Genomic DNA, 57,671 nt, shown 5'->3' on the forward strand with positions numbered 1-57,671 from the left:
ACCCCCACCCAGGGTGAAGATTACCCCCACCCAGGGTGAAGATTACCCCCACCCAGGGTGAAGATTACCCCTACCCAGGGTGAAGATTACCCCTACCCAGGGTGAAGATTACCCCTACCCAGGGTGAAGATTACCCCCACCCAGGGATAAGATGACCCATACCCAGGGTTAAGATTACCCCCACCCAGGGTGAAGATTACCCCTACCCAGGGTGAAGATTACCCCTACCCAGGGTGAAGATTACTCCTACCCAGGGTGAAGATTACCTCCACCCAGGGTGAAGATTACCTCCGGCCAGGGTGCAGATTATCTCCGCCTCCCCTGATAGATACTCCCGTATATTGCGATGAAATTTGGTGGGATTTGGGATGGTTACCTTGCCTAATCATCTTCCGGTCGTAATTGCTCCGCTTATAGATAATTGGTCAGCCCCGTTAGAGATATTGGGTTTGATATCTGGTAAAGCAGCTCTATTTGGATGTTCCGTAGAATTTATAGGTTGTGCTCCATTAGCACGGTCGTCCCCTTATGACGACCTATCTCTAACGGGCCTTACCGGCTATTCCTGAATTATCGGTAGTTTTATAATAAAGGTGCTGCCTTGATTGGGTTGGCTGGTGACCGTGACCTCGCCTTTGAGGGTCTGGACGATATGCTTGACAATGGACAATCCCAGGCCGGTGCCGCCCATTTCCCGCGAACGGGATTTGTCCACCCGGTAGAACCGCTCAAATACCCGTGCCAGGTCTTCTCCCGGGATGCCGATGCCGTTGTCTTTGATGGATATGGTTAATCTCTGCGCATCAGCCGTCACATCAATCTCAATCTTCCCGCTTTCAGGTGTGTATTTAATGGCGTTGTCCAGCAGATTGCTGATAGCTTTCTTCAATAATTCCGCATCGGTCCGGATAGCCGGCGTATCAGACGGGATATTCTTTATAATGGTTTGTTTTTTGAGCGCGGCAAAGGGTTCCAGGTCATCCAGCACGGATTTGATGATGTCGTTTATATTACAAGGTTTATTCAATGCAATGCCTTTTTGGTATTCCAGGCGCGAGAGTTCCAGCAGGTCACGGACCAGATTGTCGAGCTGGTTAACGTTGCGGTCTATGATTCCGAGGAATTCCTGCATTTTGTCCCAATCCTCCTGGCGGCCTTCCTTTATGGTTTCGACATAACCCTTGATTAATGACAGTGGTGTGCGCAGTTCGTGCGAGGCATTGGCCACGAAGTCGCGCCTGAGGGTTTCATATTTGGCGGCCTCGGCAAAGAGTTCCTTGAGTTTGGCGTTCATCAGGTTAATGGCGTCAGCCAGCGCGCCGATTTCATCACCTGTCTTGACGGTTATCCGGCGGCTGAAATCGCCTTTGCTGATGGACTCGGCCACCGAGACCATCTCCTTGACCGGACGAACTATCCGGCTGACCAGCCAAAACCCCATAATCAGGGCAATTAGTAAGGCAAATACAAAAGTAATGCCCACGGTCTGGTAGACCTGGCCGGTGATGAGCGAGACCTGTTTTAAGGGCAGGGACACCCGGATAATCATATCGTCCGGTTTGTTGCTATCCAGGGGAATGGCCAGATATATCATATCAATCGCCAGGGTGTGGCTATAGCGGATATTTTGGCCTATCTCGTTCTGCCGGGCGCTGAGCACTTCCGGGCGGTCATTGTGGTTTTCCATGGTGGCGCGGTCATAACCGGAGTCGGCCAGGACCACGCCGGCCTTATCAATAACGGTTATCCGGGTCTGGATATCCCGGCCCAATTCGGTGATATGCCCGTTGAGTTGGTTTGGTTCCGTATGACAATCATTGATAAAGGCCCGGACCGTGTAGGCGGTGTTGGCCAGGTGCTGGCTGATTTCTTCCTGATAGGATTGTGAGAATTTATTTATGGCTACGATAGAAAGCAGCCCAAGCGAGGCGATAATCAGCACCAGATAGGTAATGATGAGTTTGCGGAACAGGCGGTTCTTGAACATGATTATTCTCTGATTAGTTTAAGCAGTTTTTTTACCTGTCGTTCTATTTCATCGCTGATGTTCCTGAAGTATTCCAGGTCTTTCCCTTTCGGGTCAGGTATGCGCCATTCAATGTAATGTTGGGCTGGAACAGCCGGACAAGCGTCGCCGCAACCCATTGAAACGACATAGTCAATCGGACCCGGCGGTATTTTATCAAAACCTTTGGATACGGCCTGGGAAATATCAATATTTTTCTCTTTCATCACCTGGATGGCCAGGGGGTCAACCAGCCCGGCCGGTTTGGAGCCGGCGCTAAAGGCCTCTATCTTATCGCCGGCCATGACCCGGGCAAAACCCTCGGCCATCTGGCTGCGGGCCGCATTGCCGATACATAAAAATAGCACTCGTTTCATTATACGGATAATTTATAGCCCACGCCCCGGACGGTCTCGATGGCCGAGCCGGACTTGCCGAGTTTCTTTCTGAGCGATGCGATATGGACGTCAATGGTCCGGTCAATGACCATGGCCTCGTCGCCCCGGCCGGCCGTAATCAGGTCGTCCCGGGAGATGACCTGGCCCCGATGGTTAACCAGATACCAGAGCAGGTTGAATTCGGTATTGGTCAAATCCACTCGCTTATTCTTAACCTCAACCGCCCGGCCTTTATAATCAATGGAGATATCATCTATTTTAAGCGTTTCTTTGAGTTTGGCCGGTTCGGACCGGCGCAGGACGGCCTTGACCCGGGCCACCATCTCGCGCGGGCTGAAGGGCTTGGTGATATAATCATCCGCGCCCAGTTCCAGGCCGATGACCTTGTCGGTCTCCTGGGCCTTGGCCGTCAGCATGACCACCGGGATACGGGCCGTTTCGGCCGCGGCTTTCAGGCGCTTGCAGACCTCCAGGCCGTCCAGCTTGGGCATCATGATATCCAGCAGAATCAGGTCCGGCTTGTGTTTCAGGGCGATGTCCAGGCCTTCAATGCCGTTCTTGGCGCCGATGACCAGATAGCCCTCCTTGGACAGGTGGTGGTCGACCAGTTTTATCAGGTCTTTCTCGTCGTCTATGACCAGAACGGTTTTCATAGTAGGATTTTCCTGCCGAATGCTAACCGGCATATCGAAATCTGATGACATCATATAATTAATCCTTTTGGCTAATCAACATAAATAAGCGCTATTACGAGAAGAGCATGACGATTTTCGTGGTCAGATAGGCAATCAGGCCGCAGCAGGGGAAGGTCAGAATCCAGGCCAGGACCATCCGGCCGGAGACGCCCCAGCGCACGGCGGACAGGCGCCGGGTGGCGCCCACGCCCATGATGGCCGTGTTTATGGTGTGGGTGGTGGACAGCGGGATGCCCAGAAAAGAGGCAATCATGATAGTGCCGGCCGCGCCGGTCTCGGCCGCGAATCCGTTGACCGGTTCCAGTTTGGTCAGCTTAAAGCCCATGGTCTTCATGATTTTCCAGCCGCCAAAGGCCGTGCCGGTGGCCATTATAAGAGAGCAGATGATAAAAATCCAGATGGGCACGTGGAATCCCTGGCTCTTGAATACCTCCATGGGAATGACGCCGCCCAGGGCCAGGGCCAGGGCGAAGACGCCGATGAATTTCTGGCCGTCGTTGCTGCCGTGGCTGAAGGCCATGAAGGCCGAGGATAGAATCTGGGCCCGGCCGAATATCTTTACGCCGGTGGAGCGCTGCAGCCGGTTAAATATCAGATAAATCAGGAGCATGATGATAAGTCCGCCGAAAAAGCCCAGGAAGGTGGAAAAGGCCAGCCCGATCAGGACCTTTTTCCAGCCGACCCAGAGCAGAACGGCCGGTCCGGCCTTGGCTAATGCGGCGCCGGCCAGACCGGCCACCAGGGCGTGCGATTCGCTGGTCGGCAGTCCGAAATACCAGGCGCCGGTGGAGAATATGATGATGCCCAGCATGGCCGCTCCGATGGTGGTCAGGTTGATGATTGAGGGGTCAACAATGCCCTTGCCGATGGTCAAGGCCACGGCCGTGCCGGTCAGCAAGACCCCGGCCATATTGAGCACCACGGTCATAAGTAATGCCTGGGCCGGTGACATAACCCGGGTCGAGACCACGGTGGCCATGGCATTGGGCGCGTCGGTCCAGCCGTTGACAAACTCGGCCCAGAGAATCAGGAGCAGAACCAGAACCAATCCGGTTGATATTTCAGGCATATTTATTCCTCCGTTTCACGGCCGGCTATCCGGCGCTACGAATATTTTAACACAATCCCTTCTATGACATTAGCCACGTCTTCACAGCGGTCTGTGGCTGATTCCAGAATCTGGTAAATTTCCTTCCATTTGATTATTTTAATTGCGTCATTGGCGGCAAAGAGATTAATCATGGCCTGATGCATCAATTTATCGCCTTCATTTTCAATGGTATTGATTTCCACGCAATGGGTAATCACCTCTTTGCTGTTACTCAGCTTTCTCAGGCAGGCTATGGCCGGGACGATAATATCGGTGGCCCGAATCAGCAGTTGGGCGAATGACTTGGCTTCGGGCGTGACAGCGTCTATCTTATAAAGGGCCAGGCGGCTGGCCGCGCCGTCTATCAGGTCGATGATGTCGTCCAGTTTGGTGCCCAGATTGTGGATATCCTCGCGGTCAATTGGGGTAACAAAGGTTTTGTTAATCATTTCAATGGTCTGGTGGGTGAGCATATCGCCCTGATGCTCGATATCCTTGATGGCCTTGACCTTGGCTTCCATATCAGCCGGGAATGAATCCAGCAGGTCAGCCAGGGCCCGGGCGCCCAGCGCCACGTTGGCGGCCGATTTCTCCAGCATTTCGAAGAACACCTTGTCTTTGTTTATCAGCGAACTAAACATATTCATTCCTTTCTTGAACATCTGGCGCCGAAAGCATTCGGGGCCACTTTATTTTCTCTGCCATAAATATAGAAAAGATGTGTTAAGGAATTATAAAGAATATATTAAATCTTGGTGAAGGGGTTTGGATGCGGCTTTAGAGCAGGAGTTGCTTTACCACTTCCCGGTCATCAAACGGTTTGACCGTGTCTTTGAATATCTGGTAGGTCGATAATTCCGGTTACACAATACCTAATCGGCTATAACCTGCCGGGCTACAGATAATTGGTCAACATCATCGGAGACCGGATATACTTGTATTCGTATTTAGTCGCCAATCCATAATCCAGCATTATCTTGTCTTCCACCTGGCTCATGACCAAGTCCTTTTGCGGACGCCGGGCCTCGATGTCTTTGGTGGTGACAAAACTCAATGCGTCACTGCCTGAGCCCCAGCCATAAGACAGGTTCAGGATTCGTTCCTCCGGATTGGCATTATCCAAAATATGCGCCAGCGGAATTAGCGACGAGGCGCTGCCGCAATCGCCGATATAAGATGTCAGGACATAGGGCATGACAATGAACATATCCAGGCCTAATTTGCCCGCGCCCATCATCGGCTGGATGCCGTTGCCCTGATGGATGGCCACATAGTTAAAGTCCTTTTTGGGGTCGAGATTGAGTTTGGCGAACAGCCGTTCCCCGGCCGGAGCCACGTGTTCCAACAATCCCCAACTGGAGATATAGCCCATCCAGCCGCCGCCTAATTGGATGTAGCGCTCGCCTTCGGTCCGGAAATAGTCAGCCAGGTCAGATGAATACGAGACAAAGCCCTCTAATTTGGCAATCAACTTATCCTTACCGATGATACAGGCAAACGCGCCGGCTGAAGCCGCGTATTCCATCTGGGTGCCGGGCGGGAAGTGGCGGTTGAGGGTATCAGTGCCGATAGCCAGGACATAGTCAGCCATGCCTGATGCCACGAATGCCGATGCCGTAATCATAGCCGAGGTGCCGGACTTGCCGGCGAACTGGATGTCATAGGCGATAATATCCTTGCGCAGGCCCAGGGCGTCCTGGACCACGGTCGCGGCCGGCTTGGTGGCATAAGGATTGGTGCCGGAGCCGAACAGCACCGCGCCGATTTGCTCGCGCTTCAGGCCGGAGCGGTCCAGGGCAATCTGCGCCGCGGCTACGGCTAATGTGATAGAGTCCTCATCAGGCATCAGCACAGCCCGTTCCCTCAAACTCATCCGGTCGAATATCTCCGGTGTGACATTGCGCCAGACCTTGTAGATGTCCTGGACGTCAATCCGGTGCTTGGGGATATATGTTCCGTAACTGACAATACCTGTTTGCATCTTTAGTCCTCTCTAATAAAACATAAACCGCAGATGAACACAGATGAACGCCGATAATATCTGTGTTTATCCATTAAGAATTTGATAAAACTAATCTTTTATATTCCAGCTTGGGTTTACCAAAGTTAAGAATCAGGCCTACATGGTATTTACTTGCCTTCAAGTAATTCAATACCTGGGCTTCGTGTAAATTTATTATTGCCTCCACCGCCTTTAATTCAACGATTACTTTGTTATCAACGATGACATCAGCAATATAATCGCCAGCCATAATTTCCTTATATTCAACTTCAATTTTCTTCTGTTGTTCTACTTTTAGGCATCGTTGTTTCAGTTCATACACCAAAGGCCTTTCATACATCTTTTCTGAGAAACCGCACCCCAAAATATTGTGGACCTCAAATGCCGCATTCAGTATCTTAGAGGTTATATCCTTATGTTCAAATCTATTATTTTCCGCCATAAGTATAGATATACGCAGATAATTTATCTGTGTTTATCTGCGTTCGCTATCGCGGTCTCTGCTGAGTTCATCTGTGGTTTAAAGTTACCATTCTTTTCCGGAATGGTCAAATAATATCAAATTCCCATTTGTCCTGATTTTCTTTGAGTTATTTGGCCTTTTATGGTAATATACCTCTATGAAACGGCTCATCTTATTGGCACACGACAAGAAGGACGAACGGGAATATTACCGAAATCTCCTCTGTGAAAGTGAGCGCGGTTACGAGGTGGACACGGCCTCCTGCGGCGAGGAAGCCATAGCCAAGGCGGCCAAGCACGAATACGGCGTGATTATCCTGGATGTGCTCATGCCCAACACCCGGGTGGACGAGTCAGCCGGACGGTGCAACCAGTTAGGCGGCATCTACGCCCTGGAGAAGATTCGCCAGTTAAAGCCCTGGGTACCGGTGATTATGTTCAGTTACAAGGAACTGAGCGACGAGATTATGGACCAGGCCCGGGCATTGAATATATTCGATTACTTAGTCCGCTACCATTCGCACAGCGACCTGAAGCTGGTTACCCGGGTTAATAACGCCGAGGAGATTTATCTGGAGCGCAAGAAGTCGCTGGCCGAGCATTCCGAGATTATCTATAAGAGCAGCCGGATGGAATCAGCGGTCCTGAAGGCGCGCACCGTGGCCAGGTCCGATACGCCGGTGCTGATTCTGGGCGAGACCGGGGTAGGTAAGGAACTGATTGCCGATGAGATTTATAAAGCCAGCCCGCGCAATGGCAAGCCGTTCCTGCAGATGAATTGCGCGGCCATACCCGAAACCCTGATTGAGAGCGAAATCTTCGGCCACGAGCAGGGCTCGTTTACCGGCGCTATCAGCAAACGCCGGGGACTGCTGGAACTGTCCGACAAAGGCGTGCTGTTCCTGGACGAAATCGGCGATATGGCCCTGTCCACCCAGGCCAAGCTGTTGCGGGCGATTGAGGAGCAGGAATTCCGGCCGGTGGGCAGTGAAAAGACACTCAAGGTGGATGTCCGGATTATCTGTGCCACCAACAAGAACCTGGAAGAGATGGTCCGCAAGGAGCAGTTCCGGGACGACCTCTATTACCGCATCTGCAATGATAAGATTATGATTCCGCCGTTGCGGGAACGGACTGAGGATATCGGCCCGCTGGTTGAGGCGTTTACCAATGAGTTCAACCGGAAATACCACCGCCAGATTAAGGTGGATGCCAAGGTGGTTAAGCGGCTGGAATCATACCCGCTGCCGGGCAATGTCCGGGAATTAAAGAGCATCATCTTTGCCGGGCTGTCCCGTTTATACCGCAATGAAGAGACGCTGACCGAGAACCATCTGGAATGCCGCATCTTCACCGACGAGGCCGTTAAAATGGTCTGCGATACCGGTCTTATCCCGGAGAATAAATTGCAAGAGCAGGTCTCGCTGGGCTGTATTGACTTGGATAAATTCGTGGATGACATCCGAGAAAGGTGCGTCCGGATAGCCCTGGAAAAGAGTAATCATAACGCGGAAAAGGCCGCCCAACTCCTCAAGATTAATCCGCATACGCTGAGGAGATGGGTTCGGGAGGATAAAGGCGATGCGAAACCAGAACCACAGATTAACACAGATTAACACAGATGGAAAAGATTATCCGTGTTTATCAGCGTGTATCTGCGGTTATAATTTTGCACGAATTGTGCAGGAATGCACGGGAAAACAGGCAGTTATGAGTTATAAGTTATGAATTATGAAGCGGGAAAGATGCTATAACCCCAATAGATTTAAGGGCTTAATTCATAACTCATAATTAATAACTGATAATTACCGTTTTGGCATGGTATTTGCTATTTATCTGACTGTTAGGCTAGATGCAGCCGAAGGCGGCTCGGGACGTTACAGTCAGTTATCCCGACGAATGTCGGGATATAGAGTAAGCAGATTAAGCGGAGTAGACGGATTAAGCAGATTCATTGAGTCGGTAAAAGGTGATATTTATGCCATTAGAAGAAATCCTTAATAACAATCAGGAGTTCTTGAAGAGCCGGACATTTACTGATACAGAATACCAGCATACTGCCAAACCGCGCAAGCATTGGGCTATCGTGACCTGTATGAGCTCTAATCTGGTGGGTTTTATCCATCAGGCATTGGGTTTCAAGCGGGGCGATGCGGTTTTTATCCAGAACGCCGGCAATACCATTACGCCTTATGATAACAGCATCATTCGCTCTCTGGCTGTGGCTATCTATACGCTGGATGTCAAGGAAGTAGCAATCATCGGGCATACTAATTGTGGGATGAAGATGGATGTGGCGCCTCTGACCGATGCCTTTGCCAAATACGGCAAGACCCGGGAGATGTTCAAGGATGTGGATTTGAGGGAATGGTTTGGATTGATACCAGGCGAGGAGATAAATATCCGCAAGGTGGTTGATGCCATCAAGCAATCGCCGTTTATTCCTCAGGAGATTCTGGTTTACGGTCTGATGATTGACAGCAAGGGCCAGATAAAAGAGGTTTACCGGCATCAGCAGATGGCTTCAACCGCGCCGGCTGCTAAGGTGACGGTTGAATCTCTGATTCCGGTGGCAGAAGAGGTAAAACAACCGGTTAAACCAACGCAGAGGCCAGCGCAGCCGCCCCAAAAGACGGCCGAGCAAAAACGTAGCAGTAAGAACGACGCCTACGAGGATTTTCTAAAGAGAACCGGCAAGGATTTTCTTAGATATACGAAGGACACCAAACCACCTGAAAGAAGATAAGGATAGAACTTTTGCGAAATGACTCTTCTGTCATTGCGAGCGACTTTAGGAGCGTGGCAATCCTTATTTATGTGGCAAGCATGAGATTGCTTCGTCGCTTTGCTCCTCGCAATGACAGACGGGATATCGCAGAAGTTTAGCAAGGAGATAATATATGACAATGCTGGAAATGGTTTTTGTCGGGTGCTTTTTCCTGGGCCTGGCATATGCCGTAATTTCCTCAATCTTCGGCGGTATTTTTGGCGGGGCTGAGGGCGGCGGGGAAGGCGGGGCCGAGGGCGGGCACTTTGATATTGACCACGATATTGTCGGGCATGTAGATACCGACGGCAGTTCAGATACCGGCACGATTCATTTCTCGCCTTTAAGTCCGGTAGTGGTGGCGATGTTTATTACGGCCTTCGGCGCTATGGGCATGATTTGCCTGAAGGTGTTCAAATGGTCGCCTTATCCGAGCATGGCTATTGCGGTATTGACCGGACTGGTCATAGCTACTGTTACGTTCATTATTTTTACCATGCTTTTCAAGGCCACCCAGGGAAGCAGTGAGGCAATATTAACCGACATTGTCGGCAAGGAAGTCGAGGTGATTACCACCATCCCGGCAGATGGGCTGGGCGAGGTGGCTTATGTCTCCAGAGGGACGCGTTACACGGCCTCGGCCCGGGCCGCCCATAAGAACGAGATAAAATCACATTCGGTGGTAACGGTGGAAAAGATAGTCGGAAATACGTTTTACGTTAAGCCCACGGAAGGGGCGAAGGTATTATAATATTTTTAATAATAAGCCCCGATATTCATCGGGGTTAAGAGCCGGTCCCTGACGGGACCCACTGGGTCTCTGTGAGACTCCCTGTGGTCGTAACGACCACAGGTTTAACCGGCTCTAAGAGAAGGGGAGGAATAATATGGAAGGATATGGCTGGATGGCCTTCGGGAGCGTTGCGGTAGTAATCGTCCTGATAATCCTATTAAGGATGTATGCCAATCGCTATACCAAGGTCGGACCGAATGAGGTCATGGTAATTTCCGGACGACAGCATCGCACGATGGATGGCCGGCCTGTGGGTTTCAGGATAGTCAAGGGCGGCGGCACGTTTGTCTGGCCGATATTTGAAAAGGCCGACATACTTTCTTTAGAGTTGCTGACTTTGGATGTCAGGTTAAAAGAGGTCTATACGATTACCGGCGTGTCTGTTAACGTGGACGGCGTAGCCCAGGTCAAGATTAAAGGCGAAGACCAGTCCATTCGGACCGCGGCGGAACGGTTTTTGGGCCGGAGCGAGGAAGAAATAAAGATGATTGCCTTGCAGACCGTGGAAGGCCATCTGCGTGGCATCGTCGGCACGCTGACCATAGAAGATATCTACAAAAACCGGGATGCCTTTGCCCAGAAGGTCCAGGAAGTATCGGCCGGAGACCTGGCCAATATGGGGCTGAGCATAGATTCGTTTACCCTGCGCGATATCAAGGATGACCACGGGTATTTGGAGGCATTAGGCAAGCCGAGAGTGGCCCAGGTCAAGCGGGATGCCACGATTGCCCAGGCCGAGGCAGACCGTGACGCCCTTATCAAGAGTTCACAGGCCAACCAGGCCGGACAGGAGGCGAAATTCGCCGCTGATACCAAGGTGGCTGAGGCAAACCAGACTTTTGAAGTCAAGCGCGCCGGGTATCAAGTGAATATTAACCGGCAAAAGGCCGAGGCCGATCTGGCTTATGACCTGCAGAAATACAAGACCAATCAAGCGGTCAAGGCCGAAGAAATCCAGGTCATGGTGGTGGAAAAGGAACGGATGATTGACGTCCAGGAAAAGGAAATCAGCCGTAAGCAGAAGGAACTGGAAGCCACTATTTCCCGGCCGGCTGACGCCGAGAAATACCGGATTGAGACCCTGGCTAATGCCCAGAGATTCAAACTGATAACCGAGGCCGAAGGCCAGGCCAACGCCACCAAAAATATCGGTATCGGCGAATCAGAGGCCACCCGCGCCAAGGGTTTAGCCAGCGCGGATGTTATTAAGGCCACCGGATTCTCCGAAGCCGAGGCCATGGCTAAGAAAGCCGATTCCTGGAAGGCGTATAATGAAGCGGCGGTTATCCAAATGGTGATTGAAAGACTGCCTGAGATTGCCCGGGCCATTGCCGAACCGCTGACCAAAACCGAGAAAATTGTGGTTATCAATCAAGGGGGCGACTCGGCTGGCGCAAATAAGGTTACCAAGGATGTCACCAATATCATCGCCCAATTGCCGCCGATACTGGAATCGCTGACCGGGTTAAAGCTGGAAGAGCTGATTAAGAAGATTCCGCAACTGGGCACCCTTAAGCAGGGTGAGGAAAAGAGGAAATAGTTTACTAAATAGGAATAGCCCCTGCCCCGAATGTTTTCGGGGCGGGGGTTTTTTTATTCTATATTAAATCCTGTCAGAGTGCCGTCCGCAGTTTCCCACTTAATATCCACGCTTGTTACCCTGGCCGAGTCCGGGCCCTGTTGGCACCATTTTACCATTTCATCTATTTTGTCTTTCGGGCCTTCAAAGACGGTTTCCACCTGGCCGTTGGCGAGGTTCCTGACCCAGCCGGTTAAGCCTAGCTTATGAGCGGTTTCAAAGGTATAATGCCGGAAGAATACGCCCTGGACTATGCCGGAGATGTGTAAATGAGCCCGGACTTTATTCATATTATGGACTAGCTTATTAACAACCCCCTTACCCCCTTTGTTAAGGGGGAATATGGGAATCTAATCAGTGGAATCTGTGTCATCTGTGGTTCCGAAGAGCTTCAGCCATTTGGGCACATCAGCCGGTTTTAGGCCGGTGAATTTCTCAATTGGGTCTTCCTTTATGTCTGTAGAGATATCTTTGTCTTTGAGCAACAGTTCTACGGCAAATTCCTGCGATGAGATAATCTTGACCCGCTTATTTCTGAGCGTTTCTGCCAGGGCCCGGTCTGATGTGACCGCGCATACATCAGAGCGGCGGGGTTTATCCTGGATATATTCTGATACCAGGTTGATAATATGCTCATCAGCCGTGGTTCTGCCCGGGGAAAACACCACTCTGACATTGCCGGATTCCCTTTCCTGCGGGTAATGACTGACGGTCTTATCGCCGTCAAAGACCACGATGATGCGGTATTTCTTCTTTATATTGTAGGATTTGAGTTGTGCCACGAGATTGTCGCGCAGGGTTTCCAGCTGGTTGGGCTTTATGTTGTCAGACAAGTTAAGCCCGCTAAAAAGCAGATTATATCCGTCAATTAACAGAATCATTATAGATTCAGGATGCGTTGGATATCATTAAAAAATGTGAAGGCGACCAGCAATAAAAGGATAAATAGGCCGGCATATTGGGCAATCGCCTGGGCCTTGATACTGACCGGCGAGCCCTTTATCCTTTCAACAAAGCAAAAGACAATCGTGCCGCCGTCCAAAACCGGGATAGGTAGGAGATTAAGGATAGCCAGGTTGATGCTGATAAGGGCCAGGAGCCAGAGAAAATCACCCGCGCCTTCCTGGGCCATCCGATAAGAAACCTGGATGATGCCAATCGGTCCGGCCAGGCCTTTTACCGATTCTTCTCCCTGGAAGAGTTTCCTTATCATCTGGTAGGTTAAGAGTCCCAAATCCAGCGTTTCATTAGCGCCTTCAACGACGGCTGAAACAAGAGAGTATCTGGTAACGACTCGCTTGAATTTTAACCCGAGTCCCAGGTCTCCCTTGGCGGTTGGCGTGGGGGTAAGGGTAAACGTTTGTCTGGTTGAGGTCGGCGCCGCCTTGAGCACCGTGATTTCTATCGGAACGCCGCCGGTTTTATGCACGAATGCCTGCAAATCTGATAAATCTGAGATACCGGTTTTTACTTGTCTGCCGTTCTTGTCCTGCGCCTTTGCCTGGACAATCCGGTCTCCGTAAGCCAGGCCGAGTCCGGCTAAAGCAGAACCGTCTTTCACTTCGCCTATTTCATTGGTAAATCCGCCGGATATGCCGATGAATCCCTTGCCGCCCTTGTCCGCATCAACCATGACATTCATAAGCAGGGTTTCATCCTTGGAGAACCAGTGTTCCCTTATGACGGTTAGTTTTAGCTCTTTGCCGGCTGAGGTCGTGACGACATCGGTAAATTTATTCCAGAACTTTAGCGGCTCAGTATTGATGACGGTTATCCGGTCGCCTTTCTTGAGTCCGGCCTTTGCCGCTGGGCCGTCTTTGGTCACTCCGGAGATTACCACCGGTATGATTCCTTCGATACCGATATCATAAAAAGGCTTCGGCGTAGCGGTGACGGTTTTTATCTCGCCGTTTGGCGTGCGGATTTTTATGGCGGTCGGCAGTCCGGCCCTTTGCGAGATAGCCGCGGATATTTCGCTGGCGGATAAGGTCACCTCGCAGTTGACCTCCAGTATTTCATCGTTGGGTTTCAGCCCGGCTGTTTCAGCCGGCGAGCCCTGGGAGACGGATTCAACAATGTTGCTGGGCGGCAGGACGCCCATGCCCGTAGAGCCCCTGGCGATAATATCTACGATAACCTCCTGGCCGTTTCTGTTTACTTTTAGTTTAAGAGGGGTATTTATGGGAGTCCGGACAATATTGCGGAGGTAGTCATTCTGGCTCTTGACCGGATATTCCGAATCCCGGCCTTCAGGCGAGGTCTTGATGACGGACCGGATAATATCGCCTTTTTGGAGCGAGCTGTTGGCCTCGCTTGAGCCGGGCCGGATTGCGCCGACCGACGGAGACATCAGGGTTACGCCGATAAGATAGGCGATGATGCAGAAAGGGAAGGCGAATATGAAGTTCATCAAAGCGCCGGCCACCAGGACCTTGGCCCGGGTCAGGGGCGGCTTGGATGACATCTCGTCGGGAGCGCCCTTGGTGTCCGGGGAACTCATAAATTCCCCGGCCGGCTTGACAAAACCGCCCAGGGGTATCAGGGCGATGCGGTATTCGGTCCCGCCTCTGGTTATTTTCCAGAGCGGCGGTCCGAATCCGATGGAAAATACCTCTATTCTGATGCCGGCCCGCCGGGCCACGATAAAATGCCCGAGTTCGTGCAGGAAGATGATGATGCCTAATCCCAGCAATACCATGATAATACCCTGGGAAGTGCTTAAAAATTCGGTCATTATTTTACGCTCCTCTTAGACCCAGCGTTTGTCTTTTTCCGGCAGATAAGCGCGGGGTTATGTTCATTAGTTGTTTTCTGGCCCATTGGTCTGCCATGGCGATATTATTCAAGGTGGCTTTAAGCGGTTTATATGCTTTTAGCACCCGGCTGACCAGTTTAGTAATATCGGTAAAAGCCGCCTTTTTCTGCAGGAATAATTTAACGGCCTCTTCGTTGGCAGCATTCAGGACTGCGCCGGTAGTGCCGCCCCGGCGGATGGCTTCATAGCCGAGCAACAATGCCGGGAATCGTTTGGTGTCCGGCGGGAAGAATGTATGCGCCTGAGAGAAATCCAGCGGTTTTACCTGGGAAGGCACCCGGTTGGGATGGGTTAAGGCATACTGGATAGGCAGTTTCATATCCGGATTGTTCATCTGGGCGATTACCGAACCGTCCGTAAATTCCACCATGGCGTGGATGATGGACTGGGGATGGATAACCACGGATATTTTATCAGCCGGCAGGTTGAACAGGTGGTGCGCCTCGATTATTTCCAGGGCTTTATTCATCAGAGTGGCAGAATCAACCGTGATCTTCGGGCCCATCTTGTAAGTCGGGTGGTTCAGGGCCTGGGCCGGCGTGACCTTGCCCAGTTGCTTTCTGGATAGTTTATAAAAAGGCCCGCCTGAGGCCGTCAGGATAATCCGCTTGACCTGATGGTCAGGCGTTTGCTGATTATGAAGTATCTGGAATAGACCGCTGTGCTCGCTGTCAACCGGGATTATTTTGTTAAATGCCTTAAGGGTTTTGAGTAATTCACCGGCCATGACCAATGACTCCTTATTGGCCAGCGCCACGGTTTTACGGGCTTGGAGCGCCCAGAGGGTCGGGTAAAGCCCTTCGGCGCCGGAGATAGCCGAGATGACGATATCAACATCAGGCGCGCACACGGCTTTCTTTATTTCCTGATTGCCATAGAGAATCTTAGTGCGGCCGGCGGGCAGTGATTTTCTTAACTTGGTATAAGCCGAATAATCGCTCATAATGACGACCGGCGGCTTGAATTGTTTTATCTGCTTAAGAGTGACCTGCCAGTTTGAGTTGCTGGCCAGAGCCTTGATATTAAATCGATACACGGTGTTTTTGTTGAGATGCTCAATGGCGGCCAGGGCATTCCGTCCGATGGAGCCGGATGCGCCGAGGATGACTACGTTTTTCATAATATAATCTGATATGCCCGGACATCGTTTTCCTTGCCTTTGAGTTGCACCAGGCCCAAGTCCTTTGCCTTGATGCCGTGGGGTTGGATAGCCTTATAGGTATTTTCGCCGATGACAATCTGGTTGGCCTGGCCGAATTGGTTAAGCCGGCTGGCGATATTGACGGTATCACCTAAAACCGTGTATTCAATTCGTTTCTTAGAGCCGATGTTGCCGGCTACGACCAGTCCGGTATTGACGCCGATACGGATATTATAAGGCAGTTTAGTAGTGGATGATTGCTCGGATAATGTCTGGATAATCTTCATTGCGCAGCGGCTGGCGTTGATAGCGTGGTCTTGGCTTTCAACCGGCGCGCCGAATATGGCCATAATGGCATCGCCGATATATTTGTTAACGCTGCCTTTATGCTCGAAGACAATCTGTGTGGCGGTCTCGAAGAACTCATTGAGCATTTGTGCAATCTCAGCCGGCGGCAATTTCTCGGATAGGGTGGTGAAATTCTGGACGTCGGCAAATATAACCGTTATTTCCTTTTCCTCGGCCGCAAAGTCGGCGCTACCTTTGGAGATAATCAATTCCACGATATCCGGCGAGTGGTAACGTTCAAGATTTGTCCGCAAAAGCGCTTCCTTGTGCAGGTTGCTGTAAAGCTCGTCCTGCTTGATTCGGATGGCAATCTGGTTGGCAATGGCGCTTAATAAATCGATGTCATCATTGGTAAAAGAGTGGGAAAAGACCTGGTTGTCTACATAGATTGCGCCGAAGACATCTTGTTTTTCCCAGAGCGGGACGCACAGGGCAGAACGGATATTCTGCTGGGCAATGGACATCCCGGCCGAGAAACGCGAATCCGCCATGGCATCGGTAGTGATAATCGAAACCTTATCAGTAATTACTTTATTGATAATGGTATGTGATACGGTAATATGTTCCTTTAAATCCTTTTGGGAACGGATACGGCTGAGTTTCGGAATGAGTTGCCCCGTGGTTTTGTCTGTGAGCATTATGATACCTCGTTCGGCTTTGATGGAATCGAAGATGGAATACATCGCTACATCAAGGACTTCGTTTAAGGTGGTGGCAGAAGAAACGGCTTTGCCCAACTGGTAGAGGATGAAGAATTTCTTGCTCCCCTTTTTATCTTCCAAGTCAATGTTAAATGGAGCGGCTGCCAGGGATTGGCCGGCATCCTGCATCTCTTTTATATTAAGCCGGTATTCCATAGGGATTTCATTTAAACCTTTGACGATATCGCTGGAAGCGGCGGAAGATGACGCGGGCTGCTGAGCGGAAGAATCCTTGAATATTATAGTGGTCATTCCGACCTGGATTTCGTCGTTATTTTTCAAGGCCGCAGTGGTGACATTTTTCTTGTTGAGAATTGTGCCGTTGGAGCTGTGTAAGTCGGTAAGGACATACTGTTCGCCGTCTTTTTTGATTTCACAATGTTGGCGCGAAGCCAGTCCGTCCGGGATTTCCAGGTCATTACCCATTATCCCGCGGCCCAGGACCAAGCGGGGCTTGGTGATGATGAATTCCTTTATCACCTTATCGTTCTTTTTTAGTATTAGAGATGGCATGGAGAAATTATATATTATGGTGTTTCACAAGTCAATTAATGTTTGACAAATATAGCGTCGTTGGCTATAAAAAAGGCATGGTGAAAATATTAGCGCCGATTGTATATGCTATTTTTGGATTTTTCCTAATCGGATGTTCTATTTCTTATCGTGATAAAACGCCTAAGCAGAATTTATCTGAGATAGAGATAAAGAAAAGCACAATGGTTTCTTTTAAAAAGGTAAAAACCGCTGATAACACGATTATCGGTTACCTGGAGGAAACGGAAAATACTGTCGCCAGCCCCAATTCGCCAAGTGGCCGGGAATCAATAAAAATATTTTATGTTTATGATAAGGATTTTAATAAAATCGGTTTTATGACCGGACAGGGGGCGGTTTCAGTATATCAATATACGGCTAAAGGCACTATCACCAAGGTGGTTACCGGCATGATTTATACTGTTGAAACAGGCAACAGGAGTCTTTTATCATACGGCGGTGCTATTTACTATGAAGATTTTGAGCCGGCGCCGATTTGGCATGACAAGCGATGACCCCGTCATTCGACGGGATAACTGGCTGTAATTCCGATAGCCATCGGGACTAACAGCCAGTAACCGGAATTATTTCCCAATAATCTGGCGGGCAATGACCAGCCGTTGGATTTCAGATGTGCCTTCGCCTATCTCGCAGAGTTTGGCATCGCGATAGAAACGCTCCACTTCGTACTCTGTAGTATAACCATAGCCGCCCAATATTTGGATGGCATTTTTGGTTGCCCGCATGGCCACTTCTGAGGCATAGAGTTTTGCCATAGATGATTCTTTGACAAATGGAAGTCCGTGAGCGGCTTTTTGGGCCGCGTCATAAACCAGAAATCTGGCCGCGGTTATTTCAGTTTCCATGTCAGCTATCATGTTCTGGATGGCCTGGAATTTGGCAATGGGCTGTCCGAATTGTTTTCTCTCTTTGGCATAGACGATGGCCCGGTCAAACGCGCCCTGAGCCAATCCCAAAGCCAGCGCGCCGATGGAAATCCGGCCTTCCTCAAGAGTGCGCATCATATATTTAAACCCTTCACCTGGGCTACCCAGGAGGTTTTCTGCCGGGATCAGGCAATCTTCGAATACCAGTTCACCCGTGTCAGAGGCGCGTAATCCCAGTTTGTCCTCGGGTTTGGTATTGGAGAACCCTTTAAATCCGCGCTCTACGATAAAAAGAGATATTTCGTTGTCCAGTTTGGCCGCCACTACAAAGGTATGGCCGACATTGGCATTGGTAATAAGCATTTTAGCGCCGTTCAAGATAAAACCCTGTTTGGTTTGTGTCGCGGTAGTTTTAATGCCGTGGACATCCGAACCGGCTTCAGGCTCAGTCAGCCCCATGCCGCCGATCTTTTCGCCCTTGGCCAAAGGAATAAGATATTTCTTCTTCTGTTCTTCATTGCCGAAGAGATAAATGGGGTTTGAGCCCAGAGAGGTGTGGGCGGCCAGGGTTATGGAGGTCGAGCCGCAGGCCCGGGCTAATTCCTCAACGGCAATGATATAGCTTAATTTATCAGCGCCGGCGCCGCCGTATTTTTCCGGGAACGGAATGCCCATTAGGGAAAGTTCGGCCATCTTGCGGATATTGTCCCAGGGGAATTCCTTGGACTGGTCATATTTCTTTGCCCGGGGCGCGACCAATTCGACGGCGAAATCTCGAACCGTCTGCTGTATCAATTTATGCTCTTCAGTCAGGTTAAACATATTTGTTTAAGGGTAAATTTTATATAACATTCTGGGGAAGGGGATGCATTCCCGGATGTGTTCCCGGCCGCATATCCAGGCCACGGTCCGCTCCACGCCTAGGCCAAAACCGCCGTGCGGAACGGAACCGTATCTTCGCAAATCCAGGTACCATTCATAAGCCGCTTTGGGCAGTTTATGTTCGGCGATTTTCCGCTCCAAAATCTCAAGGTTGTCTTCACGCTGGCCGCCGCCGATAATCTCGCCGTAACCTTCCGGCGCAATCATATCCGCGCACAGGGCCAAATCCGGATTATCCGGGTCCGCTTTCATATAAAAGGCCTTGACGGCCATCGGGAATCTATGGATTAGTACCGGTTTATCAAAACGCGTTCCGATAAACTCCTCTTCAGGAGCCCCCAGGTCATTGCCTTTCTTGAACGGATGATTTTCCTTTTCAAACCGGGATACCATTTCATTATATGAGATACGGGGGAATGGCGCGATAATCTTTTCCAATACCTTGGTGTCTCTTTCTAATATTTTCAGTTGCTCCTGGCATTTTTCTAAGACGCGTTGGACAATAAAACAGGTTAACCCTTCTGATAAATCCATAACATCGTCCAGTGTGGCATAGGCGATTTCCGGTTCCACCATCCAGAATTCCATAAGATGTTTGCGGGTCTTGGATTTCTCCGCCCTGAAAGTTGGGCCAAAGCAATAGACCCGGCCCAGGGCCATGGCGGTTGCCTCATTGTAGAGCTGGCCGCTTTGTGAAAGATAGGCCTTGTCATCAAAGTAGTTTACCTCAAACAGGGTAGTGGTTCCTTCGCAGGCTGAGGGGGTAAGGATTGGGGTGTCAACCAGGATAAACCCTCGGTCATCAAAGAAATCGCGGATGGCCTTGATAATCTGGGCTCGGCACTGGAGAAGCGCAGCCTGCTTGCGTGAACGCAGCCAGAGATGACGTTGCTCCATCAAGAATCCCACGCCGTGTGCCTGTAGTGCAATCGGGTAGGCCTGGGCAATATGGATTATTTTTACCTCGGATAGGGTAAGTTCCACCCCGCCCGGAGCCCGCTTATCCTCGCGCACTGTGCCAACGATGATGAGCGAGGACTCCTGTGTAATTTTTTCCGCTTCTTTAAATCGTTCTTGTTCGATATCTTTTTCTGATGCAACAGCCTGGACAATGCCGGTGCCGTCGCGCACCTGTAAGAAGAGGATTTTACCGCTGGAGCGCAGGTTATACAGCCAGCCTTTGATGGTAACTGATTGGCCGATCAGGTTCTTTAATTCTGAAATATACGCCATAGAGATGAATATAAATTATAAATTTACTAAAAGGTCAAGAGAAATGAATCATTTTATCGGCATTATTCAGGGAGCGACAGGAAATATTTATTGACAGCGCCGAATTTGTTTGATACTGTTGCGATTACAGGAGAATTGAGTATGACACAAAAGACGATATATTTAGATAACTCGGCAACTACCCGGGTGCGGCCGGAAGTAATTGAAGCAATGAGGCCGTATCTTGACGAATTCTATGCCAATCCCTCAAGCTTGCACCAGAAGGGGCGTGAAGCGCGGCTATCAATAGAAAAAGCCCGTGAACAAGTTGCAGATTTACTTGGCGCTGATCCCAAGGAAATTATTTTTACCAGCGGCGGAACCGAATCGGATAATTTAGCCGTTTTTGGCACGGCATATGCTAATCGCTCTAAAGGCAATCATATTATTACCTCGCAGATAGAGCATCATGCGGTTTTGAATTCCTGCCACCAACTGGAAAAGCAGGGATTTGCCGTTACTTACTTGCCTGTTGATGGCCAAGGCACGGTACTCGTAAAGGAATTAGAAAAGGCTATTAGGAAGGAAACCATTCTTGTCACGATAATGCACTCCAATAATGAAGTCGGGACGATACAGCCGTTGGATGAAATTTCCCGGCTATGCGTTTCTCAAGGAGTGTTTCTGCATACTGATGCGGTTCAATCCGTTGGCAAAATTAGGTTCAATCTTCAGAAGAGCAATATAAATCTTTTATCGCTTACCGCCCATAAGTTCTACGGCCCCAAGGGGGTGGGTGTCTTATATGTCCGTAAAGGGGCAAGAATTAGTCCGCTTCAGGTTGGCGGTCATCATGAATTCCGCAAAAGAGCCGGTACCGAAAATACGCCCGGTATTATCGGGCTGTCAAAAGCCATGGAATTGGTTTATAAGGAAATGGATACAACCAATAAACGGATGATAGAATTGAGAAACAGATTGAAGGATGGGCTTTCTGATAAAGTTGATGAAATTAAAGTTAACGGTAATTTGGAAAAAGGATTGCCTCATATCTTAAATGTGTCTTTTAAGTATGTAGAGGGCGAGTCAATCTTGCTTAATCTGGATGGTTCGGGGATTTGTGTTTCCTCAGGTTCGGCCTGCACTTCAGAAAGCTTAGAGCCCTCTCACGTGCTTGCGGCGATGGGCGTGCCGGTAGAAATAGCGCACGGTTCTATCAGGTTTTCCCTGGGCAGGGAAACCACAAAGGAAGAGATAGATTTTACGACAGGGACAGTAGCGAAAGTGATAAAGAGGTTACGAGAGATGTCGCCGCTGTATAAAAAGCAGAGGACATAATAACAGATGGTTTATGATATTATAATAGTTGGCGGAGGTCCGGCTGGTTTGACCGCGGGAATCTATGCTACTAGGGCGTTAATGAAGACTTTGCTTATGGAGAGAATAGCGCCAGGCGGCCTAGTCATCACTACCGAAAAAGTGGAAAATTTCCCGGGTTTTGCTGAGGGGGTTAATGGTTACGAGTTGATGGAACAGATGATAAAGCAGGCTGGTAAATTCGGATTGGAGACAATATCGGAAGAAGTGATAAGCATTAGCCAAAAAGATAATATTTTTTATATCAAGACGGCATCACGGGAATATCAGGCGTTAAGCGTGATTATTGCCAGCGGAACGATTTATCGCAATTTGGGCGTGGAGAAGGAGCAGGCATTCATAGGACGTGGGATTTCATATTGTGCCACATGCGATGCTCCTTTATTCAGGAATAAAGAGGTGGTGGTGGTGGGTGGCGGCGATGCAGCGATTGAGGAATCGTTATTTTTGACCAAGTTTGTCAGTAAGGTTTACTTGGTTCATCGCAGGGATAAATTACGAGCCAGTGCCATTTTGCAGGAACGGACTAAACAGAATCCCAAAATAGAATTTATCTGGAATTCCGTAATTAGCAGGATATACGGGAATGATAAGATAGGGAAAGTTACTATAAAAAATGTTTTTGATAACAGTGAACGTGAGTTAAATATTGACGGAATATTTGTATTTATCGGTTTTGTGCCGAACACTGGCTTCCTTGATAGTTTTGTAGAACTAGATAAAGAAGGATATGTGGTTACAGATTCTGGGATGAAGACCTCCCGTGAAGGAATGTTTGCCGCCGGAGATGTGCGCAGTAACACACTCAGGCAGATCATTACCGCTTGTGGCGATGGGGCTCGAGCTGCGATTTCAGCGCAACACTTTGTTGAGAACCTTAAAGCCACCAGATACAAGTCCTGATATTGTATGCATCAAGCTCTGTATTTTGAGCAATTAGACACCAAAAAAGTCAGGTGTCAACTCTGTCCTCATAATTGTATTATATCTGACGGTAAAATCGGTATCTGCAGGCAACGAAGGAATGTAGGTGGTATTTTATATTCCCTGAATTATGGTGGGGTAGTTTCCGTCAACCTTGACCCGATGGAAAAGAAGCCGCTATATCATTTTTATCCCGGAGAAAAAATCTTGTCTATTGGAACGAATGGATGTAATTTGAGTTGCCAATTCTGCCAAAACTGGTCAATATCACAGGAAGATAGTTTGGCTATAAATACATCCCCGGATGAAATAATAAAATTAGCCAAGCGTTATAAGACGAAATTTATTGCTTACACCTACAATGAACCTTTTATCTGGTATGAATATGTTCTGGATACGGCAAAGCTAGCGAAATCAAAGGGGTTGATAAATGTTTTGGTAACTAATGGTTATGTTAATCCGGGGCCGCTAAATGAAATACTGCCTTATATTTCAGCGATGAATATAGACATAAAGAGCATTAAAGATGATTTTTATCGCAAATTATGCAAGGCAAAATTAGGACCGGTGTTGGAAAGTGCTAAAGCAGCCCGGGGAAAAGTCCACGTTGAAATTACCAATTTGGTTATTACAGGTGAGAATGATAAGGCAGATGAATTGGATGGCGCCTCCAAATGGATTGCGGATAATTTAGGCCGTGATACACCGCTGCACTTTTCGGCCTATTTCCCGTCATATAAATTAGATAATCCAACTACTACTACTGAAACGCTTCTTAAGGCATACCAAATCGCCAGAAAATATCTATATTTCGTGTACCTCGGTAATGTAACGGGAATTGAAAAGGGACGAGATACAGTTTGCTACAAATGTGATAATAAATTAGTGGAAAGAACAGGATATCAGATACGAATATCAGGATTAACGTCTAGTGGACAGTGTAGCCAATGTGGTAACAGGAATAATATAAAATTATCAAGTGATTGATTAAATGGGGCGTTTTACATGGCGCCGTTTCACTAACCGATAGCCGATTAGTAATAATCCCGCACCGATAACCAATATTAATACAGGGTATCTGATGGTATAAATTATAGGTGTTAATGCGAGGCGAACTGCCGACGCCTGTAACGGGGTATCTTTAAGATGATTAGCAATAGGCGGGCTTACCCGATAGTACCAATTAACGAATTTACTTCCTAATTTATTAGTCAGAAGATATCTATCCCTAAAATTCCTTAGGGTAACGACGTTAGGATGCATTGGATTTCCATATACGGCGGTAGCAATAAAGCAACTTTGCCTGAAGGCATTAGGGTCAAAATAAGCCAGAGAACTGCTGCCGGCAACTATGCCGTCGCCTTCGTTATAGGTGTCGTTTCCGGGCGGCGTCGGTAGTGATTGATTTGAAAAGCCACCCGACAGGTCAGCGCTGATTCTGGTAACAAAGATATCGCCAAAGCCGTTATAGGAAGTGTCATAAGCAATACTTGTTCCGGTTGTCGGCCAGGTTGGATAGGCCCCATCGCCGGCGATGCCTACAAATATCATATTACCGGCATTATCAGGTCTTATGCAGTATGCCGTATCCAAATATTGCCCGCCGACCATTGTAGAGGCGTTGAGGATAGAAAGTGTTTCGTTAAATGAACAGACAAATACATCGCCGGCTCCGCCGGTATTGGTGATTGAAAAAGCATCTGATGTAGTAGGAAAGTCGGATGAATTGGTTTGTCCGCAGATGTAAATTTTATTGTTATTACCGCCGGTGCTGATAGAGTATGCCGTTTCGGAATTTACTCCGCCAATCCAAGTGGATTGAAGAAGTTGGGTAAGATTAGCGGTAAGTCTTGAGACGAAAACATCTTGAGCGCCAAGGCCCGGTTGGGTGGCGCCGTAAGGATTCCATGACTGGTAAGGATCGGGAGGGGTGCCAAAACTTGTGGTCGGGAAAAGCGGCGAACCGGTTATTCCGGTAACATAGACGGTTTGTTCGCCGGCTATCGGAGCGCCTAATGTAATGCCATAGCCGATTTCCTGGCCAACACGCCCCAGATAAGTAGAGGAACGGAGTGTCCTCAAGTCATTGGTAAAACGGGATATAAAAGCATCTGAGGCGCCACTCGTGTCAATTGCTATGTCGTAGGCAGATGTTAATGTTCCTTCGCCTAAGGTGGGGAAGGGGGGGCTGCCCGCAGTGGTAAAGCCGGTAATATAAACATTGCCGAGTTCATCAAGGGCAATGGCATTTCCAATATCATTGCCCGGTATCGTCGGAGAAGCGGGCGCTCCGCCTATAAATAGGCTCGCAAAATAGAATTCTCCCTGTCGTCCGGTAAATCCTGAAAGGTTATTGTTAAACTTGGCAACAAAGACGTCATTACCGCCGTTATAATTGATACTGGAAGAGCCGCTTGGATAATTTATTGAAACGTTTGTCGGGAAGGTATCGCTGTCGGTATATCCAACGACAAAGACATTATTCGAATCGTCTACAACAATGCCGGTGGCAGCATCGGCTGTTACGCTGCCTTGGGCTGTACCGCCCAGATACGTTGAAGCCAGTAGGGCGTTCAAGGAATTGCTGAGCTTGGCCACAAAGGCATCATTTGGATTTACTTGTTGCCCCTGGACCGATGGTCCGTTATAAGAGGTGTCAAAGGCCGAAGGGGTAAATGGGCCGTTTGGCAGTATTATGGATGGTCTGTCGGTGGCGGTGGGGAATCCCGGTCCGGCAAAACCGCACACAAATACATTTCCTTGTCCGTCTAGTGTAATACCATAGGCACCATCAGAATTTGCGCTTCCGATAAAGGTGGAGGCCAGCAACGTGGTTAAGGTGGGGTTGAGCTTGCAGACTACGATATCATTGCTTCCGACATATACGGAGTTATAAGGAAGCGGGATATCAGGAGGAATTGGGGCAGTCGGGAAGTTATTGCTCCAAACAAATGTCCAGGGCGGAATGTAAACAAAAGAACCGGTTCCGAGTGTATATCCGGCGACAAATACGTTTCCGTTGGTTGGGTCAATAACTACTCCCCGCGCATAATCGGTGCCGAATCCGCCGATAAAGGTCGATGACAAAAGCGGGTCGATAATCAGGGGTAGCGTTTTATCATAATTACCTACCACAAAGCCATAAGTGGTTTTATTAATCAACCTGTAAGCGACCTCGACCGGTTTCCTTTCCCCGTTTACTTCTTGATAGGCGATCGGGTGGGTAAATCCGACGCTTCTTTTACCGGCCTTTAATTCAAGCTCTCCTGCCTGATTCAGTGATAATTCTTCTGCGCCGGCCACAGAGAATTCTATGGATTCTGGTGTGCCGTCAGGAGTGATGATAAACAGTTTTTCTATATTCTTGGAGTTTGCCTTCAGGTTTAAGGTAATGCCTTTCCAGACTTCGCCCAAGGTAATAAGGTTGTATGACGGTATGTTACTGCGCCAGTTTTTCGGGTCATCGCCCAGGAAATAATTAACCGCGGTGGGCGAGTTTTCCAGGGCTTTTACTTGCGCTGTTTTATCTGTCAGCGGCGTTTCCTTCAGCGAAAATGTATAATGCCCTGAAAATGAGCCGTCCGGTAGGAGATAATCCTCAGCTCCAAAATAATCTTTTGGATTAACGATGGTATAAATTAATTCGCCCTTATCGGTAATAAAGACGGTGCCATTAATGGTCTGGATATAGAATTTGACTTCTTCAGATTTTATCTGGCCTTCATTCTTTATAAAAGGCACCTGCATACCGGAGAGCGATTCTCTTTGGTCTTTTAACAGGACGCTTTGATTTTCAGCGCCTAACTCTGAATAGTATGAGAAGATCGCCAATAACAAAATAATATATATGCTAAGTTTACTCATATACGCTCATTCCTCTTTTCTGAACTATTATACCCGCTTAAGCTTGAAAGGTTGCGTTACGTCTTAACTTAAGGGCTAATAACCATCCGGATAGCAACATTAGTATTATAACTGCGATTGCCGTTAAAACAGGATATCTTATAGTATATACTATCGGTGATAAGGCGGTTTTAACCAGGGATGCCTGAAATGGCGAATGTTTAAGATGTTCAGCAATAGGCGGGCTGATTTTATAGTACCACCTGACAAGGTGTCTTCCGGCGTGATTGGTCAAAAGACGGTTATCCCTGAATTTCTTTAATGTTAGAACGTTAGGATGAGTCGGGCTGCCGTAAACCGCTGTGGCGATAAAACATTGCCCGAGGGGCTTGGTGAAGGCATCAGGTCCGAACAACATCCCTCCGCTGCTCCCGCTGGTTAGTAAGGGGTCGACCTCTACGATAAATTGATATACCGGCGTCCAACTTACCCGGCCTGAACCATCCGACGCCACTATATACCAATAGTAAGATGTTTCATAGTTGACCGAAGGGACATAGGTTGAATCCGGTCCGGTATAAATCAGAGTTAACGGGTAAGCGTCAGTTGAGAGATAAACCCAGTAGGTTATCGTTCCCAGGGCATTTGAAGGCGCTAACCATTGTAATATCGGCGGGTTCGCTACGTTAGGGGATAGGTTAAGCGGAAAACTAATAATCGGTTCAGCCAAGGCAGATGTGGTTGCTGCCGTGCCACTCCGCAAATTAGGTGTTATCCGGCAGACAAAAATATCGCCGGCGGCTGTATAGGCGCTTCCGTTATAAGGGGTAGTAATGGGATTGGAAAGCGGGAAGTCGGAAGAGGTGGTAACGGCTGTCACCAGCATATTGCCTGAATTATCGGCTGTTATTCCGGCCCTGCCCGGGACGGTCGTGCCGGATTCTGCGCCGGAGCCTCCCAGGTAAGTGGAAGCCACCAGGATAAGCTCACTATCCAGGCGGGCGACAAAGATATCCGATGTCCCTCCGATTGTGTTATCAACCGGAAGCGGATTGGCCGGATAAATGGGGAAGTTCAGGGATGCGGTGTAGCCGGTCAAGTAAATCTGCCCGGCAAAAGGCGCCACCGCAATAGACCAGCCGATGTCCGAACCGCTGCCTCCCATGTATCTCGAACCGATAATATTCAGTGACGGACTTAATTTAGTGACAAAGGCGTCTATTACTCCGACAAAGATCGTGCTGCCGCCGGTAAAGCTAATAGGAAAATTCAAGGAATTCGTCTCGCCGGTTATATGGATATTATTGGCCCGGCCTACCGCAATACCATAGCCGACGTCGTATAGCGTCCCTCCGAATCTGGTGGAATACAAAGTAGACGTCAGGCTGTTAGTGAACTTGGTGACGAATACGTCAGACGAGCCAATCTGAGCCACCAGGGGCACGGTCGGGAAATCAGGTGAAAGAGTCCCGCCGGTGACTATCACATTATCGGCAGAATCAGTAGCTATCCCGAAGCAGATATCGGCCTGCGAACCGCCCAGGAAGGTGGAAGCAAACCCGGCGGTCGTAAGGTTGTTATTGAATCTGGCCACAAAGCCTTCCTGAGTGCCGCCGCCATAAGTGGTATATGGACCGCCTACTGCCGGGAAATTAGAACTCGTGGTCAGGCCGCAGACAAAAACGTTATTATTCCTGTCCGTGGCTATCCCGTAACCTCGGTCATCGCCTGTTCCGCCTAAGAACGTAAAGGCAAATCCGGCTGAGGTCAGGTTATTATTCAATTTTGCCACAAAGGCATCCCAACCGCTAGCACCAGAACCATTGAAAGTGGTATCATAAGCGCCGGCTGTGGCCGGGGACCCGGGGGTTGCTGTGCTTGTGCCTACCGCGCCGGTAACAAAGACATTGCCTGAACTGTCAATCGTAAGGGCATATCCGTATTCAGACCTGAATGATTGAGAGCCTATAAAGGTTGATGCCAGAAGAGCCGAGATGTCGCTATTAAATTTGGAAACGAACGCATCAGTGGCAAAGGTATAAGATGCCTGGTAAACGCCGGCTGTGGTCGGATAACCCGATCCGGTATAACCCACGATAAAAACATTGCCTGCGGTATCTTTGGCAATGCCGTTGCTTACATCGGCCGAAGTGCCGCCGATATAAGTGGAAGCCAACAGCGGGTCAATAATCAGGGGAATTGTCTTGTCGTAATTACCCACGATAAAACCGTAAGTAGTTTTATTAATCAGTCTGTAAGACACCTCGACCGGCTTTTTTTCATTGGCTGTTTCCTGGTAGGCAAACGGCCGGGTGAAGTTTATCACCCCTTTGAGTGTTTTTATCTCCAACTCACCTGATTCGTTCAATGAGATCTGTTCTGCGCCATCCAGGGATATCTTGATGGATTCCGGATTGCCAGCCGGGCTGATAATGAAAAGTTTTTCTATATTCTTGGGGTTCGCTTTAAGGTTAACCGTAACGCCTTTCCACGCCTCGCCTAAAGAAATTAGGTTATAGGTGGGGATGTTATCGCGCGAGTTTTTTGGGGAATCAATTATGATATAGTTCACGTAGGTCTGGGCGCGGCTTAATCCCCGGACATTAATGCCTGATTTGTCAGGATTGGTGACGAATGTTTCTCTGATAGTTTCAGATACATACTGGGCCGGCGAAGCCTCGGCGAAATCCAGATTATTCCGGGACAGAAGAATATCATTCTCAAAGCAAGCCGTTATGGCATCGGCTCCGATGTAATCCTTGGGGTAGAGGACGCGGTAAACCAAATCGCCCTTGTCGGTGATGAAAACCGTGCCGTTGAAGAGTTTGGTGTAAAATCTGACGTCATCCGACGCGATCTGTCCTTCATTCTGGATAAAAGGGATTTGGAGAGACGAGGCTTCTTTCCTGATGTTAATATCAGAATCCGATGCCGGGCTCTCCGCGTAGATAGAGGCGCCGGCCAAGATAATTATCGTCAGCAGTAACAAGGATAAACTCTGCCTCATAATAACTTATACCCTTTCGGGTTATCAAAGTTGCACGCATATTTATATGCATAGATAGTAGGCGGTGTCAAGGAAAACAAAATATATTTTAGCCGAAATAAGCCGGAAATACGGCGTTTTCAGTCGGCCGGCCGGCGCCGGAATTTCATCATATTTCCTGAAATATATTCAAGATAAACGAACTAAAAGCCGATATAGTATAATCCACAATAATCCTAGATTTATAGTATGAAACTAACCAGGTTAACCTTAGAGGGCTTCAAATCCTTTGCCCACCGGACCGAGGTGAATTTCGATTACGGCACCACTATTTTGGTCGGTCCCAACGGCTGCGGCAAGAGCAATGTGGTGGACTCTATAAAATGGGTCCTGGGCGACCGGAGCGTTAAATCGCTGCGTAGCGAGGAAATGCTCGATGTCATCTTCAACGGCGCCAGCGACGCCAAACCGGCCGGCTTTGCCGCGGTCTCGCTCTCGTTCGCCAATTCTACCGGCGCCCCGGACGCCGCCAAACTGCCCATGGATTACGAAGAAATTACCGTCACTCGCCGGCTGCACCGGTCCGGCGAAAGCGAATACCTGCTCAATAACCAGCCCTGCCGCCTCAAAGACATTCGCGAGCTCTTTATGGGCACCGGCGTGGGCATGGAATCATACTCCATCATCGAGCAGGGCAAGGTGGACTTCATCCTCAGGAGCAACCCCTTTGAACGCCGGGAACTTCTGGACGAGGCCGCCGGTATCAGCAAATACAAGGCCAAGCGCAAGGAGAGCGAATCAAAGCTCCTGAAGGTGGAACAGGACTTGCTCCGCTTAACCGACATCCTGCGCGAGGTCAGGCGCGAAATCCGTTCCATCAAAATCCAGGCCACCAAGGCCGAAAAATACAAGGCCACGCTCGAGGAACTCCGGGCCAAAAAAACCCAACTGTCCCTCCACACCTACCACCAGTATTTCCAGAAACAGGCCGAACTGACGGCTAAAAACACCGAATTAAAGGCCGGCTATGAAACGCTCAATACCCGGCTCCGAGCTATCGAAGAGGTTATCGTTGCCATCGACAGGGAAATCATCCAGATAGATAACAGCAGTGCCGGGCATCAGGACGCCCTGGTCAACTTAAGTGGCCGGATTTCCCAGACCCAGCAGCGAATCGAGTCGTCCGTCACCCGGCGCAATGAATTAGTCCAGTCCGAGGAAGAGACCAAAAATAATATCGCTACCTATACCCAGAAGGCCATCGACCTGCGCAGCCGTATAGTGGAGGTGATGCAGTCGTACGAAACGGTTAAAAGGGAAATAGAGACCTTGGAAACCGGGCTGAGTGAGCAGGACGCGCTATACAAGGACATATCCCGGGAACTGGAGAATGTCGGGCTGAAACTGGAAGAGAAACGCAATGAGACCTTCCAGACCAGCCACAAAAAATCAAACTACCAAAACGAGCTTTTCTCCATCCAGGCCGAGTTGAAAAACCTGGCGGCCCGGCGCGAGAAATTCACCGCCCGGATCAAAGAGATTGAGATTGAAACCGAAACCCTGAAACAGAACAAGTCCGGACTGGAATCATCCCGCCGGCAGGTTGACGATGTTATCAACAACCTGAAGACCGATATTGCTCAAAAGGAAATGGTCCTCAAGGCCATCCAGAACGACCTGGCCGGCATCAGCGCTGAATTCAACAAGGTCAAGGATGACTTAAACCGCATCTCCTCCCGCAAAGAGGTACTGGAAGACCTGGAACTCCATCACGAGGGATGCTCCAACGGCGTCCGTTCGGTCCTGGAATCACGGTCCAGCATTGCCGCCAATATCTACGGTTTGGTGGCCGATATCGTCGAGGTAAAACCACAGTATGTCAATGCCGCCGAGGCCGGACTCAAGGGTATAGCCGATGCCCTGATTGTCCAGTCCCAGGCTGATGCGCTCAGTGTCATTCAATTCGTCCGGGATAGCCAGAAGGGTAGAGTTACCGCCATTGCCATTGATAAACTCAAATCATTCTCCCTGCGTCCGCCCATTCCGGCAAATAACATCGCCGGCATCATCGGCTATGCCGATGAGATTATCCAGTCCGTAAAATTGGACAATATTACTCCGGAGATGAAATCAGCCCTGGCCCGGGTTTTGCTCGGTCAGTATCTCCTGGTCGATAACAGCGCCACGGCCCAGCAGGTGCTCAGCGAGCACCTCTATGACGGCCCGATTCTGACCGTTAACGGCGAGATTATCAATCCCAACGGCATCATCTCCGGCGGCTCAATTGACGCCGGACTGGGCCTGATTTCCCGCAAGACCGAGTTGCGCGACCTCAACGGTAAACTGCTGGCTTTAGCCGAGCAACTCAAGACCCTGGAACAGATGCAGTCCAACAAGGCCGCGGAAATAGATGCGCTCCAGATGGAGCTGCAGAAATCCAGAATCTCGGTCTATGAGAAATCAGTCGAATTGACCACCGCGGACAACGCCGTCTCGGAACTGGACCGGCGGCTGGCTATCCTGGCCAAGGAAATGGAGATAAGCAATCTGGAACACGCCGAGGTGGCCCAGCAGATACAGTCGCTCTCCGATCGGGCTATCACTACCGCCCAGTTTGTCAAGGAATTGGAAGCCGCTCTGGTTAAAATCCAGGCCGAGATAGAGCAGGCCAATAATGCGGCCAACGAATATGCCCAGAAGAAACAACAGATAGAAACCCAGGTCACCGAACTTAAAGTTAAGCAGGCCAAACTCCTGTCCCAGCGCGAGCATTTTACCCAGCAACAGGCCCAGATGAACGAGGATATCAAGCATCTGGAAGCGGTGCTGGAGGCATCGGCTAACTCATTAAACGAGATCAAGAACCGGATTATCGAACTGGATACGGCCCGGACCGCCGATGAACAACTCCTTAAGGAACTGGCCGAGGAACAGGCCAGGGTTCAGTCCCTGGTCACGGAATTCCGGACCCGGACTCAGGAACTCAAAGAGAAATTAGGCCTCCAGAAGACCGATGAGGAAAAGGTCCTGTTAGAAATAAACACCATCCAGAACAGCATCAGCGAAACCTCCTACCAGGAACGGGAGACAACGCTCAAGCTGGATAATCTCTGCGAGAAGCACAAGGAAGAGACCGGCGCCGACCTGAAGGCCCTTTGCGAAGCAATGGTCGGGAGCATTCAGCCAGCGGCTGAAGCGCACCGGGAGGCATCATATCAGAGTTACCAGCCTCAGACCGAGGCCCAGGACGCTCAAAACGCCGAGGACTGGCAGAAGGTCAACCAGACTATTGAGGAACTAAAATCCCGGCTGGGTGATATGACCGACGTCAATCTCTCGGCTATCGACCAGTTAAAGTCGCTCGAGGAGCGCAACGCCACCCTGACCGTCCAGGAACAGGATCTGGCCAAATCCAAGGAGGCGCTCCAGGAATTCATCCGCAAGACCAACCGGGAATGCCGCGAACGGTTTGAGAAGACCTTTGTCCAGGTGGCCGAGAATTTCAGCCAGCTCTTCCGGAAACTATTCGGCGGCGGCCGGGCCGAGCTTACCCTGGAAAAGCGTTCTGAGATAGAAGCCATTCCTGATTCCACTGTCATTCCTGCGGAAGCAGTAATCTCCGCCAACGGCGAGACATCGCCTTCGGGCGTGCAGACGGAAGGGCAGGCATCTGTTTCTCCGGAAGCGACACCGGGCCGGCGCCACAACTCGAATGACCTGCTGGAAGTGGGCATAGACATCATCGCCAAGCCGCCCGGCAAGGAGCCGACTTCTATATCATTACTTTCCGGCGGTGAAAAGGCCTTAACCGCCCTGGCCTTGGTTATGGCCATTTTCAAACTCCAGCCCAGCCCGTTCTGTATCCTGGACGAGGCCGACTCGCCCCTGGATGAGAACAACGTGGACCGCTTCTGCGCCATGATAAAGGAATTTGCCGTCGAAACCCAGTTCATCGTCATCACCCACAACAAAAAGACCATGCTCTCGGGCGATGTTATGTATGGCCTGACCATGCCCACCCCGGGTATCTCCAAGAAGGTCTCCATCAAGATGGACGAGGTGGACAAATTCGTGGCCGAAAATCCGGACGCCGCGCCGGATAAAAAATCTCCGGTCCAGCCCGCGCTCCAACAGGCCTAAACTTGTGGCGAGTTTATCGAACCATTATCCATCCGCTTGCACTGAACAGATTCGATTCTCTCACTGTAAACTTAGCCCAGGTGTTAAATCCGTCTTACCCGCTCAATCTGTATACTAAATCACTGATTTATAATTATTTTATAATTCTGCCTACTTTTCGGCGTATCCGGGGTATAAACCGCTGAAAGGATAAGATAAACAATAAACGGGTTATCCGGAAAATAAAATATTTTTACCTGGCTTGCAGTTTTTCAGCCCTCTCAAACATTCTATAGTGCAGAAAGGAATGGTGACAAAAATAGGTTATGTTTGGGTTTTGCCTGGTGTGGATGATTATCTACAACTTGGGTCAAAGCTTGTTACCAAAAAGTAACAAAAATACCACAGTTTCGCAATGCGGTTACCAAATGGTAACCGGAAAAACAACAGAATTTAACGGATTTAGCGGAATTTATGCCGCAAATAATACAAGGGGCGCGAAGAATAAATATGTTTAACCTTATTAAATACATGGAGTTAAATAATATCGTATGCTTTTCGGGCCCTGGGGGAGAGGAAAATAATCTCGTCTGCGGGCAGTTTTGGCATGGAAATTGCTATATAATTGAGAGTATTTGTAATCGTAACCGGTCTAAAACGGACCGTGAAGAAATGAATAGTTTTTATGAGCAACCTAAAAATTAACAGCCGGCATCTGATTGCCGCGGGAATGATTCTTTTCCTGGGGTTGTCCCTGTATTATATAGGAAGGCCAGGCCCGTCAGACCGAAAGATAACCGCGCCATCGATTGTAAAGTCGGAATCAGGTAAGGTATCTCAGCCCAGGCCGCGCGCCGGTTATCTGGTCAAATCAAGCGTGCGCCGGACCGAACCAACCGAGCCGGTTCAGACCTCGGATACCTTGGTTAAATCAGACAGCAGCGCGCCGGAGTCAATCAGCGGCGCCAGCGGATCGGGAAACGAGACCGCCGTTATAAATCCGCCCGTCTCCTTGTTTGAGGATATGTCCCGGATGGTTCCGGTCCAGCCCGAGATGGTGGAATTCATCATTCCGGATGTCGGCACCTTCCGGGGCGCCCTGATAAATGATACCCCCGGATCAATGCCACCGGTCGGCCCGATGGCCGGGCCGCCGGGAGCACCTAACGGCATCCCGCGTGTCATGGCCCCGCTCCAATTCTCCGGCACATTCGTTTCCCAGGACAATGAACGCCCGCCGGAAAATATAGTTTTTACGATTATACCGCTGCCGGCCTTTTCCAGTCCTGACGGACTGCCGGGGCAGGCGCCCGAAGGGATTCCCGAAGCATTCGGCGGGAACCACGGGCCGGGCCAGGATGGATTTATTATCGGGGATGTCCATGAGGGACCTCCGGACCTGATGGATATCCTTAAACAAATGAAAATAGAACCGGAACAGAAACCGGAAAATCCCGATGAAATCGGGGAGGAGGAGATTTATGAAAAAGCTGAATAGGGTGCAGGTTACCATATTGGTAACGGTTCTCTTGGTAATCGGCCTGGCTGCCGGCGCGATCCAGGCCCAGACCAGCGTTTCGGCCAGCGCGAACACCAACGCGGATTTTTCCGCCAATACCGGCGCGATTGCCGGAAAGGTTTTGGTCCCGGGCGCCACTGTCACCGGCGGATCAGTCTCCGGCTCAATGCGCGATGCTGCCGGCCAGTATTATTCGGCCACCGCCTACATTGATGCCACCGGAAGTTATAAATTCATCGGCCAAAGCGGAAACTGGACCCTTTCGGTCAGCCCTTATCTCAGGGCCGGCTACAGTTTATCTGCCTATGGCTACAGCGAAAACGCCACCGCGGTTATCAAGGCCGGGGAAACCGGCAGTGTTAATTTCACCCTCAATCCGGGCTTCGTGCAGGGCACGGTGACTGTCCAGGGCGGAACCTCTGCCAGCCGCTATGTTTATGCCGATAACGGTTCTTACGCTTATGCAAATTCCCTGGGCCAGTATACGCTCCCGGCCCGGCCGGGCGCCAGAACCCTCTATGCCCAGGCCTATTTCAATGGAGTATATATCCGTTCCAATACCCGCGCCGCCACCGTGCTGGCCGGCCAAACCCTTAACGGAATTGACCTGGTCGTTTATCTGAACGCCAATTGCACCATTTCCGGCGTCTATAAACTGGGTAATTTAAGCGGAAACGTCAATGTATACGGAACTGAATCCGCCTTGCCGGCGCAGTTTTCCAAATACGTGCCCTTCCCCGGGAGTTATCAGGTCGCGGTCCCGGCCGGCGCCTGGTCCGTCCGCACCTGGGCTTATTTTAACTCTTACAATGATTTATTCTCGACCTGGCAGCCGCCCGTCACCCTGACGGCCGGAACTAATTTCCAGAACGACATCATTATCAACCCGGCCTATGCCGCCGGTAGCATCAAGCTTACGGCCACCGGCAGTCTGACCCTCCAGGACGTGGCCATGCAGCGGACCATGATTAACGCATGGTCTACGGACAATAAAGGATATTCCGGCTACAGTTATGACCAGCGCATTACTAATTCCCCCGATGGCCCGCTATATACAAATATATCAACTACCGGCCAGAGCGCTGTGGCTCCTTATTATCCGAGCCGGGGGGAAAGCAGGGGCGAGTGTGATATCACGCTGGCCCCGGGCGCCTATCAATTGATGGCCTATGCGGTTTTCCCCAAAGGCCAGTCCTCAATGGGTTTGGTGAAGACGTCCACACTTACGGCCGGGCAAACCATGTCCGGAATGAATTTCTCGGTCTCGCCGGGCAAGGTCCTGGCTACCATTAAGGTCAACGGCGCTACCCTAAGCCAGGGTTATGTCTATGGATATAGTTATGACCTTTTCGGCGGTTGGAGTTCGGCCAACTACTCGACCGGCGCCGATGGCGTCTGCAACCTCATCCTCAAACCCGGCACCTGGTATCTCTCGGCCTATGCCTATGTCAATAACTATACCACCTGGCTGTGGTTGGGCTCGCAAAAGGTCGTGGTCACCGCCGGCCAGACCCAGCAGATCGACCTCAATCCGCCCATGCTGACCGTTTACTCGCCGGCTGACAACCTGGTCACCTATTCGTCTAATGTGGCCGTGTCCGGCAATGCCTCGGACGACGTGGCCCTGGCCTCGGTCACCGTCAACGGCACCAAGGTAACGCTTTCCGCCAGCGGCTCATTCTACACCATGCTCCGGCTGGCCAATGGTTCCAATACCGTCACCGTCATCGCCACCGACGCCGCGGGCAACCAGACCAAGGTGGTCCGCAAGGTCACCCTGTTAGACCCGCCGCCGGTCCTGAAACTCCTGGCGCCGGTTGATAACACAACCGTCTATATGCCGGGAATAATAGTATACGGCCAGGCCACGGATAATCTGGGAGTCTTCTCTCTGACCGTCAATGGGGAAAGCGCGGCGCTGGATGGTTACGGTTATTTCCGTAAAATGGTTAATCTGGCCGTCGGGTTAAACACGATTACGGTCGTGGCCACCGACGCCTCGGGCAATATTGCCAAGGCCGTCCGGCGGGTCACCTATATCCAGCCGGTCATTGCGGTCAATGTCAAGATTACCCCGCGGACCCTCAATAGCCCCAGCAACGGCCGCTGGGTCACGGTCTCAATAGAAATCCCCAAGGGCGTCCGGGCCAGCGCCTACCAGATTAACCCGGCCTCTATCCTGGTCATTGACCAGTTCGGGGTCAAATACACGGCTGACCCATCGGCGCCCAGCGAAGTCAAGGACAGCGACCAAAATGGGGTGGTTGAACTGACGGTAAAACTCGACCGGGCTAATTTGGAAAGCTCGCTCAAGAAATCACTGGGCTGGACCGATGGCGATAAGGGCGCCGAAGCCACGGTCAACTTCACGGTTACCGGTAAAATCACCAACAGCTTCTATATGTTAAAAGGCACTGACTCCATCCGCGTCATCAACCAGGGCAATGGCAATGATAACGGCAATGGTAACGGTAATGACGACAAGAAAAGCGCGTCCGGGACCCCCATGTCCATTATTTACCATTCTGATTATGGCAGCGGTCTCTGGGCAATGAAACCGGACGGTTCAGAAAAGACACAATTAAGCACTTTTGGCTGGGCCGCCGAATTTTCTCCGGACAGCCAGAAAATAACGTTTGGTAAATATTATAATGCCGGTATCTGGACAATGAATGCGGATGGTTCAAATAAGATACAGTTAACCACAAGTGGCGGCGCGCCTACCTGGAGCCCGGACGGCCGGAAGATTGCCTATTTTGTGGGCGGCACGACTGGGTCTGAACGCCGTATCTGGATTATGAATAGTGACGGCACGAACGCCCGTCAATTATCCAATAACCCCGGGAGTTTCCCGCAATGGTCGCCGGACGGCACCAAAATCAGTTACCACGGAGAGGTAAACAACGGTATCTGGGTAATGAATGCGGATGGCGCTAACGAATATCGTTTATTAGCCGCGGCCGGCTATCCGGCCTGGTCTCCGGACGGTACTAAAATGGCCTGTGTCTCTTTCTCGGATTGGTCGATATGGACTATGAACTCTGATGGCAGCAACAAAAAAGCGCTGTCCTCTCGTAAGGGAGTAAATCCGGCCTGGTCTCCGGACGGAACGATGGTCATTTATGAAGACTTATCAGCCGGCAAAGGCATTTGGGTAATCAAAACGGATGGGACAGGCGAGAGATTAATTAATAGCGAAGGCCACGCGCCGGCTTGGGGCGGTGGCAGTAATGACGATGATAATGACGACAATGATGATAGGGATGACAACGGCAACGGTAATGGTAACGGTAATGGAAATGATAATGGAAACGGTAACGATAAAGACAAGAATAAATAAATCCTGATGATAGGCCCGGCACCATAGTGGTGCCGGGCTTATTCATCCGACCTGGGAATTTACCCTATATACTGCCAACTACAGACTATATCTATATCCCTTAGCTTGCCTCGTTAGAAACCGTTCTGGCTAAGCAGCAGCGAATCTCGTTTACACCGAGTGTGACGAATGTGCGAGGGGAATCGGGGCGACGTCGGCCTTTCTTTCCCGGCGCCATACCCCAGAAATAAATTTACATAAAAATATCTCAAACTATTGACAAACTCCGCGCCACGTGTTATAGTTCTATCGTTATGAAACAATCTAACTACGTCAGGATATTCAAGGCTCTGTCCAATGAACAGCGGCTCAGGATTTTTATGATGATTTACAAGGACTGTTGCGCGGCCGGGGGCGATGGCATTGCCAAATTTACGGCTGAAGAAAATTCCTGCTGCCCGGTGGCCGTGATTGAAAAGGCCTTTACCAAGGTCTGCGGCTGTATGAACCTGTCCCGGTCCACCGTCTCGCACCATTTCAAGGAACTCCAGAACGCCGGCTTGATTACCTGCGAGCGGGACGGACAGATGTATCGCTGCCGGATTAATCCGGAGGCCGTCAACGCCATTAAGGATTTCCTGAAGTAGTTTTTTTATCTAAATAGTTCGATAGTGTTGGAACTGTAGTAATAGATGAATCGGTCCCGAATGCATGCGGGGCCATAGTGGCGAATAAAACACGGTAACGCTCTAACCCCGATGTCGCTAACGCTCATCGGGATAAGAGCCAGTAAAGGTCGTCCCTGTGGGACTCCTAACTGGCTCTAACAAAAGGGGGTGATAAGACATGTTCGACTGTTGCGGAAAGGATGCCAAGTCCCTGTGCGAGCAACTCAACTGCAAGGTCACGGAAACATCCAAGGGCGTCCAGGTTGAGATAACCGCCAAGGACGCGTCCAAGACAGAATCACTCAAGACCTTAGTTAAGGCCTTGCATGATTTCTGCGGATGTTGCTAAAGGAGCAAGGTAGGGCAGTGTCGGGAAGCGGGCGCCCGCTTCCCGGCATGGCCGGCCTTGACCGCCCTGGCCTGATTAGCCACCCTTATCCTGTATCCCGGAAACCCCTTGGCATAAAACCAACAATTTTTATTGACACTAACCGCGTTTTTACGTATGCATTAATATTATGAAACGCGGATTCATTTATCCGGCCATCGGATTATTGCTGGCCTATTTCCTGATTAACAGCGTTGGTTTCTCCGATGAAGCCATGGCCAAGGCCTTTCTGGCCAAGGGCGACGAGGCCATGAAGCAGAAGAAATACGACCAGGCCCTGGAATTATACCAGAAAGCCGTTGCTGAAGCCCCGAACCTGCCCGAGGCCTATCTCAAAATCGGCGAGACCTATTTCAAGTTAAACGACCTGCCCAAGGGCCGGACCGCGTTAAAAAAATGCATTACTCTTATTGACGAAACCCCCAAGCCGTCTGAAGACCTGGTGAAACTCCGAAAGCGGGCCGATGAAATGCTGGTCAATTCAGACGTGTTCCGCAAGGGCTACCGGGCCCTGCGACTTGAATACGCCAAGGAATTGATGGCCTTTGTAAAAAAAGTCCAACCCAAAGACAACGGCCTGGCCGAATCGGCATTGAAAAGAGTAATTGCGATTGAGAAAAACGACGAGGCCTCCAAAATGCTGGAAGACCTCAGGAAAAACCGCATTATCACCACCTGGACGCCGCTGGTAAACGTCTCCGATATGACCCGGTGGTTCTGGTATGAGCCGGAGGAATGGGTGGCTGAAAACGACGAATTAACCTGCGACACGCAGGGAATCGCTTGCTCCGTCAACGGCGACGGTTGGGGCAAGGATAAATACAAGGTCTCGGTTGAATTCCGCGTCCTCAAGACCTACACCCCGCAATACTCGGCCGGGCTGGCCATTGCCTGGGCCAAGGGCTATAAATCCGTGGTCATCCAGGGGGAGGGCACCCTGGCCTTGATGAGTTACGGGTTGAGCAACGCGGCCGGTGATTCGCGCAAGAACGAAATACTCAAGGCCGAGCCGCTGGCCGGCGTCCTGCAAAAAGACGACTGGAACAAACTCATGGTCGACGTGGCCGGCCAGAATCTCAAGGCCTATCTCAACGATAAACTTATCATCGATTATAAATGCGCTGACTCCCTGGAGGGCGGCATCGGGCTGACCGGCGAAACCGGCCGGTTCTTATTCCGGAACCTGAAATACATCAAATGAATTACCAACGACTTTGTGGCTGGGCAGTGCTGGGCGTCCTGGGCGCAGTCTGCCTCAACGCCCTGCTCCGGGCCGACGAGCAATCCGCCGGGATATACCTGCAAAAAGCCCTGGAAGCGGTTAAGCAGAAAAACTATGTAGCCGCCCTGGAATTATTCGACAAGGCCGTCAAGGAAGCCCCGGACATGCCGGAGATATACTATGAGCGGGGCATGCTCTACTGGAAAAACAAGGAAATGTCCGAAGGCATCAGCGATTTAAATAAAGCGGCCGGGCTGATTAACGCCCTGGACAAGCCGAGCATGAACCGGAAAAACCTGCTCCCGAAAATCGCCGCCGGCCAGTCCGAATACAAAAAGCTGGCCGACGAATTTGACGCGCTCAACCAAAAATACATGGCCCGCGACCTGGCCCTGCTGGAACAGAACCAGGCCAATCCCGACCCTCTTTTGATAGATATCATGAACATTATCCAGCCCTTTATTCCGGAATCGATGAGAGAGCAATACAATACTCTCTGGACCAATATTTTCAGTGAAACCGGCAAGAAAATGACCCCGCTGTTTAACGGCGCTAATCTGGGGGACTGGGAAGCCGAGAACCCGAACTGGACCGTGGAAAACGGGGCCATCATCGGCCAATTCATGGACAGCCTACTGGTTCACAAGCACACCGTCCAGTTAAACAGCGGCGCCTATGCGGTTTCGGCCAAGGTCCAGATACTGGAAGAAAATCCGCCTGATGTCAACGCCGGTATCCTGTTCGGCGGCCGCTTCGACCAGTTCCTGCTTTTCGGCGTCCGGTCCAACCGGGTGGAATTAGTCAAGTTCAGCATACAGCAGGATGTCAAGAATGACCGAAGGGTTTTAATGCCCAATGTCATTGCCAATTGCCCGCCGCCGGCCGGGTTTGACGCCAAACAGGTCAATGAGCTTATGATTATCGTGGACGACGACTTTGTGGACTGTTACCTGAACGGCAAGCGCATCATGGGCAAAAGGTTTGCCGGCGGGGAAACCGGCGACCGGAAGAGTTTCTACGGCGCTCCCGGCCTGAGCGTGCTGCGCTGCAAGGCCCAATTCACCGATTTCAAATACCTGATTTACGAATAGCCGCCTGCTCACGCCCATCCCTTTACCGTTGCCCGGTAAATGAGTATGGCCTGCCCGAATGGATGTCTGGTCAGGCGGGTGTCCCGGAATTTCCGAACTTGAAAGAATTCAATTCTTCAATAATAATTAAATTCCCCGTGACTTTTTCGTTTCGGCTGTTACTATACTTATAGAGAGACACGGTAAGCAGTAATTAAGGAGCCAGTTGTTGATGTCAAATACCGAATGCCTTGTGCAGGGATTGCAACAAGGCAATGAACAATCTTTTACTACCTTGGTGGACCGTTATAAAACCTATGTCTATTCCGTCGCATATAACCGGGTGGGTAATTTCACGGATGCCGAAGAAATTGTCCAGATGGTTTTCGTGGAGGTGTTTAAGAATATCCGGAGTTTAAATGAACCGTTAAAACTGGCTCAATGGCTCCACGGTATTACTGACCGTGTTTCTCTAAACTGGCTCAGGAAATATCGTACGAAAACCATCTCTTTTAAAGAATTGGGAAATGAAATAGCCGAGGCGAAGTCCCATAATCCGATGGAAATTATTAACGGCCAGGAGGAAACTGCCCGGGGGATAAAGAAGGCCATGGGCGTCTATAATTCACTGGAACCGGACCAGCGGGTAGTGCTTAATCTGAAATATATGGAATCTCTTTCCTATGACGAGATAGCGAACCGGTTAGGCATTACCAGCGATGCGGTGCGGGGCAAACTCTATCGCGCCCATCTCTGCCTTAAACAAATTAAGGATAGTTTAAAATGACCTGTAATTTCAGTAACGAACACCGCAGTGACCGCGCCAGCGAACACCGCAGTGACCGCGCCAGCGAACACAGCAGTGACCGTGAGCATCCACTGGAGCGGGACAAATTGTTGGGCTATCTGGATAATGAGATAGATACCAAACAACGCGCGGAAATCGGATTGCATCTAAAGGGCTGTCCGGAATGCCGAGATGAATTAGAGTCATTAAAAGAGGCGCAGACATTATGGCGCAGGACGCTGGGTCCGCACGCATTGGCGCCTGATTTTTATATTCGGGTAAAGAACCGGGTATCCCGAACTGTTTTCCGCAGGTGGGCATTGAGATTTGCTGTCGCCGGCGCTGCGGCGGTCTGGATGTTAGCCGTCACCTTGGTGTTCTTATCACCTTCCAAAGATAACCCGGTTCCCCAGGATTCAACCGCTTCTGTCGGCACCGGCGGCAATGAGATGGCAACCCGCACGGATAAACAGCCAATAGGTTTAGAACAGCCGATAACAGCCACCTCAATAACGGACTCTATCGCGATGCAGACCGAAAAAGACCACTTTAAAATCCTGCACCATAAACAACCGATGTTATCAATCCTTGTCAAGATGCTTAAGAAGCAGGTTAGCAAGGGCGATAATGCCGACGTCAAAGAGTCAACGGCAATAGCCACCGCAGAACTAATCAAACTTCTGTCAGATAAAGATGACGAGATACGCGGGATTGCCGCCGCGACGCTTGGCGAACTTAAAGCCACGGAATCAATTCCGGAGCTGGTGAAGTTATTAAACGACAAATACGCCGGCGCGCGCGGCTGGGCCGCCATAGCGTTAACGGAACTCGGCGCTCAGGACAAGGTATCTCAAAATGCCATAGCGGATATAAAACTCATCCGGGACAATAGCGACGAGGCCTATGGCGCCCGCGCCCAGGCCGCCTTGGAAAAATTAGGAATAGCGGACCACCATAAATAGTTTTATTAACCGAAAGGAGATTTCTATGAGAAACAGGGCAGTAATTATTGGCGGTTCCATATTGGCGACCATACTGATAATTGCCGGCGGATGCTCGCAAACCTCTTTAACCACTGGGCAACCGGAGCCTTTGGCGAGCCTCGTCCTTCAGGGCGGGGAGCCGACCCAAACGGCGGCCGTATTAAACTACGATTTCATAGACCGGGGCGCCACTTCCCAGTCAGAGATGGAAGAGGTCATGGGCTCGGCTTTGGCCGGATACCTGATAGTCAACGATGGCTATCCCCGCTCAACGCTGGTGAACTACCTCTATCGGAATAAATGTTTTTATTTCCCGCTGAATACCGGCGCGCAGCCGGTCATCTTCAAATCACTCCAGAATAATCCCAAGGTCTGTTTCGCGGTTGACAAATACACCCAGTTGCACTGGTGGAGCGCTAATGTCTTCGGCCAGGCCGAGATAATCAAGGACCCGGCGCAAATTTCCAAGTGGCTTAAGGAATACGAAAAAGTCCTGGGCAAGGACGGGTTTAATTACCCGGCTCCAAAGGATTTAGCCGGCACTGTTATCGTCAGGATTACGCCCGAGACCATCTCCGGCCGGAAGATGAACGACCCGGCGAACCCCAATTATGCCGTGCGCCTGCCCTGGATAACCCCGTCGCGCGGGCCGGCTGATGATACCGTCGCGCCAAGGGACCTGCCGGTTGAGGTATCCGGCTCCACATTAGCCAAAGAGGTATCGCTGGACGGAGTTGACCCCAAGGTGGTGGAATCAATCCTCAAGGGCGTCGGCGCCTGCCGGCTGAACATCGTAGATACCGAGTATCCCTACTCCATACCGATGAGCGTGATGTCTTATACCAACGGTAATGTCATCATGCACTCCAATAAAAAAGGCCAGAAGATGGACTGCCTCAGGGTCAACCAAAAAGTAAGTGTGGATTACCAGTGGTTCTGGAACAATTCCAATTGGATAGCCCTGAATTTAGAGGGCCATATAAATATCCTGGAAAAACCCGAGGACATGGCCAAGGCGCTGGGTATGGGCAATCCCCAGATGCTGGACCGGATGGCCCAAAGAATGGCTATCCTGGAATTCGTCCCGGAAAAAATATCGGCCCGGCAGCTGGAAATACCGCGCAGATGGTATTCGCAGATGCCCGGGACTAAAACAAGATAATTGCGTCCCTAAAGGGACAAAGTTAAATCCCGTTCTGCCGTGATGTCGGGACGGGATAAGAGGAGGTAATCTATGAATAGAACGATAACATGGGGTGTGGTAACTATGATAATCTGCCTGATTTACCTGGGCGTAACAGTTGCGGAAGAAAAGCCGGACGGGAAGGAATACAACCTGGTTTATCATGTAGAAAGCGGACAGAAGCGGCAATGCGCCTATGAACTCTCGGTTGCCGGAGAGGTCAAGGTGGTTACCTTTGGCCGGCATCCGGTAATGAGGTTTTCCAGCAAGATAGCCAGGACGATTAATGAACAAATATTAGAAGCCAAGAAAGACCCTGACGGCAATATTAACAATCTAAAAATGAAGCGGGAATATGCCTCATCGGTCTTAACCGCCCTGGAGCCGGTCAAACCCGGTGATAATGCCGCGATGGAACCCGGGCCGGAGAAGAAAAACGAGAATACGCGGCCGGACGCGATTGATAAACAGACCCTGGAAATATCATACCAGGATGGCAATGTAAATATAAAGCCGGCCAGCGCCGCCGGGACAAAAGGCGGCAGTAAGCCAAAAGACGAATTATCGCCGGAGGCCCAGGCGTTAGTAACCCTGCACGATGGCAACTTCGCCCTTTTCGCGCCCAATAAGAAGGTGAAAATAGGAGATGAATGGGAAATCAAATCAGATGTGATATCCCAGGTGCTGGCGCTCAAAGACGGGCGGCCGATTCGTTATGTCCACAAATCGCCTGAGGTGGGAATGCGCTTTGACATACAGGATAACAGCGTGATAAAATGCGCCTTTACCGAGGTGGTGAAAATAGACGGTGTTGACTGCGCCAAGATTAAGTTGGAAGGCCAGATTGCCGCCCGGCAGGATGATATCCTGAATGCGCAGATAGCTGTGAACGGTTTTACCTGGCTGGCGCTCAAGGATGGCGCGGCGAAAAAAGTGGAACTGGACGGCGATATGAAGTTAAGCGGCGAATACCCGGGTCATGAGACGGATAAAGGTATGGCGCTCCGTTGTATTGTTGAAGGTAAAGGCAGGATGTCGCTGAAGACAAAATAGGAATAACAGAATATGACAACCGAAAACAGGATGCACATCGTGGTGGTAATGCTTGAGATGTGGTCTACGGCGGGCTGTAAATCCTAATGTTCTTGGTGTGCTGTGGGGGCGGGGAAATTAGTATTGCCAGCCCAGCACATTCCTTATGTGCTGTGGTGTCCCAAGATTATTATGGGCAAAAGGTTTGCCGGCGGGGAAACCGGCGACCGGAAGAGTTTTTACGGCGCTCCCGGCCTGAGCGTGCTGCGCTGCAAAGCCCAATTCACCGATTTCAAATACCTGATTTACGAATAACCGCCTCCAGGTTATACCGGATTGCGTCCGATTTTAGGCGGTTTTTTGACCGACCGTATTCCTTTGCCAAGAGATACGGTCTGGGTTGATAACATTCGGCGCTCCGTATATGCTTATTGTTTTAGTAAGCTCACAAGAGACGGCGCCTGTTCGTATTTCGGATGCCGTTCGTTCGGTAATCAAATGACATTCCTTTGCCCATCAGATGCCGCGCCTAAGGAATTGAATGGGGATGTAACAGGCGGATGGGGGTGGGGGGACTCCCCCCTGACGATGTAACTTGTTATTTTATAATGGGTTCGGACAACAGAGTTAGCCGATTTTGGTGTTTTGGCCGGTTGATTTGTTTCGGCCATTGCCGATAAACTCAAGGCGCATACGCCGGCGATTACGGCTAATCTTTTCATAAACTTATTACAGTTAGGTTTAGGGATTGCTTCGTCGTCCCGTTGGGACTTCTCGCAATGACCGTCATTGCGAGGTCGCCGTAGGTGACCGTGGCAATCTCTAACTCAGGTATATTATTACCATATATAAACGAATAAAAGGGGTGGCCGGCTCACTTTATTTTTGGATTTTCCATTAAATCCCCTTTTTTCAGCGGGAAAAGAGGGGGGGGGTGGCCAAGTAAAATAAACAGATAAATATTATTTTCTACTTGACAAAACGATGTCAACAGGTTATATTTATTATGGAAGCAAGCATGGGAAGCACCGGGATGGGTATCTGTGGGTGTTATTCATAAGGATTGTGCTTATGAGAATTTCTATTGATAGCGATAGGGGTGTAGCGCTGGTCTGGACCATGCTGGCCATGACCCTGATGCTCAGCACCATCCTGGTGGGCATTTCAATGCTGGAGATGACCTCCGGCGTGCTGGAGAGCCAGATTCAGCATTACGGCCAGACCCCGAGCATCGCCAAGGCCGGGCTGTTTGACGCCCTAGCCTGGTTCCGGCGCCAGACTACCCAGCCGGTGATTGCTTTCACCCCTCAGCGCGATATGGTGTCTATCCCGATCGTTAATGACACCGATGACCCGACTATCGGCATCGTCCGCGAGATTGATATGGACCAGAGCGCCAATATCTTTGGCCGCTACGAGGTTATCAGCAGCACGGTGACCGATATCTCATCCCAGCGCGGGTTTGCCGGGGCCGGCACGATCTGGAATATCGAGAGCATCGGATATATCTACCGCAGGTTAGACCCGACCAAGGCATATAACGTCTGGCCCAACCAGGTTCTGGCGCGTAATATCCTGGCCGTTGATATCCGCCGGGTGAGCATGGTCCTGCCGGCTGAGGCCGCGCTGTGCACCTATAACGCCGGCAGCACGACCATCGGAAATAAAGGTAAGGTTATCGGCAATACTAAAACGGGAATTGCCTACCGGACCGGTTCGGGCACACTGACGCTTGACGCCGGCTCCACGGTTACCGGGACCCCGGCGACTAACCCTATCCCTCTCCCTTATAATGACAGTTGTTCGAGCGTCTTCGGGATGAGCGAGGATGAATTGAAGTCCATCGCGGATTATTATGTCACCAATGAAAATGATATTCCGGTTCCGATACCCAATTACAAGATTGTCTTCTTTGACAGCGGTCCGGGCGGCGCGACCTTTAATTCCAGCCGGCCGCTGAAAGGCACCGGGATTTTCTATTGCACCGGCAATGTGATTATTGCCGCCAACAGCGGTTCTTCTTATAACGGCATCATTTATTGCGCCGGCAATTACCAGCAGCTGGCGCCGTCACAAATCAACGGCTCGGTGATTGTCAAAGGCAATGCCAATGTTATTGGCAGCGGCGATATTTCGGCAATTAATTACGACGCCACGGTCCTGTCGCAGATTCGGACCTATACCGGGCAATACCGTTTTGCCAAGGGATTTTTCCTGAAGGAATAAATTATGAAATCATTTAAGAATCAATCCGGTATGACGCTGCTGGAGGTTATCATCGCGATGTGCATCATCACGGTGGTGATAGTGACCAGCGTGCATTTCATTGTCGGGACGCAGACCGCGGTGATGATGAACCAGGACCGGGCCTTTGCCATGCAAAAGGCGCTGGCTCTGGTGAACGAGTTGCGCGCCTATGCCCAGTCCAAAGAGGATGCCGGCGGGGCCTCGACCCTGGATGTCTTTGACGACGGCGTCGGCACCTCGGGGCTCCTGACCATCGACTCGACCGTGGTTGACCCGGCCAATATCGTCAGCGGCAATTCCTGGCTGGGTACCCGGTGGCGCTATGCCCGGCGCATCACGATCCGCAAGTTCCCGTCTTTTGAGGCAACTAACGTCAGAATCGTCGAGGTGAAGATATTCCTGACCCAGCCCGGCGATGATGCGGCCTCGGTCCTGGCCGATATCTCCTCGGTGGTGACCACCGGCGGCGATATGGCGCCGCCCAAGCAGGTCTATGATATCTATCTGCTGTGCGTAGAGAATATCCCGGGCTGGTGGGTCTATATGGCCTATCTCAAGCCGTTTATCGAGACGGCCCTGAGCGATATGGAGTCGCGCAATCCGGGCCTGGAATTCCGCCAGCACTGGATTACCAAGGCCGCCTACGGACGGGACCAGGAATACAAGCCATACTTCAATGACGCGGTTGATTCCACGGCGGATATCAATTATGTTTATTTCTATCCGGGCAGCATGCCGACCGGCTCCGGGGTCAGCCAGTATTACGTCCCGGGCAACGTAAACGCCCGGATTAATATTGATAACGTCACCGCCAATGATTATAATGCCGCCGGCTCGGACGATGATATCACCGACAATTCCTGGCCCTACACGCTGGCCGACCAGTATAACCACGCCATGCGTTATCCGGATGAATGGACCCTTTATCAGAGACGGCTGTCGGACAATACCGAACAGGATGGGGTGCTGACCTACCGGCTCCTGCTGGACGATATGATTCTTAATCCGGATAACTATCGTAATGCCATTTTCATCAACCTGCACGGCGAACTGATTCCGATGCCGTCCATCAGGAATTATTCGGACGCGGCCAAGGACCCGGTCACCTATCCGCAGTGGCGCGCGGTGGCCCATCCGGAAAAACTGCGCTATGGTTTGGCCGAGGATGTCACGCTCCGCGTCTACGGCTACCTGGCTGACCCGACCATTTCCGGCAGTGACCTGATGATTTCACCGGCCGGCACGTCCGTGCCCATCCGGATCGACATACCGGATATGCATCTAACCCCGTCTGATATCGCGGTTACGGCTATCCAGGGCGGGATAGACCAGAACCCGCAGGATGCCATCTCGGATACGTATATTGCCGTCAATCCGGCCCTGACCACCGCCGGCACCGGCAGCACCGTTAACCGGATGTATTATACGATGGACTATATTACCGGCACCAACACGTCCGTGATAAAGATGTATAACACGCCGCTGCGCGCCCCGAAGAGCGGCGGCGGTTTTTGCGGCCTGGATACGAGCCGGCGTTTGTACGGGATGGACTATATTCCCTGCCCGGTTTCCGGCACTGATTTCAGCAGCCGGTCATTAACTTACGCGGCCACCGCTAATTCCTGGAATGTGAGAGCCGTGGCGTTAGGCACGGTTGGGGCGGGCGGCGCCCTGGCTTCCAATGGCGCCGATTATATCTATGCCTTCCGGGGCGGAGCCACCCAGACCTTCTGGCGGCATTCTATTTCCGGCAATTCCTGGCTGGCCCGGGCCAATTACGGGTTCAACGTGGGCACCGGCGGCGCCCTGGTCTATGTCAATACCAACGGCCGTATTTACGGATTTGCCGGGAATACCACCAGCACATTCCAGTATTATACGGAAGACGCCTGGACCGTCAGGACGAATGCCCCGGGCACAGTCGGGGCCGGCGGCGCCCTGGCTTATCCCGGCGCGAACGATTTTATCTACGCGCTCCGGGGCAACGCAACCAGCACTTTCTGGAGTTATTCCATCTCGACCGATACCTGGATTACCATGACGGCGGCTCCGGGCTCGGTCGGCACCGGCGGCATAGGCGGTGGCGCCCTGGCGGCTACCGGCGATGATTATATTTACGCCTTCCAGGGCGGCGGCAACACCGCTTTCTGGCGCTATTCCATCTCGGGAAATAATTGGGTCGTCATGGCGCCTACCACCCCGTATAATGTCGGGGCCGGCGGCGCCCTGGTCTATCCCGGCTCCGGTGATTATATTTATGCCTTCCAGGGAAATAGCAGTCTGCCGTTCCTGCGCTATTCGATTTCCGGCAATTCCTGGATTACCATGACCGCGGCGCCCGGCACTATTGCCACCGGCGGCGCACTGGTTTATTCCAGCTCCAACGATACTATCTACGGCCTGAGGGGAAATACCCTGACCACCTTCTGGCGTTGCGACCCCACGCCGTTGCCCATGAATACAGCCCGCTGGCTGATAACCATCCCGGCAGCGGTTATCGACCGCGAGATTGGCAATTTCAGCACGGTCCTGGCGTTCCAGACGCGAATAACGAACACCGACGAGGCGCCGACCAGCGGCGTAATGTGGCCGCCGGCTTCGAGAACCGTTCCGGCCAACCTGTCAACTACCTATATCTGGCGCAATAATCTGGCTGATGAGGTGCCGTTCAGCGAGCGCTACCAGTTCCAGGGCGACCCGCGCCATTGCCCTTATGCCGATGTCAAGGCCAATCACGGTTATAACTGGTATTTTGATAATTTGCGGGATGTGACAAATGTAATCACCGAGTGGCCGGGCTTTGACGCCACCCGGCTTAATAACGGGACCAGCGCCACAGCCGATGGCTGGCATGGTTCAGGCGGTACGACCGGCGATATGCTGGAGATTGATGTTCCGCGATTCTTCCAGTTCATCCGGACCGCCCTGACCGGTTCTAACGGGGTCTGGACCACCATCACCGGGTTCTCTTACTATTATATGGGTCTGGGCAATGAAATCGGCTATGATTCGGCCAACGGTTTTCCAACCAGTATTCCGACATCAAGTAAACCTTTTAATGGCGCCTCCGGTACGCGCAACGAAGATTCTATTACCACGGCTCTGAGTGGGGGCGTCAAATACATCAGGGAGAATGTCTCGCCTTACTGGTGGGGCATGCCCTGGCTGGGCGAGTTATATCCGGATAAGGCATATACGCCCACCTGGACTGCCAATGGCAATCTGCCCAGCGGCAGTACGGCCAATACCTATGTTCGTATCCGGCGCCAGAGTATTACCACTACCGGCGCGGCGCCCATAGCCAAGAGCGGGACCTTGCCGGTCGGCACGAACTTTTATACCACCGGCACGGCAAACCTGGCCTGCGTGCGCCGGACCAATACCTATGGTTGCACCTCGTTATTTAATATCGGTACAACCACCTCAACCTTCAGGCATAGATTTCCGACCGGCACGACCGGTAGTATCACGGTTTCCGGAACGAATATGGCTAATGCCTATTCTTTTCCCCTCCAGACCTCGATGGATATTAATCGCCCCTTTTCAACTACATACAATTGGACTGTTGTGCCTACGGAATTTAGTGTTGCTGATTATTCTTCCATTCGTTGTAGCGCCGAGATACTCAGGGGTTTAAGATTCTATGGCCATGTGGACGGCGCCGGGTGGGAAGGCAGTTCTCTGGTGCGGCTCCAGAATAATTCCCTTCCGGTCAGCCCGAGCGCTTTTCTCGCGGTCAACGGCCTGGCCCAGACCGTTCAGATGGGGACATCAGGCATTGCCCGCTATGCGGTTATGAGTTTGCTGCACAGTTTATTAAGCGCCGGGGTGACCGGCACGCCCAGCCGGGTGGTCCAGTTGCCCAGAATAGAAGTCAAACAGCCCAATGTCACCACCGAACTGGAAAACCCGTCAACGATTACCATTACCTGGGAGACCCAATGGAAACGTTGGGACGAGCAGAAATACACCTCGGAGTATTCGGATACATTTACCGAGGTTATTACGGATGTGAGGTATGCCTTGATTTATTCCCGCGACAACGGCCGGACCTGGCGGCATATAATAGATGACGACATTGTCAAGCCCGAACCGTCTGCCACGGCCGGCTATCCGACCCAGGCGTTCTGGTTGAACGATACTGCGCCGGAGGGCGATGAGAATTATACCTGGGATGTGGCTGATACCGCCTATTTCCCTGAAGGCAATTATATTATCAGGGTGGAGGCATACCGCAATAACCAGCTGACCCATTATGCCTACCACGAACAAAGAATATATATAAACAGATAGTATTAGAACCAGTTGACTAATTCTGGAGTGGGACTGATTAGTCGAATCGTGACCGTGAGCATTTGAGCCGGCGGCTCAAAGCGGAACGAACAAAGAATATATATAAACAGATAATAATGAAAACTAACCGTAAATCAATCTTGGGCACCACCTTTATTGAAATGATGATTGCCATAGTATGTCTATCGGCTGTTGCCATTGCCACCTTTGAAATTATGACCCAGTCGCAGGAGACCAATGACACGGTTAACGCCTGGAATATGCTCACCCAGTGGGGCCAGACCGCAATAAACAAGGTTAACCTCGATGTTACCCAGGCCTGCGTGCTCTACCAGAACGACACCTTGGGTAACGGCTATAAGGCCGACTTGCAAAGCGAGGCCGGTTTCCCGGCCCTGGCCACCAGCACACTGCCCACGATTGACGAGACCGGCACTTTTAGCCAGGATAGCGTCAGTGATGGTACCAGCACCCGCACCGGCAATGCCATACTTTATGCCACTAATACACTGCCTTATATATCTAAAGACCCGGCCGATGGCGGCTTAGTGACCCCGACGCGCCGGGTTGATATGTATCGGATGGTATATTATTACCTCTCGCCGGTCACCCAGACTATCGGCGCGAGTGCGACCTCGCTTCGGCTGGTCAAATGGACCAGTCGGGAATTTGCCGACTATAATCAGGTGGCGGCTATTACAGCCACCGAGCGGACTAATTTTGTTATAGAACTGTATTTCGACCGCGGCATCAGGCACCTCTGGGTCCCGCGCGATACGTCGGACACGGCATTCTATGCCATTGACGAATACGGCGGCATCAGCGCCTTGCCTGAGCCGTCTTTTACCATTCCGACCGGGATTGACGCGGATGGGAATGCCATGGTCAAGAGCGTCATTGACAGATTGGGCCGGGGGTTTGCCTCGCTGGCCTGGAATAATTCCACTACTTTCAGGACGCCTGATATCGTGCCCAAATTTGCCATGGGCAGCCAAGCCGGAGCCGGATTTCCGCACGGGATGGAGGTTCAGATAATCGGCCCGACCGGCGCCCGTCAGGTGCTGGTGCGATTAGTCCTGGCATACGTAGTCAGCGGCGCCGGGCAGAATCTCTATTCCACTGAAGCGCATACCATCGTTACCTTGAGGGAATATTAAGGTATCCGCTCCAAGAGATGAATTAGGGGGGGGGCTCCGCTTTGCTACGGGATAACTCGCAGCTAAAGCTCCGGAGTTTATACTGAGTGTAACGAACGTGTCGCTAACTGCGAGCAAACATTTTCTTGCGCAACTCCATGAGCACGCTCCAGGCCAGTATTATCAGGTAATACCCGCAGGCCACTTGGAGGGCGACTGATGTGGTAGTGGCGGCCGCGTAGATGGTCAGCGGAATGGCCATTAGGGCATACACGCCGCCGACGATAAAGGCGGCTGTAATGCGCGGTTTGCTCCAGACCTTGATGGCCGGGGTTTTTTCGCCGTGCGCTACGGTCTGGCCGCCGAATACCGGCGCGTAATAAACGGTCAGCAACACCACGTGCAATACCCAGGTCAGGTAAAATGAGTTGATGGTCTGAAGCAGGACCGGGTCGGTGATGAGTTGGTGGCGGAAGATTACCAGCCAGAGTATGAGTCCGAGCACCACCAGCAGAGGTATATTGCCGTAATTGACCTCGACCCCGGTGGTGACCTTGAACTCGCCCTGGAGGGTTTCCAGCACTTCGCCGTAAAAGACCCAGAGACAGATGCCGGCGCACAGGCCGTAGAGGTTTTTCCAGACCGGCGATTCGGTGGCCCAGCCGGCCAGCAGGAAGGCAAAGAACAGGGCCGTGAATCCGGCGCCGCAGATGATAGTGGCCCAGAGGCCGGCCTTGTAGGACCGGGCCGGGATGATATGTCCCAGCGCAAAGGCCAGCGCCATGATGCCTAACGATAATAAAAGCGGATGGTCTAACATAATCTCACCTTTCTCTTTTTCGGCAGATAATCATATCGGGCAGTCGGTGTCAACCCCGCACAGAAGCCCCTCACCCTTCCCTCTCCCCTAAGGGGAGAGGATAGGTGAGGGGGAAGGGCGGTCCAGCTCCTCGATAAATCCCTTGTGAAACCGTCCAGTCTAAGTTTAACGTTAATATGTTTGATTAACATTATTTATGTGCCGGGTCAAGTAAATAGTGTTACATTCTATATTAAACGTGCTACCGGGGATGAACCAGTCTGAGGTTGGAAGGACGGGATGATTGGAGTATAATAGAAAAAGGGAATCAGGTTCGGTTTAACCTGATTCCCTTTTTGGTTGATGGACTTATTCTATTTTGTATTTGCCGCCGGAATTGAAGTAATTCACGCCGTTATAACCGCCCCAGACAATCATTTCTGTGCCGGTCCAGGTGCCGCTGTGATAAAGCCGAGCGGCTGGGGCATTGTTGGCGGTTATCGGTCCCCAGATAGCATAGACCGGGTCATAGGCTCCGCCTGATTGCAGGACGCCGTCGCCGCCCCAAATGAACATCTTGTTGCCGGTCCAGATGCCGCTGTGATACATCCTGGCCGATGGGGCATTGGTGGTGGAAAGAGTGGCCCAGGTATTTGCCGCCGGGTTATAGATTGCGCCGTCGCCTAATGGCGCGGTTCCGTTATAGCCGCCCCAAATAATGATTTTCTTGTTATAGGTCTCGGAGCCTTCCCCGGTCCAGACCGAAGAGAATCCCCATCTTTGTGACGGCGCATTGGTGGTGGCCATCGGGGTCCAGATGTCATAGGCAATGTCATAGATGCCGCCGGAAGTGCCGCCGCCGTCGCCGCCCCAGACAATCATTTTCATTCTCCAGCTGTCCGTACCCGAGACCGGGCCGGTCCAGAATGCCATGTGTTTGGAACGGATAGATGGAGTATTAGCATGAGTCCCGTTCCTGAGGTTGGTCAGTTCGCTGCTGGTGCGCCATTCGTCCAGCACCGGGTCATAGACGCCGCCGGTATTGAACGCGGAACCGGCCTTGCCGCCCCAGATAATCATGACGTCACCGGTCCAGACCGCGCTGTGGAATGCCCTGGAATTTGGCGCATTGGTGGTGGCCACCGCGGACCATGAGCCGCCGCCCCCGCCTGATGGGTCATAGATGCCGCCGTCGTTATAGTAGGTGGTGCTGGCGCCGGAGGCCTCGATATTGTCTATGAGAATAGTCACCGCGCCGGGGTCTGAGACCGCTTTTAAACCGATGGATTTTACGTCGGTGAGCAGTGCCGGGTTGGTGAAATTGAGCGTAACCAGCGTCCAGGCTCCGGCATTCAGGGTGGTATTTATGGTCAGGTCTTCAACCGTGGTGGAGACGGTGGGCGTAACGGCTATTAAGAAAGATAACACGCCCGGCTGGATATTTTGCGAGGCCCTTATCCAGAAAGATGTTTGAGTGCGGGCCGAGATATTCAGCGGCGAAGGCAGGTCGCGATAAGCCAGTACCCCAGTGGTGAAGGCTGTGTCAACGGCGATGCTGATAGAACTGGTTCCTTCTTTGGTGATGGATGAGTTAAGAGTCGCGGTGATGTCCGGTGTCGTGCCGGTCCAGTTGCTGTCGCAATTGTCTATGGTTTGGGTGACGGATGATATAGTATAACCGCCCCAGATAATCATTTTGGAACCTGTCCAGATAGCGCTGTGGCCGGTCCGGCTGGATGGCGCCCCGGTCAGCGTGATATTAGACCAGGTATTGGCCGTCGGGCTATAGACTGCGCCGGTATTCAGGGTCTTTTGGCCGTCATAGCCGCCCCAGAAAAGTATCCCGTATGGCGGGGCCCAAAGCGCCGTATGATTGGTTCTTGAAGCAGGCGCGGTAGCATCGGCTAGTGTGGTATCCCAAGAAGTCAGGGTTCCGGCCACGTTGGAATAGTCGCTGGTGGTGACATAACTGTATGCCCTGACCCGGTAGTAATAAGTATTGTTGGCGGTTGGGGTTATGGCACCCTGGGTGGTATGCGTAAAAGCCGTGGTATCTGCCGTGAGGGTTGCTACCAAACTATAGGTAAGGGTCGGCGTGGCGCATTCCACATAGAAGCCGATTTCATTGTCCGTATTATCAGTCCAGGACATGGTGATAGAGGTGGCGGAAGTGGCCGTAACCACCAGATTGCCGGGCGCGTATAAATATAATTCGCCGCTGGAGCCGCTGTCCGAGTTGTTGTTGTTCAGGCAGCTGCTGATGCCGAGAAAGATGAAAAATGAGAGCATGAAGATAAGGGAGAAGATAATAATCTTTTTCATAAATACAAATCCTTTTGGCGCCGAAGCGCCATGGCGCTACTTATAGCGCCACTTACTATCTATTATACCCCGCCGATGCGGAATTACCCGAATATTTTGATATTTTATTATTGAAATGTCAAGAATAAAATATAAATTTGGTAGAAATAGGACTGTAAGAAGTTCCTTAATGTGTTATTCCCGTGAAAACGGGAATCCAGACAAATTAGGATAATCCTGGATTCCTGCTTCCGCAGGAATGACAAAGGGGCGCTAAATATAGAAATGAAAAAACAGGTTGATCTGATTATTGCCAATGCCCGGGAATTAGTGACTGTTTCCCGGTCCGCAGAACTCGGGATTATCCATAACGGAGCGGTAGCGGTAAAGAAGGGCCGGATAGCCGCCGTCGGCGCCAGCGATGATATCCTCAAATCATATTCATCCCGCAAGGTGATTGATGCTGAGGATAAGACCGTAACGCCCGGGTTGATTGATTGCCATACCCATCCGGTTTTTATGGGCGACCGGGCGGATGAGTTTGAACTGAAACTGAAGGGCGCCACCTACCAGCAAATCGGGGCCGCCGGCGGCGGCATCAAATCCACGGTCCGCAAGGTGCGCAATGCCACTAAGTCCGAATTGAAAGCCAACGCATTAAAATATCTGAACCGTTTTATCAGATGCGGCACCACCACCATGGAAGCCAAGAGCGGTTACGGACTGACCACCGAGGATGAAGTGAAAATGCTGGAGGCGATTAAGGAGTTGAATGGTGGCGCCATTGGCGCCATAAACTCCGAGCGTCCGGAGCTGGTGCCGACCTTCCTGGGCGCGCACGAAATACCTGACGAATACCGGAATAACAAGGCCGGTTATGTTGACCTGATTATCCAGGAGATGATTCCGCTGGTGGCCAGGCGCAAGTTAGCCGAGTTCTGCGATGTGTTCTGCGAAAAGAACGTATTTGAGATAGAGGACAGCCGGCGGATACTCAAGGCCGCCCAGGCGCATGGCTTGGGCATCAAGCTTCATGCTGATGAGTTCGCACCATTGGGCGGTGCGGAACTGGCCGCGGAATTGAATGCGGTCTCGGCCGACCACCTGATGGTCATTTCCGATGAGGGCATGCGCCGGATGAAGGAAAAGGGCGTGATTGCGGTC

41 protein-coding genes (1 of these 41 running past the window's edge) are annotated in these 57,671 nt (G+C 51.1%); 23 read left to right on the plus strand and 18 right to left on the minus strand.

Annotated elements, in window-relative coordinates:
- Positions 1-559 precede the first annotated feature (559 nt).
- The 7 genes from HZA49_00885 to HZA49_00915 all read right to left on the minus strand — a co-directional run bounded on the left by HZA49_00885 (position 560) and on the right by HZA49_00915 (position 6,632).
- On the minus strand, positions 560-1,987 hold the full coding sequence (locus tag HZA49_00885; GenBank protein ID MBI5777997.1) for a HAMP domain-containing protein: 1,428 nt from the start codon (positions 1,985-1,987) through the stop codon (positions 560-562).
- A 2-nt stretch (positions 1,988-1,989) separates the two neighbouring features.
- A complete protein-coding gene (locus HZA49_00890) occupies positions 1,990-2,382 on the minus strand; it encodes an arsenate reductase ArsC (GenBank protein ID MBI5777998.1) in 393 nt (130 codons plus the stop codon).
- Entirely contained in the window at positions 2,382-3,056 is a 675-nt protein-coding gene (locus HZA49_00895) for a response regulator (protein MBI5777999.1), read from the minus strand. Before HZA49_00895 ends, HZA49_00890 begins: the two co-directional genes overlap by 1 nt.
- A gap of 94 nt (positions 3,057-3,150) precedes the next feature.
- Positions 3,151-4,167, minus strand: coding sequence for an inorganic phosphate transporter (locus HZA49_00900; GenBank protein ID MBI5778000.1), 1,017 nt, complete (start codon positions 4,165-4,167; stop codon positions 3,151-3,153).
- Between the two features lie 35 nt (positions 4,168-4,202).
- Positions 4,203-4,829, minus strand: coding sequence for a DUF47 domain-containing protein (locus tag HZA49_00905; protein ID MBI5778001.1), 627 nt, complete (start codon positions 4,827-4,829; stop codon positions 4,203-4,205).
- A 254-nt stretch (positions 4,830-5,083) separates the two neighbouring features.
- The gene (locus tag HZA49_00910) at positions 5,084-6,169 is read right to left on the minus strand and encodes a hydroxymethylglutaryl-CoA synthase (GenBank protein MBI5778002.1); all 1,086 of its coding nucleotides are present in this window, start codon (positions 6,167-6,169) and stop codon (positions 5,084-5,086) included.
- A gap of 73 nt (positions 6,170-6,242) precedes the next feature.
- A complete protein-coding gene (locus tag HZA49_00915) occupies positions 6,243-6,632 on the minus strand; it encodes a GxxExxY protein (protein MBI5778003.1) in 390 nt (129 codons plus the stop codon).
- 178 nt (positions 6,633-6,810) lie between these two features.
- Here HZA49_00915 and HZA49_00920 point away from each other — a divergent pair, with 178 nt between their 5' ends.
- The 4 genes from HZA49_00920 to HZA49_00935 all read left to right on the plus strand — a co-directional run bounded on the left by HZA49_00920 (position 6,811) and on the right by HZA49_00935 (position 11,752).
- A complete protein-coding gene (locus HZA49_00920) occupies positions 6,811-8,268 on the plus strand; it encodes a sigma-54-dependent Fis family transcriptional regulator (protein MBI5778004.1) in 1,458 nt (485 codons plus the stop codon).
- 362 nt (positions 8,269-8,630) lie between these two features.
- Complete coding sequence (locus HZA49_00925) at positions 8,631-9,398, plus strand: carbonic anhydrase (GenBank protein ID MBI5778005.1); 768 nt, start codon at positions 8,631-8,633, stop codon at positions 9,396-9,398.
- Between the two features lie 154 nt (positions 9,399-9,552).
- Positions 9,553-10,170, plus strand: coding sequence for an NfeD family protein (locus tag HZA49_00930; protein MBI5778006.1), 618 nt, complete (start codon positions 9,553-9,555; stop codon positions 10,168-10,170).
- Between the two features lie 136 nt (positions 10,171-10,306).
- Positions 10,307-11,752, plus strand: a complete 1,446-nt coding sequence (locus HZA49_00935) for a flotillin family protein (GenBank protein MBI5778007.1) — start codon at positions 10,307-10,309, stop codon at positions 11,750-11,752.
- 53 nt (positions 11,753-11,805) lie between these two features.
- On the opposite strand, the gene HZA49_00940 is transcribed toward HZA49_00935, so the two are convergent.
- The 5 genes from HZA49_00940 to HZA49_00960 are packed head-to-tail and all read right to left on the minus strand — an operon-like array spanning position 11,806 to position 17,309.
- Positions 11,806-12,081: an acylphosphatase gene (locus HZA49_00940; GenBank protein MBI5778008.1), complete on the minus strand. Its 276-nt coding sequence runs from the start codon at positions 12,079-12,081 to the stop codon at positions 11,806-11,808.
- Positions 12,082-12,141: 60 nt separating this feature from the next.
- Positions 12,142-12,672, minus strand: coding sequence for an NYN domain-containing protein (locus tag HZA49_00945; protein ID MBI5778009.1), 531 nt, complete (start codon positions 12,670-12,672; stop codon positions 12,142-12,144).
- Positions 12,672-14,525: an RIP metalloprotease RseP gene (gene rseP, locus HZA49_00950; GenBank protein ID MBI5778010.1), complete on the minus strand. Its 1,854-nt coding sequence runs from the start codon at positions 14,523-14,525 to the stop codon at positions 12,672-12,674. The genes HZA49_00945 and rseP overlap by 1 nt, the downstream gene beginning before the upstream one ends.
- Before the next feature lie 4 nt (positions 14,526-14,529).
- On the minus strand, positions 14,530-15,726 hold the full coding sequence (locus tag HZA49_00955) for a 1-deoxy-D-xylulose-5-phosphate reductoisomerase (GenBank protein ID MBI5778011.1): 1,197 nt from the start codon (positions 15,724-15,726) through the stop codon (positions 14,530-14,532).
- Positions 15,723-17,309, minus strand: coding sequence for an FHA domain-containing protein (locus HZA49_00960; GenBank protein MBI5778012.1), 1,587 nt, complete (start codon positions 17,307-17,309; stop codon positions 15,723-15,725). The genes HZA49_00955 and HZA49_00960 overlap by 4 nt, the downstream gene beginning before the upstream one ends.
- 77 nt (positions 17,310-17,386) lie before the next feature.
- Here HZA49_00960 and HZA49_00965 point away from each other — a divergent pair, with 77 nt between their 5' ends.
- Positions 17,387-17,845, plus strand: a complete 459-nt coding sequence (locus HZA49_00965; GenBank protein ID MBI5778013.1) for a hypothetical protein — start codon at positions 17,387-17,389, stop codon at positions 17,843-17,845.
- A gap of 69 nt (positions 17,846-17,914) precedes the next feature.
- On the opposite strand, the gene HZA49_00970 is transcribed toward HZA49_00965, so the two are convergent.
- Both HZA49_00970 and asnS read right to left on the minus strand, forming a co-directional pair.
- On the minus strand, positions 17,915-19,039 hold the full coding sequence (locus tag HZA49_00970) for an acyl-CoA dehydrogenase family protein (GenBank protein ID MBI5778014.1): 1,125 nt from the start codon (positions 19,037-19,039) through the stop codon (positions 17,915-17,917).
- Positions 19,040-19,045: 6 nt separating this feature from the next.
- Positions 19,046-20,332: an asparagine--tRNA ligase gene (gene asnS / locus HZA49_00975; GenBank protein ID MBI5778015.1), complete on the minus strand. Its 1,287-nt coding sequence runs from the start codon at positions 20,330-20,332 to the stop codon at positions 19,046-19,048.
- Between the two features lie 141 nt (positions 20,333-20,473).
- On the opposite strand from asnS, the gene nifS reads away from it, so the two are divergent.
- The 3 genes from nifS to amrS are packed head-to-tail and all read left to right on the plus strand — an operon-like array spanning position 20,474 to position 23,599.
- Positions 20,474-21,649 carry a cysteine desulfurase NifS gene (gene nifS, locus HZA49_00980; GenBank protein MBI5778016.1) on the plus strand — a complete coding sequence of 392 codons (1,176 nt, stop codon included), beginning with the start codon at positions 20,474-20,476 and terminating at the stop codon, positions 21,647-21,649.
- 6 nt (positions 21,650-21,655) lie between these two features.
- Entirely contained in the window at positions 21,656-22,591 is a 936-nt protein-coding gene (gene trxB, locus HZA49_00985) for a thioredoxin-disulfide reductase (GenBank protein ID MBI5778017.1), read from the plus strand.
- 6 nt (positions 22,592-22,597) lie between these two features.
- Positions 22,598-23,599: an AmmeMemoRadiSam system radical SAM enzyme gene (gene amrS, locus HZA49_00990; protein MBI5778018.1), complete on the plus strand. Its 1,002-nt coding sequence runs from the start codon at positions 22,598-22,600 to the stop codon at positions 23,597-23,599.
- Here amrS and HZA49_00995 read toward each other — a convergent pair whose 3' ends face one another.
- Both HZA49_00995 and HZA49_01000 read right to left on the minus strand, forming a co-directional pair.
- Entirely contained in the window at positions 23,600-26,476 is a 2,877-nt protein-coding gene (locus HZA49_00995) for an SBBP repeat-containing protein (GenBank protein ID MBI5778019.1), read from the minus strand.
- A 37-nt stretch (positions 26,477-26,513) separates the two neighbouring features.
- A complete protein-coding gene (locus HZA49_01000; protein MBI5778020.1) occupies positions 26,514-29,462 on the minus strand; it encodes an SBBP repeat-containing protein in 2,949 nt (982 codons plus the stop codon).
- Between the two features lie 228 nt (positions 29,463-29,690).
- On the opposite strand from HZA49_01000, the gene smc reads away from it, so the two are divergent.
- The 14 genes from smc (at position 29,691) to HZA49_01070 (ending at position 53,428) form a co-directional block, all read left to right on the plus strand.
- Positions 29,691-33,581: a chromosome segregation protein SMC gene (gene smc, locus HZA49_01005; protein MBI5778021.1), complete on the plus strand. Its 3,891-nt coding sequence runs from the start codon at positions 29,691-29,693 to the stop codon at positions 33,579-33,581.
- Positions 33,582-34,245: 664 nt separating this feature from the next.
- The gene (locus tag HZA49_01010) at positions 34,246-35,058 is read left to right on the plus strand and encodes a hypothetical protein (protein MBI5778022.1); all 813 of its coding nucleotides are present in this window, start codon (positions 34,246-34,248) and stop codon (positions 35,056-35,058) included.
- Positions 35,042-38,419, plus strand: coding sequence for a PD40 domain-containing protein (locus HZA49_01015; GenBank protein ID MBI5778023.1), 3,378 nt, complete (start codon positions 35,042-35,044; stop codon positions 38,417-38,419). The genes HZA49_01010 and HZA49_01015 overlap by 17 nt, the downstream gene beginning before the upstream one ends.
- A 293-nt stretch (positions 38,420-38,712) precedes the next feature.
- The gene (locus HZA49_01020) at positions 38,713-39,045 is read left to right on the plus strand and encodes a helix-turn-helix transcriptional regulator (protein MBI5778024.1); all 333 of its coding nucleotides are present in this window, start codon (positions 38,713-38,715) and stop codon (positions 39,043-39,045) included.
- Positions 39,046-39,244: 199 nt separating this feature from the next.
- Complete coding sequence (locus HZA49_01025; protein ID MBI5778025.1) at positions 39,245-39,415, plus strand: hypothetical protein; 171 nt, start codon at positions 39,245-39,247, stop codon at positions 39,413-39,415.
- A 169-nt stretch (positions 39,416-39,584) separates the two neighbouring features.
- Entirely contained in the window at positions 39,585-40,655 is a 1,071-nt protein-coding gene (locus HZA49_01030) for a tetratricopeptide repeat protein (GenBank protein MBI5778026.1), read from the plus strand.
- Positions 40,652-41,767: a tetratricopeptide repeat protein gene (locus tag HZA49_01035; protein ID MBI5778027.1), complete on the plus strand. Its 1,116-nt coding sequence runs from the start codon at positions 40,652-40,654 to the stop codon at positions 41,765-41,767. Before HZA49_01030 ends, HZA49_01035 begins: the two co-directional genes overlap by 4 nt.
- A 211-nt stretch (positions 41,768-41,978) precedes the next feature.
- The gene (locus HZA49_01040; protein MBI5778028.1) at positions 41,979-42,533 is read left to right on the plus strand and encodes an RNA polymerase sigma factor; all 555 of its coding nucleotides are present in this window, start codon (positions 41,979-41,981) and stop codon (positions 42,531-42,533) included.
- Positions 42,530-43,495, plus strand: a complete 966-nt coding sequence (locus HZA49_01045; GenBank protein MBI5778029.1) for a HEAT repeat domain-containing protein — start codon at positions 42,530-42,532, stop codon at positions 43,493-43,495. Before HZA49_01040 ends, HZA49_01045 begins: the two co-directional genes overlap by 4 nt.
- 25 nt (positions 43,496-43,520) lie before the next feature.
- Positions 43,521-44,678 (plus strand): pyridoxamine 5'-phosphate oxidase family protein, encoded by a 1,158-nt coding sequence (locus HZA49_01050; GenBank protein MBI5778030.1) that lies wholly within the window; start codon positions 43,521-43,523, stop codon positions 44,676-44,678.
- 72 nt (positions 44,679-44,750) lie between these two features.
- A complete protein-coding gene (locus tag HZA49_01055; protein ID MBI5778031.1) occupies positions 44,751-45,752 on the plus strand; it encodes a hypothetical protein in 1,002 nt (333 codons plus the stop codon).
- Between the two features lie 1,050 nt (positions 45,753-46,802).
- Complete coding sequence (locus HZA49_01060; GenBank protein MBI5778032.1) at positions 46,803-47,957, plus strand: hypothetical protein; 1,155 nt, start codon at positions 46,803-46,805, stop codon at positions 47,955-47,957.
- Between the two features lie 3 nt (positions 47,958-47,960).
- The gene (locus tag HZA49_01065) at positions 47,961-52,271 is read left to right on the plus strand and encodes a hypothetical protein (protein ID MBI5778033.1); all 4,311 of its coding nucleotides are present in this window, start codon (positions 47,961-47,963) and stop codon (positions 52,269-52,271) included.
- A gap of 116 nt (positions 52,272-52,387) precedes the next feature.
- Entirely contained in the window at positions 52,388-53,428 is a 1,041-nt protein-coding gene (locus HZA49_01070) for a hypothetical protein (protein ID MBI5778034.1), read from the plus strand.
- 103 nt (positions 53,429-53,531) lie between these two features.
- Here the strand turns inward: HZA49_01070 and HZA49_01075 are convergent, their stop codons facing one another.
- Both HZA49_01075 and HZA49_01080 read right to left on the minus strand, forming a co-directional pair.
- Positions 53,532-54,227 carry a hypothetical protein gene (locus HZA49_01075; GenBank protein MBI5778035.1) on the minus strand — a complete coding sequence of 232 codons (696 nt, stop codon included), beginning with the start codon at positions 54,225-54,227 and terminating at the stop codon, positions 53,532-53,534.
- Between the two features lie 348 nt (positions 54,228-54,575).
- Positions 54,576-56,528, minus strand: a complete 1,953-nt coding sequence (locus HZA49_01080) for a hypothetical protein (protein MBI5778036.1) — start codon at positions 56,526-56,528, stop codon at positions 54,576-54,578.
- A 264-nt stretch (positions 56,529-56,792) separates the two neighbouring features.
- Here HZA49_01080 and HZA49_01085 point away from each other — a divergent pair, with 264 nt between their 5' ends.
- Positions 56,793-57,671: the 5' portion of an imidazolonepropionase gene (locus HZA49_01085; GenBank protein MBI5778037.1), read on the plus strand. It continues 366 nt past the right edge of the window; only the first 879 of its 1,245 coding nucleotides appear in the window; it begins with the start codon at positions 56,793-56,795; the stop codon falls past the right edge of the window.

It is taken from the genome of Planctomycetota bacterium (assembly GCA_016235865.1).
Taxonomy (GTDB): Bacteria; Planctomycetota; MHYJ01; order JACQXL01; family JACQXL01; genus JACRIK01.

What these genes read in the sequence shown, in the direction of transcription:
- HZA49_00885 (MBI5777997.1), bottom strand. Translation starts at nt 1,987, where the DNA reads ATGTTCAAGAACCGCCTGTTCCGCAAACTCATCATTACCTATCTGGTG.
- HZA49_00890 (MBI5777998.1), bottom strand. Translation starts at nt 2,382, where the DNA reads ATGAAACGAGTGCTATTTTTATGTATCGGCAATGCGGCCCGCAGCCAG.
- HZA49_00895 (MBI5777999.1), bottom strand. Translation starts at nt 3,056, where the DNA reads ATGAAAACCGTTCTGGTCATAGACGACGAGAAAGACCTGATAAAACTG.
- HZA49_00900 (MBI5778000.1), bottom strand. Translation starts at nt 4,167, where the DNA reads ATGCCTGAAATATCAACCGGATTGGTTCTGGTTCTGCTCCTGATTCTC.
- HZA49_00905 (MBI5778001.1), bottom strand. Translation starts at nt 4,829, where the DNA reads ATGTTTAGTTCGCTGATAAACAAAGACAAGGTGTTCTTCGAAATGCTG.
- HZA49_00910 (MBI5778002.1), bottom strand. Translation starts at nt 6,169, where the DNA reads ATGCAAACAGGTATTGTCAGTTACGGAACATATATCCCCAAGCACCGG.
- HZA49_00915 (MBI5778003.1), bottom strand. Translation starts at nt 6,632, where the DNA reads ATGGCGGAAAATAATAGATTTGAACATAAGGATATAACCTCTAAGATA.
- HZA49_00920 (MBI5778004.1), top strand. Translation starts at nt 6,811, where the DNA reads ATGAAACGGCTCATCTTATTGGCACACGACAAGAAGGACGAACGGGAA.
- HZA49_00925 (MBI5778005.1), top strand. Translation starts at nt 8,631, where the DNA reads ATGCCATTAGAAGAAATCCTTAATAACAATCAGGAGTTCTTGAAGAGC.
- HZA49_00930 (MBI5778006.1), top strand. Translation starts at nt 9,553, where the DNA reads ATGACAATGCTGGAAATGGTTTTTGTCGGGTGCTTTTTCCTGGGCCTG.
- HZA49_00935 (MBI5778007.1), top strand. Translation starts at nt 10,307, where the DNA reads ATGGAAGGATATGGCTGGATGGCCTTCGGGAGCGTTGCGGTAGTAATC.
- HZA49_00940 (MBI5778008.1), bottom strand. Translation starts at nt 12,081, where the DNA reads ATGAATAAAGTCCGGGCTCATTTACACATCTCCGGCATAGTCCAGGGC.
- HZA49_00945 (MBI5778009.1), bottom strand. Translation starts at nt 12,672, where the DNA reads ATGATTCTGTTAATTGACGGATATAATCTGCTTTTTAGCGGGCTTAAC.
- rseP (MBI5778010.1), bottom strand. Translation starts at nt 14,525, where the DNA reads ATGACCGAATTTTTAAGCACTTCCCAGGGTATTATCATGGTATTGCTG.
- HZA49_00955 (MBI5778011.1), bottom strand. Translation starts at nt 15,726, where the DNA reads ATGAAAAACGTAGTCATCCTCGGCGCATCCGGCTCCATCGGACGGAAT.
- HZA49_00960 (MBI5778012.1), bottom strand. Translation starts at nt 17,309, where the DNA reads ATGCCATCTCTAATACTAAAAAAGAACGATAAGGTGATAAAGGAATTC.
- HZA49_00965 (MBI5778013.1), top strand. Translation starts at nt 17,387, where the DNA reads ATGGTGAAAATATTAGCGCCGATTGTATATGCTATTTTTGGATTTTTC.
- HZA49_00970 (MBI5778014.1), bottom strand. Translation starts at nt 19,039, where the DNA reads ATGTTTAACCTGACTGAAGAGCATAAATTGATACAGCAGACGGTTCGA.
- asnS (MBI5778015.1), bottom strand. Translation starts at nt 20,332, where the DNA reads ATGGCGTATATTTCAGAATTAAAGAACCTGATCGGCCAATCAGTTACC.
- nifS (MBI5778016.1), top strand. Translation starts at nt 20,474, where the DNA reads ATGACACAAAAGACGATATATTTAGATAACTCGGCAACTACCCGGGTG.
- trxB (MBI5778017.1), top strand. Translation starts at nt 21,656, where the DNA reads ATGGTTTATGATATTATAATAGTTGGCGGAGGTCCGGCTGGTTTGACC.
- amrS (MBI5778018.1), top strand. Translation starts at nt 22,598, where the DNA reads ATGCATCAAGCTCTGTATTTTGAGCAATTAGACACCAAAAAAGTCAGG.
- HZA49_00995 (MBI5778019.1), bottom strand. Translation starts at nt 26,476, where the DNA reads ATGAGTAAACTTAGCATATATATTATTTTGTTATTGGCGATCTTCTCA.
- HZA49_01000 (MBI5778020.1), bottom strand. Translation starts at nt 29,462, where the DNA reads ATGAGGCAGAGTTTATCCTTGTTACTGCTGACGATAATTATCTTGGCC.
- smc (MBI5778021.1), top strand. Translation starts at nt 29,691, where the DNA reads ATGAAACTAACCAGGTTAACCTTAGAGGGCTTCAAATCCTTTGCCCAC.
- HZA49_01010 (MBI5778022.1), top strand. Translation starts at nt 34,246, where the DNA reads ATGAGCAACCTAAAAATTAACAGCCGGCATCTGATTGCCGCGGGAATG.
- HZA49_01015 (MBI5778023.1), top strand. Translation starts at nt 35,042, where the DNA reads ATGAAAAAGCTGAATAGGGTGCAGGTTACCATATTGGTAACGGTTCTC.
- HZA49_01020 (MBI5778024.1), top strand. Translation starts at nt 38,713, where the DNA reads ATGAAACAATCTAACTACGTCAGGATATTCAAGGCTCTGTCCAATGAA.
- HZA49_01025 (MBI5778025.1), top strand. Translation starts at nt 39,245, where the DNA reads ATGTTCGACTGTTGCGGAAAGGATGCCAAGTCCCTGTGCGAGCAACTC.
- HZA49_01030 (MBI5778026.1), top strand. Translation starts at nt 39,585, where the DNA reads ATGAAACGCGGATTCATTTATCCGGCCATCGGATTATTGCTGGCCTAT.
- HZA49_01035 (MBI5778027.1), top strand. Translation starts at nt 40,652, where the DNA reads ATGAATTACCAACGACTTTGTGGCTGGGCAGTGCTGGGCGTCCTGGGC.
- HZA49_01040 (MBI5778028.1), top strand. Translation starts at nt 41,979, where the DNA reads ATGTCAAATACCGAATGCCTTGTGCAGGGATTGCAACAAGGCAATGAA.
- HZA49_01045 (MBI5778029.1), top strand. Translation starts at nt 42,530, where the DNA reads ATGACCTGTAATTTCAGTAACGAACACCGCAGTGACCGCGCCAGCGAA.
- HZA49_01050 (MBI5778030.1), top strand. Translation starts at nt 43,521, where the DNA reads ATGAGAAACAGGGCAGTAATTATTGGCGGTTCCATATTGGCGACCATA.
- HZA49_01055 (MBI5778031.1), top strand. Translation starts at nt 44,751, where the DNA reads ATGAATAGAACGATAACATGGGGTGTGGTAACTATGATAATCTGCCTG.
- HZA49_01060 (MBI5778032.1), top strand. Translation starts at nt 46,803, where the DNA reads ATGAGAATTTCTATTGATAGCGATAGGGGTGTAGCGCTGGTCTGGACC.
- HZA49_01065 (MBI5778033.1), top strand. Translation starts at nt 47,961, where the DNA reads ATGAAATCATTTAAGAATCAATCCGGTATGACGCTGCTGGAGGTTATC.
- HZA49_01070 (MBI5778034.1), top strand. Translation starts at nt 52,388, where the DNA reads ATGAAAACTAACCGTAAATCAATCTTGGGCACCACCTTTATTGAAATG.
- HZA49_01075 (MBI5778035.1), bottom strand. Translation starts at nt 54,227, where the DNA reads ATGTTAGACCATCCGCTTTTATTATCGTTAGGCATCATGGCGCTGGCC.
- HZA49_01080 (MBI5778036.1), bottom strand. Translation starts at nt 56,528, where the DNA reads ATGAAAAAGATTATTATCTTCTCCCTTATCTTCATGCTCTCATTTTTC.